Origin of the sequence: Streptomyces sp. NPDC092296 (genome assembly GCF_044755465.1) — a bacterium.
Lineage (GTDB): Bacteria > Actinomycetota > Actinomycetes > Streptomycetales > Streptomycetaceae > Peterkaempfera.
The window spans coordinates 57,672-115,342 of record NZ_JBIVRB010000010.1 but is presented as its reverse complement, the minus strand read 5'-3'; the positions used below and the strand labels follow the sequence as shown (position 1 = coordinate 115,342).

Below are 57,671 nucleotides of genomic sequence, written 5' to 3'. Positions count from 1 at the left end.
ACACGCTCTACCAGACCGCCACCGACTACTGCCCGCACGGCTTCTGGCAGTGCGACCGCAACCCGCGCTCCAGCGAGGTCTACCGGGAGCTGCTGTCCGGGTCGCCCGGCGCGCCGCTGCCCTGACGGCGGCGGCCGGGCTCCCGGTCAGCGGCCGGCCCGCAGCTCGCGCAGCCGGGTGCGGGCGGCGGTCAGCCAGGGCAGCCTGGTCCGGGCGGCCCGCACGGCGGCGGCGCGCAGCCGGGCCGCGCCGATGTGCAGGGCGGCGGCCGGGGCGAGCCGCCCGCCGCCGAGCACCAGCCGGTCGTTGCGGTCCTCCTCGGGCCGCCAGCGCTGCTTGTACGGCTCGGTGCCGCGCAGCAGGCTGAGCAGCGGCACCCCGGCGCGCAGTGCGCAGGCCAGCGACTCCCCGAACAGCAGTCCGGCGATGTCCAGCCGCTGCCGCAGGCCCGGGTGGGCGCCGTACATGTACAGCCCGGCCAGCCGGGGGGAGATCAGCAGGACGTTGACGGCCACCAGTTCGCCGTCCAGGTGGTACTGCTGCACCGACGCCCGGCCGGCCGCGACCATGCCCCGGGCGGCCTCCCGCAGATGCCGGGCGAACCGCTCGCCCAGGTGCTCGGGGGTGGCGCCCCGGCCCCGCCACTGGAGCGCGTGCAGCCGCAGCATGGCGTCCACGGCGTCGGGCACCCGCTCGGCCGGGGTCTCGCTGACCACCACCCCGGCTGCCGCGATCTTGCGCTGCTTGACCCGGTTGCGCTGGGCGGTGCGGCCGGGGAGCCGGCGCAGCAGCTCCTCCATGGGGAGGGCCGGCAGATGCTGGCAGACCGAGTCGGGCAGTCGGCGGCGGCGTCCGGTCCAGTGCGTCAGCAGCCGCTGGGCGGCGGCGTCCGGGCGGACTTCGCGCAGGTCGGTGACGATCCAGGGCCGGTGGGCCGGGAGGGCGGCGGCGAGGGCGGCGGCGGCCTGGTCGGGGCAGGTGTCGTCGAGCAGTACGTCGGCGTAGTCGCTGACCCCGCAGCCGACCGGCACCAGGACGGGGTAGGGACGGTGACGTACCGTCAGCGCGGCGGCGGCCATCAGCCGGCCGTCCCGGCGGACCAGCACCAGCCGCAGCCGGCCGGGGGTGCCGTAGGCGCGCCACCACGCCACCAGCCAGGCCGCCGACTGGAAGGAGGTGGCAGTGCGGCAGCGGGCGGCCAGGTCGTCCCACTCGGCGGCCAGCTCCGGCAGCGCGGCGTCGTCCTGGCGCACCTCGGCCGACCAGCACTCCCGTGCCCCGGCTGGCGGCACGGTCGCGGGCACCCGGGCGGCGGGCAATACGGTGCGCTCCTCGATCATGCCTGGCTCCGCCCACGTCCGGCCGCCCCGGCCCGAGCGGTGCGCGCGGCGGCCTCGGTCCGCACGGCGGTCCTGGCCCGCGCCCGCGCGGCGGCGGGCTCCTCGGGCTGGGCGGACTGCTCGGGCTTGGCCAGCTGGGCGGGCTGGGCGGACTGCTCGGCGGGGGCGACCTCGGACGGCGTGGCGGGGTCGGCGGCCGGCGCGGCGGAGTCGCCGTTGCGGGCCTTGGCCCTGGCCTTGGTGGCCGGGGCGGGTTCGGCGGCCGGTACGGCAGCGCGGCCGTTGCGGGCGGCCCTGGCTCCGAGGGACGGGGGCGGCACGGCCGGACCGCCGTTACGGGCCGCCTGGTCCACAGCGGGCCCGGCGGGAGCGGCGGCAGCCGGGCCCGCAGGCGCCTCGCCCCCGGCCGCCCCCGCTGCCGCCGCCGGGCGGGCGGTGCCCGGCCGGGCCGCCATCAGCAGGCCGCCGAGCAGCAGCCCGGCTGCGGCGCCGACGGCGAGGTCGAGCCCCGGGACCGGGGAGGCGGGTGCGGCGGGGTTGGCGGCGGCGGCGAGCGAGACCAGCTTGACCCGGGTGTCGGCGCTGCTCACATTGGCGAAGGAGATCAGCGAGCGGGCGACCGCGTTGGCCGCCCCGGCGGCGGCCTGCGGGGTGCCCGCCGTACCGGCGACCTCGATCACCGGGGCGTCCGGCGAGGTGGTCCCGCTGACCTGGCCGGCCAGCCGGGCGACGGTGGCGCGGAGCTGTCCGGCGGCGGTGGTCAGCACCTGCGGCTGCGTCACCAGCCGCCCGTACGCCTGGGCGAAGTTCGCCGCGACATTGCCGTCGGCCGTGCCCTGCGGTACCACCACCACATAGGCGCTGGTGGTGTACGCCGGGTCGGTGGCCAGCGCGTAGCCGCCACCGGCGGCGGCGCCCAGCGGCACGGCGAGCAGTACCGGCCACCAGCGGCGGCTCGGGCGGCTTGCGGTCGGTCGGGGATCGGTGGGCATGTCGGGTCCTCGATGTCCTGGGAGTGGCGGCCCGGGAGTCCGGCGGCCAGGGGTCGGATGGGGGCGGGGCGGGCGGTCAGCCGGCGGGCAGCCGCTCGCCGCAGGGGGCGGGCGCCGGGTCCGGACAGCGGCCGTGGCGGGCGCCGACTCGGTCGTACAGCGCGCCGAGTTCGGCGGCGACCCGCGCGATGTCGTAGTGGCGTACGGCGGGCGGCTGCGGCAGCGCGTCGGCGCCGCGCCCGCCGGGTACGGCCAGCTCCGCCGCGTACGAGGCCGCGTCCGGGGCCACCCGGCGGGCGCCGGGGGCCGCGTCGGCGGGCAGTCGGGCCAGCGCGGGGCAGCAGGTGTAGCGGACGGGCAGCCCGGCCGCCAGGCCCTCCAGCACGGCGAGGCCGAAGGTCTCCTCGGTGGAGGGCGCGGCCAGCACGTCCATCGCGGTGAGCAGGTCGGGGACGTCGTCGCGCTCGCCGGTGAAGACGGTGCGGTGGGCCACCCCCAGCCGCCGGGCCCGCCGCTCCAGGGCGGCCCGCTCGGGTCCGTCGCCGACCAGCAGCAGCCAGGGGTCGCGGCCCACCGCCGGGGCGGCGGCGAGCAGGCGCAGCGCGTCCACCAGCACGTCGAACCGCTTGTCGGGGACCAGCCGGCCGACCCCGCCGACCACCTGCGCCCGCTGCGGCAGGCCCAGCTCGGTGCGCACCGTCTGCCGCACGGCCGCCCGGGAGGCGGTCGGCCGGGCGTACCGGGCGGCGTCGATGCCGCCCGGCAGCAGCTCCACCCGGTCCGGCGGCACGCCCCAGCCGGTGAGCCGGGCCCGCACCTCGGGGGAGACCGCGACGGTGGTGCTGCCCAGCCGTTCGGCGGCCAGGTAGAGGGCCCGTACGGCGGGGGTGATCCGGCGGCCCTCGATGCGGTCGTCCAGCAGCGAGTGCTCGGTGGCCACCACCGCCCGCACCCCGGCCAGCCGGGCGGCGAGCCGGCCGTGGAGGCAGGCCCGGAAGAGGTGGGTGTGCACCAGGTCGTAGCCGCCCCGGCGGATCAGCGCGGTGAGGCGCGGCACGGCGGCCGGGTCGCGGTTGCCGCGCATGCGGACGTGGTGGACGGGGGTGCCGTCGGCCCGGATGCCCGCGGCGACCGCGCCGGGGCCGGTGAGCACGGCGACCTCGCAGCGGTGGCGGTCCGGGAGGTGGCGCAGCAGCAGCCGCAGTTGCTGCTCGGCGCCGCCGGCCGCCAGCCCGGTGATCACCTGGAGGACCTTCATCCCCGGCCGCCCCCCGCGCCGCGCGGCCGGACGGCGGCGCGCAGGCTCCGGGCCAGGTGCCGGGCCCGTTTGGCGTGCAGCCGCCAGCCGCCGTCGCGGTCCCCGACGTAGCAGCGGGGCAGCGCGTAGCGGCCGGTGAGCGGCGAGTGCCCGATGGCGCAGGCGTAGTCGTAGCCGGCGGCGCGCACCGCGTCGGCGACCCGCTGGTCGACGGTGCCGTACGGGTAGCAGAAGCCGGTGACCGGGCCGCCGACGACCTCTTCCAGCACCTCGCGGCTGCGGGCGGTCTCGGCGGTGAGCCGGTCGGCGGGCAGTTCGGTCAACGTGGTGTGCACCAGGCTGTGCGAGCCGATCTCCATCCCGGCGGCGGCGACCGCCCGGACCTGGTCCGCCGTCAGCAGCCGCTTGCGGGGGCCGCCCGGGTCCCAGGTGTTGTGGCGGCCGAGCCGGTCCGCGACGACGTACACGCTGGCGGTGAAGCCGTGGGCGCGCAGCACCGGCAGCGCCTGGGTCTCGAAGTCGGCGTAGCCGTCGTCGAAGGTGAGGCCGACCAGGTCGGCGGCGCGGCCCGCCGCGTGGGCGGCCAGCAGTTCCGCGATGCCGACGCCGCGCAGTCCTCGGCGGCGCAGCCAGCGCATCTGGCGGACGAACCGCTCGGGGGTGACGGTGAGCAGGTAGGGGTCTTCCTCGTAGTGGTCGACGGAGTGATACATCAGGGTCCAGGGCGCCCGGCGCGGGTCGGCCCCGGGCCGGTGCGGCGGGCGGTGCAGCTCGTCGGGCAGTGGTTCAGCGACCATGGCGGTCCCCCTCGGCGGTGGGTCGCCCGGCGCGGCCGAGCACGCGCAGCACGGTGCGCGGTTCGGGGGCGCCGAGCAGGGCGGCGGTGGCGGTGAAGACGGTGAGGACGGCGGTGCCGCCGAGCAGTACGGCGGCGACCGGCCGCGGCCCGGCGAGGGTCGCGGCGGCGGTGCCCGCGGCGGTCGCGGCGGTCGCGGCGGCGATCAGCCGGGCCTGGCCGCCGAGCACCTGGCGCAGCCGCAGCGTGATGCCGCGCAGCCGCAGGCCGTGCAGCAGCAGGCCGGCGGTGACGGTGATGCCGGCGGCGTTGGCGGCGGCGATGCCGAGCGCTCCGGTGCGGGGTGCGGCCCAGGCGCCGACGGCGAAGGTGACGACCAGGCCGAGCAGCATCGCGCCGACCGGGTACCAGTCGAGGCGGGGTCGGGCGGCGCCGGGCGGCTCGGGGGTGCCGGCGATCCGCACGGCGGGCCGGGTGGAGAAGAACGGCCTGATCAGTGCCCCGGTCATCGCCTGGGCGAGCAGGCCGACGCTGTAGACGCGCATCACGGCGGCGGTCGCCTCGGTGTCCTGCGGGCCGAACGCGCCGCGCTGGAAGAGCAGGTGGACGACGGGCGGCGCGCAGGCCAGCAGGAAGGCGGTGCCGCAGAGCACCACCGCGCCGACGTGGGCGAGGTCCTTCTCCACCCGGTCGCGGGCGGCCCGCAGGTCACCCTCCGCGACGGCCCGCGCGATCAGCGGGAAGGTGACGGTGCAGATCAGCAGGGAGGCGGTCATCGCCAGTTGGGCGACCTTGGCGGCGTAGTTGAGGTGCGAGATGGTGCCGGGCGGCAGTCCGGAGCCGAGGTAGCGCTCGATGAAGACCTGCGCCTGGCGGGCGAGCGAGAAGCCCACCACCGGCAGCAGCGCCAGCGGGCTGAACGCCAGCGCCGCTGCCGGTCCGCCGCCGGATCGGCGGGCGCGGCGGGGGCGGTGGGTACCGCGCAGCCTGCGGAGGAAGGACGGCAGCAGCAGTGCGGTCATCAGTACGCTGCCGAAGGTGACGCCGGTGGCGGCGGCGGTGACGCCGAACCGGTCGTGGCAGGCGACCAGGAACGCCAGGATGCCCGCGTTGTAGACGACGCAGACGCCCGCCGGAGCGGTGAAGCGGTGGTGGGCGCGCAGCGCGGCGCTGAGGTAGCCGGCGACGCCGAACGGCAGCACGGTGAGGGCGGTGATCCGGGTGCACCGTACGGCGAGTGCGGGGTCGGGCAGGCCGGGGGCGAGCACCGCCACCAGCTGCGGGGCGCCCAGCGCGGCGACGGCGGACACGGTGGCCAGGGCCAGGGCCAGCCGGGGCAGGGTGGCGGCGACCAGTGCGCGGACCGGGTCGGCGGGGGTGTCCGGGCCGGAGGTGTCCCGCTTGGGGCTGTTGGGCGCTGGGCTGTCCGGCGCTGGGGCGGTGCGGTCGTGGCGGGCGGCCAGGGCCAGGCTGAAGGCGGGCACCATCAGGAAGGCCATGGCGTCCTCGATCAGCAGCGGGGACGCGGTCTCCGGCACCGTCCAGGAGACCAGGAAGGCGTCGGTGCCCTCGTCCGCGCCGAAGTAGCGGGCGAGCAGCAGATCGCGCAGCAGCCCGAGCAGGGAACCGGCGGCGGTGAGCAGCGCGGTGACCCCGAACGCCCGCGCGATGAAGCCAGGCCCCCGGCCGGCCGGGGCCGGGGGGCCGGCCTGCCGGTCGGCCCGCTCGACGGCCGAGGGCATGGCCGGGCCCACCACGGCGACCGGGGCCGGGGGGCCGGGGGGCAGCTGGGGGGCGGTCACCGGGTGGCGGCCTCCTTCGGTTCGGCGGCGGGCGCGGCGGGCAGCGCCCAGCGGGCGGCCAGGCCGAGGACGACCGAGGTGAGGACGGTGGTGGTGCCTCCGATGTCGGAGTAGAGGAAGTCGATCAGCAGCCAGACCAGCAGCCCGGTCGCGGCCAGGCCCGCGCCGTCGCGTCCGCCGCGCCGCAGTCCGCGTACCAGCAGGACCAGCAGCAGCGCGCCGTGCGCCAGGATGCCGAGCAGTCCCTGCTCACTGAGAACCAGCAGGTACATGTTGTGCGGGGAGAGCAGCGGCTCGTGCCGGAAGCCGACCGTGCCGTCCTCCGCGTCGCTGGCGGAGGAGAGCCGCAGCGGCGCATGGCTGTCCCGCAGCCGTTGGAAGCCCTTGGGTCCGGCCCCGGTGAGCGGGTGGTCCCGCCAGATGCGCTCGGCGGTGGTCCACAGGTCGTACCGGTCGGTGACCGAGTGGTCGGGGCGGTCGGAGACGCCCGCGATGCTGCCCAGCCGCTCGGAGAGGCCGGTCGTACCCACGCCGACCCCGCCGACCAGCACCACGGCGACCGCCGCCGCGACGGCGGCGGTGCGCAGCGCGAGCCGGGCGTCGGCGCGCAGCAGGATGACGGCGGCGGCAGCGGCGCAGGCGATCCAGCTGCCCCGGCTGAAGGAGAAGGCGAGCGGCAGCACCAGCGCCACCGCCACCGCGTACAGCGCGCAGCGGTGCGGCCGGTGGGCGGCGGAGTCGCGCAGCCCGACGGCCAGCGCGAGGGCGGCCACCAGGCCGTAGCTGACCACGGCGGACATGGCCATGATGTCCAGCGCGCCGAAGGTGCCGACCGCGCGGATCGGCCGGCCGGTGAAGGAGGCGCCGGTGCCGGTCAGATACTGGTGGACGCCGACGGCGCCCTCGATCAGCGCGGCCGCCACCAGGGCGCCGAGCAGCAGCCGGATGTCGCGCCGGTCGCGCAGCGAGAGCAGTACGGCGACCGGGACCAGCACGAAGACCTGGACCAGCCGGACGAAGCCGGTGAGCGCCGCGATCGGGTCCACGGCGGTGGCGGTGGCGACCGCTGCGGCCACCGCGACCGCGCCGAACAGCAGGCAGGCGAGCGGGCTGAGCGCCGTCCGGAGCCGGCCGCGCAGCAGCGCCAGCGCGACGACCGCGACCAGCACCAGCGAGGCGACGTCGGCGGGGGTGATGTGGACGGCGGCGGTGACGTCCTGTTCGCCGCTGGGGACGCAGACCAGCAGCACCGTGGCGGCGGCGGCCAGGCTGGGCCTACGCAGCAGCTCGCGGGCCCGAGCAGCCGACACGGGAGCGGGTACCGGTGCGGGTGCGGTTTCGGCGGGTGCGGGGAGGGTGGTGGCCATGGCGGGGGTCAGCTCCCGTCCCGGCGGACCAGCGAGCCTGCCGTACGCAGCAGGATCTTGACGTCCTGCCAGAGGCTCCAGGTCTCGATGTAGTGGTTGTCGAAGCGGGTGCGGTCCTCGATGGAGGTGTCGCCGCGCAGCCCGTGGATCTGGGCGAGTCCGGTGATGCCGACCGGGACCCGGTGCCGGTCGGCGTACTCGGGGTTGGCCTGGGTGAACCGCAGCACGAAGTACGGCCGCTCGGGGCGCGGGCCGACCATGCTCATCTCGCCGCGCAGCACGTTCCACAGCTGCGGCAGCTCGTCCAGCGAGGTGCGGCGCAGGAAGCGGCCGACCCGGCCCACCCGTTGGTCCTGCGCGATGTTCCAGCGGGTGGCGGACTCGTGCTCGTCGGCCGGGCGCAGGGTGCGGAACTTCAGCAGGGTGAAGGCCCGGCCGTCCAGCCCGATCCGCTGCTGCCGGAAGAGCACACCCGGCCCGTCCTCCAGCCGTACGGCCAGTGCGCAGGCGGCGAGCAGCGGTGCGGCGAGCAGCAGCAGCACCCCGGCGGCCAGGACGTCCAGGGCGCGCTTGCCGGTCCAGCCGGCCCGCTGCCGGGCGGGGCGGCCCAGCCGCAGGAAGGGGAAGCCCCACAGGTGGTCGCCGTGGGCGGCGCGGCGGCCGTGCTCCAGGGTGGCGTACTCGCGCACGCCCGGCACCAGCCACAGGCGGCAGCCGAGCCGGGCGGCGTCGCGCATCGCGGCGGTGGCGACGGGGCCGCCCGCGGCGACCACCAGGTCGTACGCGCCGCGTCGGTCGATCTCCCGTTCCAGCACCTCGCGGCCGCCGAGCACCGGAATCGTCAGGTCGTCATGGAGCAGCACCGGGCCGGGGTCCAGATAGCCGACCGGGCGCATGCCGTACTCGGGCCGGGCCAGCATGGTCGCGGCGACCCGGCGGCCGAGGTGCCCGGCGCCGACCACCAGCACCGGCCTGGGGCTGCGGCGGCGGGCGCTGCGGACCGTCGCGTAGAGCGCGGCGCGGCCGGACACGGCAAGGGTCAGATAGCCGCCGAGCAGGTGCAGCAGCCCGGCGGCGGTGGCGGGTGCGAAGGCCGGCCAGCCGCCGTTCAGGCAGCCGCAGAGGGTCACCGCGCAGGCGGCGGCGACGGCGGCGCGGCCGGTGAGGGCGGGCAGTTCGTCGAGCACGGAGAGGGCGAGGCGGCTCCGGTACAGGCCGCCCGCGCCGTTGAGCAGCAGCAGCGCGGGCAGCAGGGCGGCGGTGCCGAACAGTACGTCGGCGGGGATGAGCGGGCGGCTGGGGGTGCCGAGCGCGGCGGCGGCCCCGGCGGCCAGGGCGTCCAGCGCGAGCAGTCCGGCGGGCAGGGCCGCCTCGGGCCGGGCGGTGTGCGGTCTGCGGCCGGGGACGGCGGGCGGGGCGGGTGACCTGAGCTGCGGTGGCCCGAGTTCGGCGGCGGCGACCCGGCCGGACGTGGCGACTCGTCCGGGGTGTGGCACGCTCTCGTTCTCAATGCTCATCCGCGCACGTACTCCCCTGCTGTGTGCCGTGGTCCGTGGCTCCGGCCCATCGGGGCGGTCCGGTCGGGACCTGCCGCCGCAGTCGGTACCCGCCCGCCGGGCTGCGGCCATGGGACTGATACCGGTAAAATCAGACAGTACCGACGAATCATACGTAAGCGGTCAGTTGACTGGCCCTTTCACACCGGCCGCCCATTTATCTGATTAACGGTTCGGCTTCCGTCGGCCACCGCCCCCGGCCGCCGAAATCCATCCGCCCGGCCCCACCGCAACACCCGTACGCGGCCGCTGCCGACGGCCGGTCAGCCCTGCCAGCCGGCGGCGACGGCCGTACGGGGCTCGGGCCGGTGGTCGGCCAGCAGCTCGCCGTACAGCTCGGAGATCCGCGTCACCACCCGGCGGACGTCGTGCCGGGCGGCCACATGCTCACGGGCCAGCGCCCCGCGCCGGGCGCAGCCCGCCCGGTCGGCCAGCGCCGCCGCGACGGCCACCGCCAGCGCGCGCGGGTCCTCCGGCGGCACCAGCGCGCCGCGCCGCGCGTCCGGCGGCAGGCACTCCGCCGCGCCGGGTACGTCGGCCAGCACCACCGGCCGCGCCGCCGCCATCGCCTCCAGCGGGACCAGCGCCATGCCCTCCCAGCGGGAGGGCAGCACCACCAGATCGGCGGCGGCACACCACGGGCGGGGGTCGGACACGTCCCCGGCCAGCCGCACCCCGGACCCGACCGGGAACCGCCCCACCGTCCGCTCCAGCGCCGCCCGGTCCGGCCCGGCACCGACCAGCGCCAGCCCGGCCCCCGGTACCCGGCGCAGCACCTCCGGCCAGGCCGCGAGCAGCACGTCCTGGCCCTTCTGCCGGCACAGCCGGCCGACGCAGACCGCCAGCGGGGCGGCCGGGTCCAGCCCCAGCGCCAGCCGGGCGCGGCGGCGGGCGGCCTCATCGGCGGCGGTGTGGCGGTCCAGGTCCACCCCGTTGGGGACCACCTCCCAGCGGCGGGGCCGGATGCCCGCGCCGACCCCGTCGCGGCGCTCCTGCTCGCTGACGCACAGCACCGCCTGCGCCCAGCGGGCGGCCAGCCGCTCCCAGCCCAGCGCGGCACCGGCCACCGGTCCCGCCACGGCGGCGAACGACCACGCGTGCGGCTGGAACAGGGTGGGCACCCGGCCCCGTACCGCCAACCGGCCGGCCAGGCCCGCCTTGGCACTGTGCAGATGTACCAGGTCGGGGCGGTGCTCGGCGGCGATCCGGCGTAGCCGCCACGCCTCGGCGGCGACCGTGGGGCCGGGTGAGCGCCGGGCCGGCCAGGGCAGCACCTCCGCCCCGGCGGCGGCGGCCCGGCCGGCGAGGCGGCCGCCCGGCGGGCAGGCGACCGCCACCCGGTGACCCTCGGCCACCTGACCCCGAACCAGGTCGGCCACCACCCGGGCGACTCCGCCGTCGACCGGCTGGGACACATGCAGAATCGTCACGCCCACGGCCGCCACCCTAGGGTCGGCCACCCCCGCCCGCCCCCCGCCTCACCCGTCCGCCGCGCCGCCTCACCCGCCCAGCAGCGGCGCCCTCCCGGGGGGCGGGGAACTGCACCTCGCCCAGCCCGGCAACCACCCGGGGGCGTGGGGAACTGCGCGCTCAGCGCCCTACGAAGGTGCAGGGTTCCTCGCGCAGTTCCCCGCGCCCCTCGAACAACCCGTCCCCGGCACACCGCCCAAAGGCACGGGCAGCGCCCCACGAAGGTGCAGGGTTCCCCGCGCAGTTCCCCGCGCCCCTCGAACGACCCGTCCCCGGCACGCCACCCAAAGGCACGGGCAGCGCCCTACCAAGGTGCAGGGTTCCCCGCGCTCCTCGAATCACCCATCCCCGGTGAACCAAGGCGGGCCCTCGAATGACCCGGGACGGGTGATCCGGTGGGCCGGTGGGTGGTTCAGTCCGGGCGGTGGGAGAGGTGGAGGTCGCGTTCGGTGTGGCCGTCTTCGAGGCGGAGGGCCGTGGCCACCGGCGGGTACCCGCTGGCGATCACCGTGTACTCGCCCGGCTCCAGGTCGCTGAAGCGGAACGCCCCGTCGGCCGACGTGGTCACCGCCGCCACCACCGTGCCGGCCGAGTCCAGCAGGGTGACCCGGGCGTCGGCCACCGGGTGGCCGCCGCTGGTGCGGACCGTGCCGCGCAGCGTCCCGCTGCCGGTGAGCGCGACGTCCTGCCTGGTCCCGCCGCTGGCGCCGATCGACACCGCGAGCGCGGCCGGGCGGTAGGCGCGGGCGCTGACGGCCATGGTGTAGTCGCCCGCCACCAGGTCGCGGAAGTCGTACGCACCGTCCGAGTCGGTGTGCCCGGAGGCGACCACCTCGCCCCGGCCGTCGGTGAGGACCACGGCGGCGTCGGCCACCGGGGCGCCCTCAGCGCTGCGGACCGCGCCGGTGAGGCGGCCGGTGCCGCCGAGGACCACGTCGAGGTCGACCGGCCGGGTGCCGACCGCGACGGTGACGGCCTGCGGCTGGTGGCCGCTCGCGGCGGCGATCAGCACATAGTGGCCGGACCGGGGTGCGGCGAGCGCCCATCCGCCGTCACCGCCGCTGCCGGCCCTGGCGACCTGGCGGCCGTCCATGTCGATCAGGGTGAGTACGGCGTTGCGCACCACGCCCCGGTCGGGCTCCCGTACGGTGCCGCGCAGCGGGATGCCGGGGGCGGCCCCGGCCGGGTTCGGTGTCGGGGACGCGAACACCGACACGGAGACAGGTGCGGAGAGCGGGGCTGACGCCGGTTCTGGCGCGGCCTGGGGCGGCAGTCGGAGGTCGGCGGGGGCCGCTGCGGGGCCGGAGGCTGCCGGATGCGTGGCCAAAGGTTTCTCCTTGAGCAGGAAGGCGAGGGCGAATCCCAGCGCCAGCACGGGCACCAGGTAGAGGAAGATCCGGGGCATGGCGTCCGCGTACGCGGTGATGTAGCCGGAGCGCAGCGGCCCCGGCAGGGCGCGTACCAGCTCCGGGGTGATGGAGTCGGTGTCCGGCAGCGCCGGACCGCCCGGCCGGGCGGCGGGCAGGGTGTGGGCGAGCCGGTCGGTGAGCCGGGCGTGGAAGAGGGCGCCGAAGACGGCCGCGCCGACCGAGCCGCCGATCTGCCGCAGGTAGTTGTTGGCGGAGGTGGCGGTGCCGATGTCGCGCGGGGAGACCGAGTTCTGCACCACCAGGACCAGCACCGGCAGCACCAGGCCGACCCCGAGGCCGAGCACCGCCATGGCCGCCGCCGAGACCGCGTACGGGGTGTCGGCGTGCAGCAGCAGGCCGAGCAGCGCCATGCCGACGGTGGACAGGGCGCCGCCGGTGATCGGGAAGACCTTGTACCGGCCGGTGCGGCTGATCAGCTGGCCGGACGCGATGGAGGCCAGCACGATGCCGCCCATCATGGGGAGCATCAGCAGCCCGGAGCCGGTGGCGCTGGCCCCGTTGACCATCTGGAGGAAGCTGGGCAGGTAGCTGGCGGCGCCGAACAGCGCCACGCCGACCACCACGCCGATGCCGCCGGAGACATTGAAGACGCCGTCGCGGAAGAGCCGCAGCGGGATCACCGGCTCGGCGGCGCGGCGCTCGGCCAGGACGAAGAGCAGCAGGCAGCCGAGGGTGGCGGCGCCCAGTTCCAGGATCACCGGGTCGGTCCAGCCGTACTCGGTGCCGCCCCAGCTGGTGGCGAGCACCAGGCAGGTACTGGCGACGGCGAGCAGCAGCGCGCCGGGGAGGTCGAGCCGGGGGCGGGCGGTCGGGCGGGGCAGCCGCAGTACGACCAGGGTGACCAGCAGCGCGACGGCGCCGATCGGGATGTTGACCCAGAAGCACCAGCGCCAGCCCGGCCCGTCGGTGAACCAGCCGCCGAGCAGCGGCCCGGCGACCGAGGAGACGCCGAAGACGGCGCCGATCAGGCCCATGTAGCGGCCCCGGTCCCGGGGCGGGACGATGTCCGCGATGATCGACTGGACGCCGATCATCAGCCCGCCGCCGCCGATGCCCTGCACCGCCCGGAAGAGGATCAGCTGGTCGATGGTGTGCGACCGGCCCGCCAGCGCGGAGCCGACGATGAAGACGGCGATGGCGACCCGGAAGACCCTGGCCCGGCCGAAGAGGTCACCGAGCTTGCCGTAGAGCGGCAGGACGACGGTGGAGGCCAGCAGATAGCCGGTCACCACCCAGGACATCCGGTCCAGACCGTGCAACTCGCCCACGATCCGGGGCAGTGCGGTGGCGACGATGGTCTGGTCGAGTGCGGCGAGGAAGAGCGCCAGCATCAGTCCGGCGAACACCAACCGGACCTGGCGTGGCGTCAACTGTGCTGAACCGGACGCCTCCTGGGGCTCCGAAGCCTTCTGGGACGCCGGTGCGGCCGGGGCGCGGCGGCCCCCCTCGATCACAGACATGCGGAGGATGATTACAGCCGCTGACAGTTCACTCGAACCGGTCTTTTTATCAGCAGGTACGCTGATATGTTGCCAATCGTCATATCGACGGGTCGACAGAACGCCGCCACCAGCGGGAACACGGCCCGCCACGGTTGCCGCAGCCGAATGCGGGCAGCGGCAGCGGATGCGGATTCACCCACACGGGGAAGCCTTCGGTCACCCGTTCCCCCACCCGTTCACCCGCCTGGACGACCGCACTCAGGGGTGCGCCCAGGGGTCAGCCGAGGGTGGTCCGCAGCTCCTCCATCGCCCCGGTCACGATCGCCCGCATCGCCCGCTCGGCCCGCTCCGGCTCCCCCGCGCACACCGCCTCGGCCACCTCACGGTGCCGGGCCAGCGCGTACGGCCGGGGGTGGTGCGGCATCAGCCGGTGCTCGGTACGGCCGGTGAGGACCGCCGCCACCACATCGCCCAGCTGCGCGAACATCTCGTTGCCGGAGGCTTCGAGCAGCACCCGGTGGAAGGCGATGTCCTGCCCGAGGAAGGCCGCCAGGTCGCCGGTCCGCGCGGTGACGGTGAGTTCCACGGCCAGTGCGCCGAGCGCCCGGCGCTGGTCGTCGGTGGCATGCCGGGCCGCCAGCGCGGCGGCAGCCGGCTCGACCGCCGCCCGCAGGTCACCGAGCGAGCGCAGCTGGGCCGCCCGGTCGGGCCCGGCCAGCCGCCAGCGGATGACCAGCGGGTCGAAGACGTCCCACCCGGCCCGGGGCTGGACGGTGATGCCGACCCGGCGGCGGGAGGCAACCATGCGCATCGCCTCCAGCACCCGGACGGCCTCCCGGACCACGGTGCGCGAGACGCCGTACCGGGCCTCCAGCTCCTCCATCCGCAGCACCGCGCCCACCGGGATCTCCCCGGAGGCGATGGCGGGCCCGAGGTCCGCGAGCAGTCGGCCGTGCAGGCCCTGGATGTCCATTCGGACAGCGTAGAGGGGGCCATTCCCAGTACTCATATGACATTTGTATATCGATGGCTTGAATAAGTCATACCTTTGGAGTCATAGTTTCCCCAGCCGGCTGCGGGGCCGTCGCTCCCCGCCAGGCGGTCCCGCACCGGTCGTACCACCGTCAGGAGTATCCAGATGGCTCTCAGTGCCGAGAACCAGCCGCCGCAGACCGCCGAGTCCGCCGCGCCGCCGTGCGTCGTGGTGATGGGGGTGTCCGGAGCCGGGAAGACCACGGTCGCGCGGCTGCTCGCCGAGCGGCTGGGCGTCCCCTTCGCGGAGGCGGACGACTTCCACCCGCCGGCCAACATCGCCAAGATGTCGGCCGGGGTCCCGCTCGACGACGCGGACCGGCAGCCCTGGCTGGAGGCCATCGGCCGCTGGCTGCGCCGGTGCGACGCGGCGGGCGGCGGCGGGGTGGTGACCTGCTCGGCGCTCAAGCGCCGCTACCGCGACACGCTGCGGGAAGCCTCGCCGGGCGTCTTCTTCCTGCATCTGACCGCCGACCGCGCCCTGATCGCGGACCGCCTCGGCCACCGCAGCGGCCACTTCATGCCGCCGTCGCTGCTGGATTCCCAGCTGGCGACGCTGGAACCCCTCGGCCCGGACGAGTACGGGGCCGAGCTGGACGCCGCCCCGAGCACCGAAGAACTCGTCGCGGCGGCGGTGCGGACGGTGCCCCGCGCCGGCACGGGAGACCCCGCGTGACCGCCGCCCTCACCGCCCCCGGAACGGCCGCGCTGCTGGCCGCCGCCCAGGACGCCCTGCCGCACAGCAGCAGCTCCGGCCGGCTGATCGCCGCGATGCTGATCGGTGTCGCGGTGATCGTGCTGCTGATCACCCGGCTGAAGCTGCACCCCTTCCTGGCCCTGGTGCTGGGGTCCGGGGTGCTGGCCGCCGTGGCCGGGGTGCCGTTCGACAAGCTGATGAACAGCTTCACCGCCGGGCTCGGCAGCACGGTGGCGAGCGTCGGCGTGCTGATCGGCCTCGGCGCCATGCTGGGCAGGCTGCTGGCGGACTCCGGCGGCGCCAACCGGATCGCGGACACCGTGCTGTCACGCTCCGGCCCGCGCTCGCTGCCCTGGACGATGGCGCTGGTCGCCGCAGTGCTCGGGCTGCCGCTCTTCTTCGAGATCGGCGTGGTGCTGCTGATCCCGATCGTGCTGCTGGTCGCCCGCCGGGGCAATCTGCCGCTGCTCCGGGTCGGCATCCCCGCCCTGGCCGGGCTGTCGGTGCTGCACGGCCTGGTGCCGCCGCACCCCGGCCCGCTGGTGGCCGTCGACGCGCTCCACGCCGACCTGGGGCCCACCCTGGCGCTCGGTCTGCTGGTCGCCGTACCGACCCTGGTGATCGCCGGGCCGCTGTTCGGCCGGGTCGCGGAGCGCTGGGTGGGGCCGCTGGAGCTCCCGGCGGCGACGGCCGCCGGCAGCGGGGCGGACGGGGCGCGAGGGCAGGACGAGGCGCGGGAGCAGGACGGGGAGCGCGAGCAGGACGGGATACGGGGTCAGGACGGGGTGCGGGCGCCGAGCTTCGGCGCGACGCTGGCGACCATCCTGCTGCCGGTGGTGCTGATGCTCGCCAAGGCGCTCTGCGACGTGGTGATCGACGACGACAAGGCGACGGCCCAGCGGATCTTCGACTTCATCGGCTCACCACTGATCGCGCTGCTGGCCGCAGTGCTGCTGGGCATGGTCACCCTCGGCCGGGCGGCCGGCTTCACCAGGGCGCGGATCTCCGGCACCATCGACCGGTCGCTGGCCCCGATCGCCGGGGTCATGTTCATCGTCGGCGCGGGCGGCGGCTTCAAGCAGACCCTGGTGGACGTCGGGGTCGGCACTGTGATCGCGGACTGGGCCAACGGCTGGCACATCTCCGCGCTGCTGCTGGGCTGGCTGGTCGCGGTCGGCATCCGGCTGGCCACCGGTTCGGCCACCGTCGCCACCGTCACGGCGGCCGGCATCGCCGCCCCGCTGGCCGCCGGTATGACCAGCACCCACACGGCGCTGCTGGTGCTGGCGGTGGGCGCCGGGTCGCTGTTCTTCTCGCATGTCAACGACGCCGGGTTCTGGCTGGTCAAGGAGTACTTCGGGATGAGCGTCGGCCAGACGTTCAAGTCCTGGTCCGCGATGGAGACGGTGATCTCGGTGGTGGCGATCGTCTTCATCCTGCTCCTGGGACTGGTGTTCTGACCCGGTCCGGCGGCATGCTCTGAGAAGCGGCGGTACCCCCGCCCCCGGCCGGAACCGGGGCGGGGGCGCCGCCGCGTCCATACCGGTCAGCCCACCTCGGCGGCCAGGCGCTCCAGCACCTGGCCGTGGATGCGGTTCAGCCCCTTGGGGGCGAAGGTGCGCTCGAAGAAGCCGCCGATCCCGCCGGCCCCCTGCCAGGTCGCCTCGACGACGACCTTGGCCTTGCCCTCCCCGGCCGGGGTGACCGTCCAGGTGGTCACCATGCTGGAGTTGGCGTCCGTCTCCACCAGCCGCCCCGGCGTGGGCTCGGAGACGGTGACCAGGCAGTCGCGCACCCGCTTCTCGGTGGCCTGGAGCTTCCAGTGCGCCTGCGTACCGGCGCCGACGCCGCCCAGCCGCACCTCGTACTCGCTGTACTGGTCGGGCAGCAGCCGGGGGCGGGTCTCCCGGTAGTCGGCAAGGGCCTCGTAGACCCGCTCCGGCGATGCCTCCAGCACCCGTTCCGTGGCGGCGTACACCTGCGACATGTCCTGCTCCTCACACATCCGCAACGCATCGCGGCGGCCGGCTCGGCCACCCCGGCACAGCCAACCATCGGCGTCCGACGGCTCCAAACCGGGTGCGACCCGAACGGCCGCACCCCGATCTTCGAATAAGTGTTCTAATCTGAAGCTCAAGCACCACCGCACCACCGGCAAGGAGGCCCCGCGATGCGCTGGGACAACCTGCAACTCGACACCACCACCGCCGACAGCACCGCCGGACCGGCAGCCCTCTTCGGCCCCGGCACCGTCAGCCGCCGCTTCGACACCCCCGAATTCCGGGGCATCACCTTCCATGAGGTCCACGCCCGGTCCATCGTCAACCGGGTGCCGGGCGCGTCCCGGATGCCGTTCGAGTGGACGGTCAACCCCTACCGGGGGTGCAGCCACGCCTGCGTCTACTGCTTCGCCCGGCGCACCCACGGCTACCTCGACCTGGACACCGGCCACGACTTCGACTCCCAGATCGTGGTCAAGGTCAACGCCCCCGAACTGCTCCGCCGCGAGCTGGGCTCCCGCCGCTGGCACGGCGAGCACATCGCCATGGGCACCAATGTCGACTGCTACCAGCGGGCCGAGGGCCGCTACCGGCTGATGCCCGGGATCATCGAGGCGCTGCGCGACTACGCCAACCCCTTCTCCATCCTCACCAAGGGCTCGCTGATCCTGCGCGACCTGGAACTGCTGCGGCAGGCCGCCGCCGTCACCGAGGTCGCCGTCAACGTCTCGGTCGGCTTCACCGACCGCGAGCTGTGGCGCACCGTCGAACCCGGCACCCCCTCCCCGCAGAAGCGGCTGGAGGTCTGCCGCACCCTCACCGACGCCGGCATCCCCTGCGGAGTGCTGATGGCCCCGGTGCTGCCGTACCTCAGCGACTCCCCGGAGCAGCTGCGGGAGACCGTACGGGCCATCGCGGAGGCCGGTGCCGTCTCGGTCACCCCGCTGGTGCTGCATCTGCGGCCGGGCGCCCGCGAGTGGTACACCGCCTGGCTGGAGCGCCACCACCCCGGGCTGCTCCCCCGCTACGCGGCCCTGTACGGGGACGCGGCGTACGCCCCGCGCTGGTACCAGCGGCGGATCACCCGCACCGTCCACGAACTCGCCGCCACCCACGGCTGCGGCCCCACCACCCCCGACCCCCCGCCCCCACCCACCCCACCGGCCCAGCTCACCCTCCTCTGACCCCGCCCCCCGAAGGCCCGGCTCCGCCGGCGACGCCGAGGCCGGAAGGCCGGCGCCGACATCTCCGGGCTTGCCCCCAGTATCCGTCGATTCCAGAGTTCCGACCCTCACGGGTCCAACGGGACGAGCACGACGTGCGGATTGCACCGGCCGACAGACCCCGAGCAACGCCGGACCCATTACCCCGACGCGATGTTCAAGTCGTCATGCGGCAACGAGCTGGGCATTCTGCCGCCATCCCCATCGCCTCCACACCCGCGAACGCCGGGAACCTCGCTCGACGCATCGACAGGCTGGCCGGCCGCTGCCCACTGCCCGTCGGCTCACCGCAGCGGAGCCTGACCGGCATGGAGCGCCACGAGCGATAGGTCAGCGCATGTCCGCTTTTGCGCGGTTCTTCTGTTGACGGATGACAACACCCCTGGGAGACTACAAACGTAGAAGAGGAGGGGCCTCATGGAATACGAGTTCACCTTCGTCATCACCGGTGCGACCGTGGACGACGAGGCCGCAGTCGACTCCCTGCGAGACGAACTGGACGCGCTCCTGGCCAGAGGCGCGGGCACCGACCTGGTGGTCGTCTCGTCCGAAGGCGACGGGGCGGTCAAGGCCGCCCTGCGCGCCGCTTCGGCCGTCAGGGCCGCTGTTCCCGGGCTTCGGGCGGTCCGTCTGGACCGGGATCTTGTCGGCGTTCCGGAGATCGCCGATCGGACCGGCCGCTCGCGGCAGAACGTCGCGCAATGGGTCACCGGCGGTCGCAAGGCGTCCGGAGCACCCTTTCCCACGCCGGAAGGCACAGCCGGCCGATCCCGGGTGTGGCTCTGGGCCGAGGTCAACGAGTGGCTGCGGCAGTACGGACTGGACGACGGGGCCAACTACCCCACACGGTCGGAAATGGTGGAGATCGATTTCGCGCTGGCGAACGGCGTCTCGCTGTCACTCAGGGAGGCATCACCCGATCCGGCTCATCGCGCCGGCCGACAGGCTGTCGTCGACGGACTCCAGGCCGACCACATTCCGAACTTCATGCACTTCCTGTCCCGTCTGGACGGGGTGACCGATGAGCATGGCGACCACATCGTCGTTGTCGCCTGCGCCGACGAGCCAGCACATGAAGTGATGGATTTCGTCGCCAGCTTCGACCATGACGTGGTCCTGGTGACCAAGGTCGATGACTTCCTGGCTTCCGTTCTCTCCACACGGGGGCCGAACGGTCCGGCCAATCTCGTCAATGTCCCGGCAGTCGCCACCGTTCGCGACTGGATGGACCTCGTGCGGAGGCAGCCACGCGCTGCTTTCACGACGGCTGAATGTGCTCCTGCGGATAGCTCTTCCACCGCTGCGCCCATCACGCGTCTTATGGCCATCGCTGCCTGAAACCGGGACTGGGGTCGGCGGGTGCGGTGCTCGGGGGTGACGTACCAGCTGTCAGAGCGCAGCTCCGGCGGGAACAGCCACCACACCACGTGCGGCGCCCCCGTCGGCTGGTGGAGCAGGCGGCCAGTGGTCGGGGACCAGCGGGCGGCAGCGTGGCCCGTCGGGCGGGTGAGCCGGTCGCCGGTCGGGGCGGCGGGCGGGCCGGGTATGGCCCGGGTCATGGCAGCCGGGGCCGGGGGTGGCGGGCGCGGTTACCCTTGCGGGGTGCTGAACGAGGTGACCGCTCTCCGCTATCTCACGCCGCTGCGCGCCGGGGGCTCCGTGCCCGGGGTGACCGAGACGGACGACCTGGGCACCTACGTGGTGAAGTACAGCGGCGCCGCGCAGGGCCGCAAGGCGCTGGTGGCCGAGGTGGTGGTCGGGGAGCTGGCGCGGCGGCTGGGGCTGCGGATGCCGGAGCTGGTGGGGGTGCGGTTCGACCCGGCGGTGGCGGCCCATGAGCCCGACCAGGAGGTGCAGGACATCCTGCGGGCCAGCGCCGGGCTCAACCTGGGCATGGACTACCTGCCCGGCGCCCGCGACTTCACCCCGGAGGCGCTGACGGTGGACCCGGGCGAGGCCGGGCGGATCGTCTGGCTGGACGCGCTGACGGCCAATGTGGACCGTACCTGGCGCAACCCCAACCTGATGGTCTGGCACGGCTCGCTGTGGCTGATCGACCACGGCGCCGCGCTGATCTTCCACCACCGCTGGTCGGACGCCGAGGCGGCGGTCACCCGCCGCTACGGCATGGGCGACCACGCGCTGGGCGTCTTCGGCCCCGATGTGGCGGCGGCCGACCGGGCGCTGGCGCCGCTGGTCACCGAGGCGCTGCTGACCGAGGTGGTCGACCTGGTGCCGGACGCGTGGCTGGTGGACGAGCCGGGCTTCGACTCCCCGGCCGCGCTGCGCGCCGCGTACGTCGCCCATCTCACCGCCCGCGCGGCCGCCTCCGAGCTATGGCTGCCGGACGGCTTCGCCACCCCCGAGCAGCTGCGCGCGGCCGAGACCGAGCGTACGGCGGCCACCCTGGCGGGCCGCCCGGCCTGGCTCCAGCACGTCCGTGGCTGACCGGCGCCGCCGGTCTGTCACCGGGTGACCGGCCGGACGGCGCCCCGCTGAGCCCTCCCCCGGACCGGGAAGTCCGGACCGGGAAGTCCGGGCCGGGAAGTGCCGCCCGTACCGGGATCAGGGGTGGCGGCCGGCGCGGCCGAGGCGAGGCAGCACGGCGTCGGGCGGGGTGGCGCCGAGCAGCGCGGCGGTGGCCGGGTCCAGCGGGTAGGGGCGCTCCGGCGGGAGCAGCCCGGCCGCCTGGGCGGGGTCCCCGGCCCGCAGCAGGGCGTGGATGCGGTGGGCGAGGGGGGTGACGTCCGCGACGGGCAACTGCCAGTCGAACCGTTTTCGGCGGCCGGGCCGGGCCGTCCGCCGGTTCCGGCGGCGCGCCCCCCTTTCTACCTACCGGTAACCGGCGCTATAGTCGCGCCAACACCTCCGCCGGGCCTCGGGAGCCGCACCGGCGGGGTCCCGTCCGCCGCGCCACCGCGCGGTTCCGGCCGGGACGGTGTGCCCGCTCCCGTCGCCGCCCCCGTGGGTCCGACCGGGAGGCGCACACCGCTGCACCGCCACCTCGGCGCCGGGCTCCGGCCGGAGCGGACCGGCCTTCCGGCGCCGTGGCGCAGCCGCCCTCCCCCCGCTGTCCCTCCCCCCGTGAGCGCGACCCTCCTCCCCCGCGACGCCGACGCCACCAGGCCGGCCGTCCCGGCGGGAGCGCGCGGCGCGGGGGCCGTCCCGAGGAGTCAGGACCATGGAGCGTCCCTTTCCCACCGTCGCCGTCGTCGGCCTGGGCACCATGGGTGCCGGGATCGCCGTCGCGGCCGCCCGCAGCGGCCGGCGGGTGATCGGCATCGAGCTGGACGACGCCGCCGCCGTGCGGGCCCGCACCCGGATCGAGGAGTCCACCGCCCGCGCGGTGGCCCGTGAGCGGATCACCGCGCGGGAGCGCGCCGCGCTGCTGGACCGGATCGGCTACGGCCACCGGCTGGCGGCGGCGGCCGCCGCCGACCTGGTGATCGAGGAGGTCCCGGAGCGGCTGGAGCTGAAGCGGGAGGTCTTCGCCGAGCTGGACCGGCTCTGCCCGCCGCAGACGGTGCTGGCCACCGGGACGACGGCGCTGTCGGTGACCGGGATCGCCTCGGCCACCGGGCGGCCGGAGCGGGTGCTCGGCCTGCACTTCTTCAATCCGGTGCACTCGATGGAACTGGTCGAGGTGGTGCGTACGGTGCTGACCGAACCGCAGGTCGCGGCGGACGCGGCGGCGTTCGCCAGGGCGCTGGGCAAGTCGCCGGTGGCGGCGGGCGACCGGCCCGGGTTCGTCGTGAGCGGCCTGCTGTTCGGGTACCTCAACCAGGCCGCGGCGATGTACGAGTCCACGTACGCCACCGGGGCGGACATCGACGCGGCGATGCGGCTGGGCTGCGGGCTGCCGATGGGGCCGCTGGCGCTGCTGGACCTGATCGGCGTCGACACCGCGCGGACGGTGCTGGAGGCGCTGTACGAGCGCTCCGGCGACCGGCTGCACGCACCCGCGCCGATCCTGGGCCGGCTGGTGGCGGCGGGGCTGCTGGGCCGCAAGACCGGGCGCGGCTTCCACCGCTACGCGGCGCCGGGCTCCTCGCAGCCGCTCGCCCCGGAGCCGGAGCGTACGGCGCCCGGTGGAGCGGGCCGGGCGGCGGGGCGGCCGGTGCGTACGGTCGGGGTGTGCGGCTCCGGGACGATGGCGACCGGCATCGCGGAGGTGTTCGCCAAGGCCGGGTACGCCGTCACGCTGGTCGCCCGTGAGCAGCAGAAGGCGGACCGGGCGAAGGCGGCGCTGGCCCGGTCGCTGGACCGGTCGGTGGCCAAGGGGCGCCTGACCGGCCCGGACCGCGATGCGGCGCTGGCCCGGGTCACTCCCGGCGGCCGGCTCGACGCCCTGGCCGGGGCGGACCTGGTGGTGGAGGCGGTCGCGGAGCGGCTGGCCGTCAAGCGGGAGCTGTTCGCCGCGCTGGACGGGGTCTGCCGGCCGGGCGCGGTGCTGGCGACCACCACCTCCAGCCTGCCGGTGATCGAGTGCGCCACGGCGACCACCCGGCCGGGCGATGTGGTGGGGATGCACTTCTTCAACCCGGCGCCGGCCATGCGGCTGGTGGAGGTGGTCTCCACGGTGCTCACCTCGGACGAGGCCCGCGCGACCGTGCTGGAGCTGTGCACCGCCGTGCGCAAGCACCCGGTGGAGTGCGGCGACCGGGCCGGCTTCATCGTGAACGCGCTGCTCTTCCCGTACCTGAACGACGCGGTCCGGACGGTGGCCGGGCACTACGCCACGGTGGAGGACGTCGACACCGCGATGCGGCTGGGCTGCGGCTATCCGATGGGACCGTTCGAGCTGCTGGACGTGGTGGGCCTGGATGTCTCGCTGACCATCGAGCAGGTGCTGCACCGGGAGTTCCGCGAGCCGGGGCTGGCGCCGGCGCCGCTGCTGGAGCACCTGGTGGCGGCGGGCTGCCTGGGCCGCAAGACCGGGCGCGGCTTCCGCGACCACGCCCGCCGGTGAGCCCGGCCGGGCGCGGCGGGCCGCCCCGGGGGCCGGGGGCGGTGGCGGCCCGGTGGCCGGGGCCGGACGTACCGGGTCCGGTCGCGGAGACCGGGCACGCCGGGGCGTGTAGCGTGCCACCCATGGATCGGGAGCGTGCCGCTGGGCAACACGAGGCGACCGGCGGGGCCGGCCAGGGCGGCCGCCGGGCGACGGCCCAGCGCCAGCAGATGCGGCAGGATCTGGCGGCCGCCGCCATGGAGCTGTTCGCCGGCCAGGGCTACGAGGAGACGACGGTCGACCAGATCGCCGCCGCCGCCGGGGTGGCCCGGCGGACCTTCTTCCGGTACTTCCGGTCCAAGGAGGAGGCGATCTTCCCGGACCACGACGACACCCTGGTCCGGGTGGCCGACCTGCTGGCCAGCGCCGACCCCGAGGAGCACCCGCTGGACGTGGTGTGCCGCGGCATCAAGGAGGTGCTGCGGATGTACGCCTCCACCCCGTCGGTGTCGGTGGCCCGCTACCGGCTGATCCGGCAGGTGCCGACGCTGCGCGAGCGGGAGATCGCGGTGGTGGCCCGCTACGAGCGGCTGTTCACCCGCTATCTGCTGGGCCGCTTCGACGCGGCGGTGGAACGTTCCCCCACCTGGCGGCGGGGCGGCGACGACGATCCGATGCTGGCCGAGGTGTCGGCGGCGGCGGTGGTCGCGGCCCACAACCATGTGCTGCGCCGCTGGCTGCGGGCGGGCGGCCGGGGCGATGTGGAGGCGCAGCTCGACCATGCCTTCGAGGTCATCCGGGGGACGTTCTGGGCGCAGGCGCCGACGGCGGGGCGGCGGCGTGGCACCGGTGTGGCACCCAGTGCCATGCGGGAGTCGCAGATGGCACTGGAACATGTGGTCGGCAGCGCGGTGAGCGCCACGCCGAGCGGTGAGGTGCTGATCACAGTGGCCCGTACCGATGCGCCGTTGGACCAGGTGCTCGACAGCATCCGGACGGCGCTCAGCGCGCCCGCCGACCGGGCCGGGCAGCGCCCGGCCGACTGAAACCGCCTGGTCAGCGCCTGATCCAAGGGCCCGTTCCGCGACTGCGGGGCGGGCCCTTCGCCATGCCCGGCCGGCGCTGCTGTTGCGGTGCGGCGGCGGGCGGGCGACGCTGGAGGAAACTGCTGGCACGCAGTGTCTTTACGACTGGCACAGAGTGCCAGTACGTTACTGCCACCGGTCGCGGCGCCGCGGCTCCCCACCTCGGCGCGCCGTGTCCCGCCCACCGCTCCCGCAACCCGGGACGGCCCCACACTCCCCCCTCACAGACCCTCAAGCCGGTGTCCGCTCCCGGCTCCCCCAGACGCCCTGCGCCCCCTCACGCAGGTACGCCTTCGGAGGCAGCCATGAAGGAAATCCTCGACGCGATCCTCAACCCCGGCAGCACCGCCGCCGACTTCGCCGCACTGCCGGTGCCGGAGTCCTACCGGGCGGTGACCCTGCACCGGGACGAGGAGCAGATGTTCGACGGCCTCGACAGCCGGGAGAAGGACCCGCGCCGCTCCCTGCACCTGGACGAGATCGCCGTCCCCGAGCTGGGCCCCGGCGAGGCCCTGGTCGCGGTGATGGCCAGCGCCGTCAACTACAACACCGTGTGGAGCTCGATCTTCGAACCGGTCTCCACCTTCGCCTTCCTGCGGCGCTACGGGAAGCTGTCCCCGCTCGCCGCCCGCCACGACCTGCCCTACCACGTGGTCGGCTCCGACCTGGCCGGGGTGGTGCTGCGCACCGGGCCCGGCGTCAACGCCTGGCAGCCGGGTGACGAGGTGGTCGCGCACTGCCTCTCGGTGGAGTTGGAGAGCGCCGACGGCCACAACGACACCATGCTCGACCCCGAGCAGCGGATCTGGGGCTTCGAGACCAACTTCGGCGGCCTGGCCGAACTGGCCCTGGTCAAGAGCAACCAGCTGATGCCCAAGCCGGGCCACCTCAGCTGGGAGGAGGCCGCCGCCCCCGGCCTGGTCAACTCCACCGCGTACCGGCAGTTGGTCTCGTCCAACGGCGCCAGGATGAAGCAGGGCGACAATGTGCTGATCTGGGGCGCCGGCGGCGGCCTGGGGTCGTACGCCACCCAGTACGCGCTGGCCGGCGGCGCCACCCCGGTCTGTGTGGTCTCGGGCGACCGCAAGGCCGAGATCTGCCGGGCGATGGGCGCCGAGGCGATCATCGACCGCAGCGCGGAGGACTACCGGTTCTGGCGCGACGAGCACACCCAGGACCCCGGGGAGTGGAAGCGGCTCGGCGCCCGCATCCGCGAGCTGACCGGCGGCGAGGACGTCGACATCGTCTTCGAGCACCCCGGCCGGGAGACCTTCGGCGCCTCCGTGTACGTCACCCGCAAGGGCGGCACCATCGTGACCTGCGCCTCCACCTCCGGGTACATGCACCAGTACGACAACCGCTACCTCTGGATGAGCCTCAAGCGGATCGTCGGCTCGCACTTCGCCAACTACCGGGAGGCATGGGAGGCCAACCGCCTGATCGCCAAGGGGAAGATCCACCCCACCCTGTCCAAGGTCTACCCGCTGGAGCAGACCGGACAGGCGGCACTGGACGTGCACCACAACCGCCACCAGGGCAAGGTCGGCGTGCTCTGCCTGGCGCCCCGCGAGGGCCTCGGCGTCCGCGACCCGGAGCTGCGCGCCAAGCACCTGCCGGCCATCGACCTGTTCCGCAGCGGAAGCCACTGACATGACCGACCCCCACGAGACCACCGGCCGGGACCCCCGGCAGCGCCCCACCCGGGACCGGCCGTGGCTGATGCGCACCTACGCCGGGCACTCCTCCGCCCGGGAGTCCAACGCGCTCTACCGCCGCAACCTCGCCAAGGGCCAGACCGGCCTGTCGGTGGCGTTCGACCTGCCCACCCAGACCGGCTACGACGCCGACCACATCCTGGCGCGCGGCGAGGTCGGCCGGGTCGGCGTCCCGGTGGGCCACCTGGGCGACCTGCGGGCCCTGTTCGACGGCATCCCGCTGGAGCGCACCAACACCTCCATGACGATCAACGCCACCGCGATGTGGCTGCTGGCGCTCTACCAGGTCGTCGCCGAGGAGCAGGGCGCCGACCTCGCCGCGCTCAGCGGCACCACCCAGAACGACATCGTCAAGGAGTACCTGTCCCGCGGCACGCACGTCTTCCCGCCCGGCCCCTCGGTGCGGCTCACCACCGACCTGATCGCCTACACGGTCGCGCACCTCCCCAGGTGGAACCCGATCAACATCTGCAGTTACCACCTCCAGGAGGCCGGCGCCACGCCGGTGCAGGAGCTGGCGTACGCGATGTGCACCGCGATCTCGGTGCTGGACGCGGTCCGCGACTCCGGCCAGCTGGCGCCGGAGCGGATGGGCGAGGTGGTCGCCCGGATCTCCTTCTTCGTCAACGCGGGCGTCCGCTTCGTCGAGGAGATGTGCAAGATGCGGGCCTTCGCCCGGCTCTGGGAGCGGGTGACCCGGGAGCGGTACGGCGTCACCGACGCCCGGCAGCGGCGGTTCCGCTACGGCGTGCAGGTCAACTCGCTGGGCCTGACCGAGGCCCAGCCGGAGAACAACGTCCAGCGGATCGTGCTGGAGATGCTGGCCGTCACCCTCTCCCGGGACGCCCGCGCCCGCGCCGTGCAGCTGCCCGCCTGGAACGAGGCGCTGGGCCTGCCCCGGCCCTGGGACCAGCAGTGGTCGCTGCGCATCCAGCAGGTGCTGGCGTACGAGTCGGACCTGCTGGAGTACGGCGACCTCTTCGACGGCTCCCGGGTGGTGGAGGCCAGGACCGAGGAGCTGCTGACCGGCGCCGAGGCCGAGATCGCCAAGGTGCTGGAGATGGGCGGGGTGATCCCGGCCGTGGAGTCCGGCTACCTCAAGGCGCAGCTGGTCGCCTCGCACGCCGAGCGGCGGGCCCGGATCGAGTCCGGCGAGGACCGGGTGGTCGGCGTCAACTGCTTCGAGAGCACCGAGCCCAATCCGCTCACCACCGACCTGGACGCGGCCGTCCAGCAGGTGGACCCGGCCGCCGAGCGGGCCGTGCTGGCCTCGCTGGCGGCCTGGCGCGCCGAGCGCGACGACGCCGCCGCGTCGGCCGCGCTGGACCGGCTGCGGGCCGACGCGCGGAGCGATGCCAATCTGATGGCCGCCACCCTGGCCTGCGCCCGGGTGGGCGTCACCACCGGCGAGTGGTCCTTCGCGCTGCGGGACGTCTTCGGCGAGTACCGCGCCCCCACCGGCGTCGGCGGCGCCCCGGTCGCGGTCGGCGCCGAGCCGGGCGGCGAGCTGGCCGCCGTACGGGAGGCCGTGGCGGCCACCGCCGCCGAGCTGGGCACCGGCAAGCTGCGGATGCTGGTCGGCAAGCCCGGCCTGGACGGGCACTCCAACGGCGCCGAGCAGATCGCCGTCCGGGCTCGCGACGCCGGCTTCGAAGTGGTCTACCAGGGCATCCGGCTGACACCCGAGCAGATCGTGGCCGCCGCGGTCGCCGAGGACGTGCACTGCGTGGGACTGTCGATCCTGTCCGGGGCGCACGCCGAACTCGTCCCGGACGTGCTGCGGCGGCTGCGCCGCGCCGGGGTGGCGGACGTCCCGGTGATCGCCGGTGGCATCATCCCCGCAGCGGACGGCGAGGCGCTGAAGGCCGCCGGGGTGGCAGCCGTCTTCACCCCGAAGGACTTCAGCATCACCACCATCATCGGCCGCATCGTGGACGAGATCCGCCTCGCCAACCGCCTCCAGCCCTGGCGCAGCCCGGCGGCCGGCCTCGCCCCACGCTGACCCTCACCCGTACCGGAAGGACGAACCCACCCCCATGACGCCCACCCCGCCCGCCGGCCCGGCCCCCTCGCCCGTGAACCGGCTGCGCCCCCGCCGCTCCTGCCTGGCCGTGCCCGGCAGCAACCCGCGCTTCCTGGAGAAGGCCCAGGGGCTGCCCGCCGACCAGGTCTTCCTGGACCTGGAGGACGCCTGCGCGCCGCTGGTCAAGGAGAGCGCCCGGCACCACATCGTGGACGCGCTCAACAACGGCGACTGGGGGGCCAAGACCCGCGTGGTGCGGGTCAACGACTGGACCACCCACTGGACGTACCGCGACGTGGTCACCGTCGTGGAGGGCGCCGGGCCCAACCTGGACTGCCTGATGCTGCCCAAGGTGCAGGACGCCACCCAGGTCAAGGCGCTGGACCTGCTGCTCACCCAGATCGAGAAGACCATGGGCTTCGAGGTCGGCCGGATCGGCATCGAGGCGCAGATCGAGAACGCCAGGGGCCTGGTGAACGTGGACGAGATCGCGGCGGCCTCGCCCCGGGTGGAGACCATCATCTTCGGCCCGGCCGACTTCATGGCCTCCGTCAACATGAAGTCGCTGGTGGTCGGGGAGCAGCCGCCCGGCTATCCGGCGGACGCCTACCACTACATCCTGATGCGGCTGCTGATGGCCGCCCGCAGCCATGACCTCCAGGCCATCGACGGCCCGTACCTCCAGATCCGCAACCAGGAGGGCTATCGGGAGGTCGCCCGGCGGTCCGCCGCGCTGGGCTTCGACGGCAAGTGGGTGCTGCACCCGGACCAGATCGCGGCGGCGAACGAGATCTACTCGCCGTCCCAGGACGACTACGACCACGCCGAACTGATCCTGGACGCCTATGAGTGGTGCACCTCGGAGGCCGGCGGCGCCAAGGGCTCCGCGATGCTGGGCGACGAGATGATCGACGAGGCGTCCCGCAAGATGGCGCTGGTGATCGCCGGCAAGGGCAGGGCCGCCGGGATGCGGCGCACCACCGAGTTCCAGCCCCCGCAGAGCTGAGGAGCGCGCTGAGATGCAGTTCGGACGGACCTTCGAGGAGTTCGAGGTCGGGGCGGTGTACAAGCACTGGCCGGGCAAGACGGTCACCGAGTACGACGACCACCTCTTCTGCCTGCTCACCATGAACCACCATCCGCTCCACCTGGACGCCCACTACGCGGAGCAGAGCACCGACTTCGGCCGGAACGTGGTGGTCGGCAACTACGTCTACTCGCTGCTGCTCGGCATGTCGGTGCCCGACGTCTCCGGCCAGGCCATCGCCAATCTGGAGGTGGAGTCGCTGCGGCATGTGGCGCCGACCTTCCACGGCGACACCGTCTACGGCGAGACCACGGTGCTGGAGAAGCGGCTGTCCCGCTCCAAGGACGACCGGGGCGTGGTGACCGTGGAGACCAGGGGCTACAAGCAGGACGGCACCCTGGTCTGCGTCTTCCGCCGCAAGGTGATGGTGCCGACCGGGACGCACGTCGCGGCGCGCGGCGGGGCCCAGGCCGGCCGCCCCGAGCCGCGCCCCTAGACCCCGGGCGGGCGGCCGCCGTCATCGGCCGCCCGTACCGGACCGCCGGGGGCTCCGCGGCCGCCACGCCCGCGGAGCCCCCCCCCCCCCCCCCCCCCCCCCCCCCCCCCCCCCCCCCCCCCGCCCCCCCCGCGGGCCCCCCCCCCCGCCGCCGGCCCCCCCCCCCCCGGGGGGGGCCCCCGGCCCCCCCCCCCCGGGCCCCCCCCGCCGCACCCCCCGCCCCCCACACCCTCGCCCCCTCGCCTTCCACGACAGGAGCCGCGCCATGGGACGCCTCGCGCAGACCGACGGCCTCACCGAGATCCAGCGGGACATCCTCGCCACCGTGCGGGACTTCGTCGACAAGGAGATCCTCCCGGTCGCCACCGAGCTGGAGCACCGCGACGAGTACCCGGCCGCGATCGTGGCGGGCATGAAGCAGCTGGGCCTCTTCGGCCTCACCATCCCCGAGGAGTACGGCGGCCTCGGGGAGTCGCTGCTCACCTACGCCCTGGTGGTGGAGGAGATCTCCCGTGGCTGGATGTCGGTGTCCGGCATCGTCAACACCCACTTCATCGTGGCCCACATGATCAACGCTCATGGCACCGAGGAGCAGAAGGAGCACTTCCTGCCCCGGATGGCGACCGGCGAGGTCCGGGGCGCCTTCTCCATGTCGGAGCCGGGGCTCGGCTCCGACGTCTCCGCGATCCGCACCCGGGCGGTGCCGGACGGCGGCGACTTCGTGATCAACGGCCAGAAGATGTGGCTGACCAACGGCGGCACCTCCACCCTGGTCGCGGTGCTCTGCCGCACCGAGGAGGGACACGACGCGCCGCACCGCAATATGACCACCTTTCTGATCGAGAAGGAGCCGGGCTTCGGCCCGAATCCGACCGTCCCCGGGCTCACCGTGCCCGGGAAGATCGACAAGATGGGTTACAAGGGCGTCGACACCACCGAGCTGGTGCTCCAGGACGTCCGGGTGCCCGCCGACCGGGTGCTCGGCGGCGCCACCGGCCGGGGCTTCTACCAGATGATGGACGGGGTCGAGGTCGGCCGGGTCAATGTCGCCGCCCGGGGCTGCGGCGTGGCCCGCCGCGCCTTCGAGCTGGGCATCCGGTACGCGCAGCAGCGGCACACCTTCGGCAAGCCGATCGCGCAGCACCAGGCGATCCAGTTCAAGCTGGCCGAGATGGCCACCAAGGTCGAGGCCGCCCACCAGATGATGGTGATGGCCGCCCGCAAGAAGGACTCGGGCGAGCGCAACGACCTGGAGGCCGGGATGGCCAAGTACCTGGCGTCGGAGTACTGCAAGGAGGTCGTGGAGGACGCGTTCCGCATCCACGGCGGCTACGGCTTCTCCAAGGAGTACGAGATCGAGCGGCTCTACCGGGAGGCCCCGATGCTGCTCATCGGTGAAGGTACTGCGGAGATCCAGAAGATGATCGTCGGCCGCCGGCTGCTGGAGGAGTACCGGATCGCCGACTGAACCGGCCGGAATCCGGGCAGTCGGCTGACCGCCGACCGGTCGAATTCCGGCCGTCCACAGCACGGGCGGGGGCGCGGACGGGGGCGTGCGGGCCCCCGTCGGCGCACGCCCCGCCGGGTCGCTGAGACGACTCTCACGGCCTTTCATCTCCCACTTGGGAACCGGACTGGCACCCGCTACGGTCGTAGACAGAGCAGGAGTGGGGCAGCGAGGTGCAAGTCGGCTCCCGATCCGGGCGCTTGCCCACCCACCGCCTGCTGCCGATAGCATCCACCGGGACAGCTGCCGTCCCCAGTACCACTCGATCCCCGCGGCGCCCCCCGCGACAAAGGTCTTCGATGCCCTACAGCCCGTCCCCACACTCCTCCGCTGCGGACCGCGATGCCCTCGCGTCCCCGGAGACCGGTCGACGCCCCCGTGTGACACTCGCACGCGGTGCCTCGCCCTGGCTCGTCCCCACCCTCGCCACCGCCGCCGCCTGTACCGCCCTCACCCGGCGCAGCGGCAAGTGGGCGCTGGCGGCGGTACCCGTGTCCGCGCTCGGCGCGGGCATGCTGTGGTTCTTCCGCGACCCCGAGCGCGAGATCGGTACCGGCCGCGTCATCTCGCCGGCCGACGGCGTGGTGCAGAGCATCGACGCCTGGCCGGACGGCCGTACCCGGGTCGCGATCTTCATGAGCCCGCTCAATGTGCATGTGAACCGTGCCCCGCTCCCCGGCACGGTCAGCTCCGTCGACCACATCCCCGGCGGTTACGTCCCGGCGTTCAACAAGGACAGCGACCGCAACGAGCGCGTGGTGTGGCATTTCGACACCGAGCTCGGCGACATCGAGATGGTGCAGATCGCGGGCGCCGTCGCCCGCCGCATCGTCCCGTACGTCAAGCCGGGCACCAAGGTCGAGCAGGGTGAGCGGGTCGGTCTGATCCGCTTCGGCTCCCGCGTCGACACCTACCTGCCGGCCGGCGTCGAGGTCGGCGTCGAGGTCGGCCAGAAGACGACTGCCGGGGTGACACGCCTTGACCGTGACTGATCCCGAGACACTGGGTCTCGCCGAGGACGAGGAGACGGCGATCCGCCGCCGCCGCTGGGCGCGCGACCGGGAGCTGCGCGCTCCGCGTTCGCCCCAGGCGCTCTCCACCGCGGACTTCCTCACCCTGGGGAACGCCGTCTGCGGCTTCCTGGCCATCTACTCGATGACCACCGGTGTGCTGATCCCGCACATCACCGGGGACGGCACGGCTCCCACCAACCGCAACAGCGCCGCGATGGCGGTCACGCTGCTGCTGCTCGGCTCGATGTGCGACCTCTTCGACGGGCTGGTCGCCCGCAAGCTGCGCAGCTCCGCGCTGGGTGCGGAGTTGGACAACCTGGCCGACCTGACCAGCTTCGGCATCGCGCCGGCCTACTTCGTCGCGGTCTGGGGCATGGTCTCGCCGGACGGCAACCAGCGGGTGTCGGCGTTCATCGCGCTGACGGTGCTGCTGGCGGTGGTGCTGCGGCTGGCCCGCTTCTCGACCGTGAAGATGCGGCCGGGGGTGTTCCAGGGCATGCCCTGCCCGATGGGCGCCATGACGGTGATCGCCATCGTGCTGCTGGACCCGCCGTTCATCCCGGCGATGATCGCCATCTTCGGGGTCGCCTACCTGATGGTGAGCCGGATCGAGTACCCCAAGCCGCAGGGCCTGCTGGCCACCGCGACGCTCTCCTGGATCGTGGTGAGCATCGGCTGCCTGGGTGCCTGGGCGGCCGGGGTGCCCGGCGGCGATGTGCTGCTGCGGGTCGGGGCCACCGCCCAGATCGCGCTGGCCGCGATGGCGCCGCTGCTGGTGATCCGCCGCAAGGTCAACCAGAAGGTCTGCGATGTGCGCGCCCGGCGCGCGGAGTCCCGGCTGGGCTGACCGCCCCGCCCGCACCACCCCGTACGAGGGGCCCGAGTCCGATCCGGACGCGGGCCCCTCGTCGTCGTACGGCGGTGCGACGTCAGTCCCGGGTCGCGGGCGCGGCCTCGCGGGGCGCGGCCTCGCCCCCGGTGGCGGCCGGGGCCGGTGCGGCGGGCCGGCGGCCGGGGACGAAGGCGGTCAGTGCCAGGGCCAGTACGCCACCGGCCGCCGCGAGCAGGAAGGACGTCCGGAAGCCGTCGAGCGACGGGACCTGGACCGGGCCGAGCGGCTGGGTCATCCGGGCCAGCACCACCCCCACCACGGCGCTGGAGGTCGAGGTGCCGATGGACCGCATCAGCGTGTTGAGGCCGTTGGCGGCGGCGGTCTCGGTGTGCGGCACGGCACCCATGATGAGTGCCGGGATGGCGGAGTACGCCAGCGCGATACCGGCGCCGATCACACAGGAGACCAGCAGGATCTGCCAGGCGGCGTGCAGCAGCCCCAGCCCGAGGAAGTAGCCGGCCGTGATCACCACGATGCCCAGCAGCAGCGACACCTTGGGCCCCCGGGCAGCGGATATCCGGGCGGAGAACGGCGAGATCAGCATCATCACCAGGCCGGACGGCGCCATCAGCAGACCGGCCGTCACCATCGACAGGCCGAGCCCGTAGCCGGTGGCCTTCGGCAGCTGGAGCAGCTGCGGCATGATCAGCGCCTGCGCGTACATCGCGAAGCCGACCAGCACCGAGGCCAGGTTGGTCAGCAGCACCTGGCGGCGGGCGGTGGTCCGCAGGTCGACCAGCGGCTGGGCGGTCCGCAGCTCCCAGCCGCCCCAGACCAGCAGCAGCACCACGGCGGCGGCCAGCAGGCCGAGGACGCTGCCGCTGCCCCAGCCCCAGTCGCCGCCCTTGGAGATCGCCAGCAGCAGGCAGACCAGCCCGACCGACAGCCCGACCGCGCCGACCAGGTCGAAGTGGCCACCGCTGCGGTCCGGGGACTCCGGCACCAGCCGCAGCACCAGCAGCGAGACCGCCAGGCCGAGCCCGGCGCAGACCCAGAACAGCACATGCCAGTCGGCGTGCTGCACGATGGTGGCGGCGGCCGGCAGGCCCAGCGCGCCGCCGACGCCCAGCGAGGAGCTCATCAGGGCCATCGCGGAGCCCAGCCGCTCGGCGGGCAGCTCATCGCGCATGATGCTGATGCCCAGCGGGATCACGCCCATGGCGCTGCCCTGGAGGGCGCGGCCGACCACCATCGGCAGCAGCCCGGAGCCCAGCGCGCAGAGCACCGAGCCCACCACCATCAGGCCCAGGCTGACCAGCAGCATCCGCCGCTTGCCGAACATGTCGCCCAGCCGCCCCATCACGGGGGTGGAGACCGCGCCGGCGAGCAGGGTGGCGGTGATCGCCCAGGAAGCGTCGGAGGCGGAGGAGTGCAGCAGCTGCGGCAGCTCCGGGATGATCGGCACGACCACGGTCTGCATGACCGAGACGACGATTCCGGCCGCCGCCAGGGCGGCGATCACGGCTCCGCTCCGGGGTGGCGCGGTTCGAGGGACGGCAGACGCGGTCAAGGGGTTCCTCCAGCGGAACGGCGGTCGGTCGGTACGGAGCTTGTGCATCGTACATTCAATGTGCAGGATGCACATCTCATCGACGGGCGGTAGCCTCGGAGCGGCAGGTCAACAGCGGAACGGGAGGCGGCGTGCCGGAGAACGTCGGTGCGGTCGAGCGCGAACTGATGCTGCTCGCCCGCCACCAGGTGCAGGGCGCCCGCCGCCTGGGCGAGCTGGACCACTCCGCCTATCTGCTGCTCAGCAGGCTGGAGGCGGAGGGCCCGATGTCGATCAACCAGCTCGCCGACGCCTTCCAGCTGGACGTCTCGACCGTCAACCGGCAGACGGCGGCGCTGCTCCGGGCCGACCTGGTACGGCGCATCCCCGACCCGGACGGCGGCCTGGCCCGCAAGTTCAGCATCAGCGGCGAGGGCAGTCGGCAGCTGGCCGCCGACCGGGCCGGCTTCCACGCCAGGCTGGCCGAGCTGCTGGCCGACTGGCCGCAGTCGGACGTCGACCGGCTGGTGGACGCCCTCACCCACTTCAACCGGAGCGTGGAGCGGGCCCAGGGCCGCCCCTGGCCGCGACCCGCGACCGCCGGCCGGCCCTGAGCGCCCCGAGAAGTCCTGAGCACCCCGAGAAACCCTGAGCGCCCTCAGAAGCCCTGAGCCCGGCGGCCGTCGGCACTTCCGGGCGTCGGGCTGCGGTCAGGCGCCGCCGTGGTGGACGCTGAAGGCCGACCGGCGCGCCGCGCGGGCGACCGCCGGGTCCGGGTGGGTGGAGGCGACGGCGGTCAGCACCGAGGCCGCCCGGGGGTGCCCGGACTGCCGCGCCCGGGTGAACAGCCGGTTGGGGTCGCCCACGGCGGCCGCCTCGACATGGCCCACCAGCAGCGCCGTGTCGCCGTGGTCCAGCACGGCGGCGCCGGTGTCCACCCAGAGCCAGGCGGCGTCCTCCCGGCTCAGCACATCCGCCGGGACCACGCCCTCGTCCGACTGCTCCGCCAGCCAGAGCAGCGCGTACGGGCGCAGCACCGGCTCCTCGGCGGCCGCCCGGACGGCCTGCTCGGCCGTGCCGCCGGCCACCCGCAGCGCCTCGAAGGCGAGGCCGCGCAGCAGGGCGTCCTCGCCCCGGGCGGCCTCCAGCAGCTCGGAGACGGCCCGGTCCACCGGCCGGGCCGCCACCCAGGCGCGGTACTCGGCGCGGGCCGGTCCCGGCGAGTAGCGGGCGCAGGCGGTGAGCAGTTCCAGGGCGCTCTGCTCGATGTGCCCGGCGGCGGTCTGCGCCACCGTGCAGATCTCCTCCAGCTTGGCCCGCACCGCCCAGTGGCCGAGCGGGGAGAGCCGCACCGAGGGCTCGCCGCCCGTGCCGTCCTCGGGCTCGCGGACCACCGCGCCGACCGCGATCAGGCCGTCCAGCATCCACTCCAGGACGGCGGCGACATCCGCCGGGGCGGGCGGGGCGCTGTCCTCCTCCTCGGCGTCGGCCGCCCGGTCGCTGCCCCGGATCGCGGAGACGGCGGAGGCGGCGTGCGGCACCGGGGAGAGCGCGGCCAGCCCGGTGCCCGCGCCGTGGCGGCGCTCGTCCAGGCCGCGGCGGAGCAGTTCCATCAGCTCGCCGTCCGGCACCGGGCCGTCCACCAGGTGCAGGAAGGAGAGCAGCTGCGGCGCCTGGTCCACGGCCTGCCCGGCGAGGACGGCGAAGACGCCGCGCAGCGCGGCGGGCGGCACCGGGGCGAGCAGCGTCCAGGCGTCGAAGAGCGCGGACCAGCCGCGCACCACGGCCTCGTCGTCGTGCTCCCAGGCGTGCAGCCGCCAGCCGGGGCCCGAGCCACCGTCGCGCAGCTCGACCAGGCCGGTCAGCAGGGCCTGCCCCCAGGCCTTGGCGGCGGCGCCGACGGTCATGGCCAGCGCGCGGCCGGCGGCGCGGGCGTCCTCGGGGAGCAGTTCGCCGCGCTTGTCGACCCGGTCCAGCTCGCCCGACCAGCGGGAGATGCGGACGGCGTCGGCGAGCATCCGGCGGGCGAGCGGGGCCAGCTCGGCGGGGACGGGGAAGCCCTCGGGCGCGGGGGGCCGGCCGCCGCGCCCGGGGTGGCGGCGCGGGGCGAGCTGGCGGCCCGGGGCGGGGGCGGTGGTCCTGGGCGGTCCGGCGGCTCCGGGGAGGCGGGTGACGGTGGCGCCGACGCGGCGGCCCGGGGCGGCGGCGCCGCTGCGGGGGCCGGCCGCCGGGGATGCGGTACCGGCCCGGCCGTGGGGTGCGGCGGGCGCGGGCCGACCGTCGTCGCCCGGCCCGGTACGGGCGGCGTTCCGGTCTCCGGCCCCGGGCCCTGCCTCCGGTTCTGCGGCGGGGCGATCGGGTCGGTGCGAGGAGGGGAGCGGGGCATCACGGTCGCGCGGGTTCCGAGACGTCACGCCGTGCAGTCTTCCCCGTGTACGGGCGTTCTGTCACATCGCCTGCCGTCCACCTTTCCCGGGACCGGCCGGAGGACGGGTCAAGGCGGCCGAAACCGGGCGCACCGACCGCCTTCGGCCGCAGGTCGCCGGGTCCGCAGGAGTCCGCCGGGAGGACTACGGGAGGAGCAGGGGAGGAGCAGGGGAGAACCGCAGGTGTCCGGCAGGGCGCGGCGCACCGGGTGCGTCACACCAGCGGGGTGAGGAAGCGGCGCAGGGCCTCCTCGTAGCCGTCCGGGTCGGCGTTCCACATGGCGGCGTGCTCGGCGCCCTGGACGGTGTGCAGGGTCACCAGGTCCTCGTACCGCTCGGCCAGCCGCTGCGAGGTCCGCCAGGGCGCCACGGTGTCGCCGGGGCCGTGCAGCAGCAGGGTGGGCACGTGCAGGCCGTCGCCCCTGGCCAGCCGGTCCAGGCTGTCCAGGTCGACCCCGGCCCGCCCCTCGGCGGCGCGGGCGCCCAGCTCGGCCAGCGCGGCGGGCACGCCCCGGCGGGTGGCCTGGCGGCGGACGGTGGTGTGCCAGTCGAGGATCGGGGAGTCCAGGACCAAGCCGCGTACGGCATCGCGCCAGGAGGAGCGGGCGGCCGCCTGGAGGGCCATGGTGGCGCCGAGCGACCAGCCGTACAGCACCAGGTGGCGGGCGCCGCTGTCCAGCGCCAGCCCGATGGCGGCCTCGACATCGCGCCACTCGGTCTGGCCGAAGTGGCCGATGCCGTCCGGGGAGGGCGGGGCGCCGTCGTCGTTGCGGTAGGAGACGGCGAGCACCGGCAGACTGAACCCGTGCAGCAGCGGCAGCAGCGGCAGCACCTGCTGCCGGTCGGCGCCCAGGCCGTGCACGGCGATCACCCAGAGGTCGCGCACTCCGGGGACGTACCAGGCGGGCATCGGGCCGAGTTCGCCGCGCACCCAGGTGTCGGCGTAGTCCAGGCCGAGCGCCGAGAGCGGGTCGCCGGTCAGCACCCGGGGGGTCAGCCGGACCTTGGTGCCGACGGCCGGCGGGACGCCGTCGACCCGGTCCAGTCGGCGGACGACGGTCTGCGAGGTGGTCTCCAGCACGTCACCGACCACCGCGTGCCCGTCGCCGTCCCACTCCAGGGCGTAGGTGCCGCGCCTGGCCGCCTGCGGCGTACGGGTGAGCGCCACCCGGCCGGCCGCGGTGGAGTGCACCCGCAGGCCGCCGACCGACGCCGGCCCCGGGCGGCGCGGCCGTACCGCTATCTCGGACACCGCGCGCCCGGCGAGCAGCGCGGCGGCGCCCGCTCCCACCGCTGAGGCGGCGGCGACGGCCGCCACGGTTCCCCATCGCATATCCGCTCCCCGCTCTCGCGTCCTCTGTCCAGTCCACTACCCGCCCGGGGCCCCGGCCATCGGTGCGCGGGCGGACGGGTGAGTCGGGCGGGTGAGTCGGGCGGGTGGGTCGGGCCGACGGGGTGTAGGGCGCGCCGTCGGCCGCCTTACAGGGTGTCCGTTGTCCGATCGGCGGCCCTGGCATAGCCTCCGGGCACGACCCCGACCCGTGACCGCAGCTCAAGGCAGGTTTCCCGTGACCCCCTCCGGCACCGCCCCGCTCCGCAACGGCGGGGTGTCCTTCTGGTACTCCTCGATCGGACTGCCGGAGCCCCGCCCGGCGCTGCCCGGCCCGGCCGAGGCGGACGTCTGCATCGTCGGCGGCGGCTTCACCGGGCTGTGGGCGGCGTACTACCTGAAGCAGGCCGACCCCGGGCTGCGGGTGGTGCTGCTGGAGCGCCGCTTCTGCGGCTACGGCGCGTCGGGGCGCAACGGCGGCTGGCTGTACAACGGCTTCGCCGGGCGCGGCGCGTTCGCCGCCCGGTACGGGCGGGAGCCGGCCCAGGCGATGCAGCGGGCGATGAACGGCGCGGTGCGGGAGGTGGTCCGGGTGGCCGCCGCCGAGGGCATCGACGCGGACGTGGCCGAGGGCGGCGTGCTGGAGGTGGCCCGGACCCCGGCGCAGCTGGCCCGGCTGGAGTCCTTCGTGGCCGAGGAGCACGCCTTCGGGGAGAGCGACCGGGAGCTGCTGTCGGCCGAGCAGGCGGCGGAGCGGGTCCGGGTGGCGGGGGCGCTGGGCGGCACCTGGACGCCGCACGGCGCCCGGGTCCAGCCCGCCAAGCTGGTCCGGGGGCTGGCCCGGGTGGTGGAGGCGATGGGGGTGCGCATCCATGAGTCGACGCCGGTGACGGAGATCCGGCCGGCCGGTGCGGGCGGCCCGGCGCGGGCGGTCACCCCATACGGGGAGGTGTCGGCCGAGTTCGTGCTGCGGGCCACCGAGGGGTTCACCGCGCAGTTGCGCGGCGAGAAGCGCACCTGGCTGCCGATGAACTCCGCCATGGTCGTCACCGAGCCGCTGCCCGCCGCGTTCTGGGCCGAGGTGGGCTGGGCGGGCCGGGAGACGCTGGGCGACTTCGCCCATGCGTACATGTACGCGCAGCGCACCGCCGACGACCGGATCGCGCTGGGCGGCCGGGGGGTGCCGTACCGGTTCGGCTCGGGGACCGACGCCGACGGCGGCACCCAGCAGCGGACGGTGCGGCAGCTGCGGGAGATCCTGGCCCGGTTCTTCCCGGCCGCCGCCGGGGCGCGGATCGAGCAGGCGTGGGCCGGGGTGCTGGGGGTGCCGCGCGACTGGTGCTCCACCGTGGAGCTGGACCGGGCCTCCGGCCTGGGCTGGGCCGGCGGCTATGTCGGCAGCGGGGTGACCACCACCAACCTGGCCGGGCGGACCCTGCGCGACCTGGTGCTCGGTGAGCGCACCGAGCTGACCGCGCTGCCGTGGGTCGGCCACACCGTGCGCCGCTGGGAGGTGGAGCCGCTGCGCTGGCTGGGCGTCCACGGCCTGTACGCGGCGTACCACGCGGCCGACCGCCAGGAGTCCCGGGGCCGCGCCACCACCTCGCCGCTGGCCCGGGTCGCCGACCTGATCTCCGGCCGCCACTGAGGGCCCGGGGCCCGGTGCTTCAGGGGGTCGGCGCTTCAGGGGCCCGGTGCCTCAGGGGGTCGGTGCTTCAGGGGGTCGGGGTGGGGCCGGTGAGCTTGACCCCGTCCAGGGTGGTGACGAAGTCGGCGCCGAAGGCGGTGGACGGGGTGTGGGTGCCCGGCGGGAGGTCGGCGGCCAGCAGCAGGGTGACGGCGCGCAGCACGCTGTCGGCCGTGAGGTCGTACGGGTCCGGGCAGCTCAGGGCGGCGGTGGCCGCCTCGCCGGAGGGGGCGGAGGCGCGGGCCCAGACCTCGGCGCGGGAGCGGGCCCGGTGGGCGCGGTCCGGGCCGGGCAGCAGCCGGTCCGCCAGCAGCCCGGCCGCGCGCCGCACGGCGGGGCGGCGCAGCAGCGGGGCGGCCAGGCTCTGGGCGCGGCGGGCGGCGGCGGGCAGCGCGGCGTAGGTGGTGGTGCCGGGGATGCCGGTGGAGTGGTGGGCGGTGGCGACATCGCCCCAGGGGATGGAGTGGACGGTACGCGGCCCGGAGGGGAAGTCCGCCCGTACGCTGCGCCAACCGGGCGGCACCGGGACGATCCGGCCGCCGACCCGGGCCCGGCCGCCGAGCGCCAGGCCCTCCAGCACGGTCCTGGCGGTGCCGGGGCTGAGGCCGCGGCCGGGCAGCACGGCCAGGTCGAGCCGGTCGGCGCCGGGGACCTCGGCGGCGACCATGGCGGCCAGGCAGTCGGTGGGCACCACGTCGAAGCCGGCCCCGGGCAGCAGCACCACCCCGGCCGCGCGGGCGTCGCCGTCCCGGGCGTGCAGTTGCTCGAAGACGTCGATCTCACCGGTGATGTCCAGGTAGTGGGTGCCGGTGGCCAGGCAGGCTTCGGCCAGCGGCACGGCGGTGGCGGAGAACGGCCCCGCGCAGTGCGCGACCGCGCCGACCCCGGCCAGCGCGGTGCGGACGGCGGCGGCGTCGGTGAGGTCGAAGACCCGGTGCTCCAGGCCCAGCTCTGCGGCGAGGGCGGCGACCGGGGCCGCCGACCGGCCGGCCAGCAGCGGGCGGTGGCCGCGTTCGACGGCGAGGTGTGCGATCAGCCGGCCGGTGTAGCCGTTGGCCCCGTACAGCATCCACGTCGTGTCCATGGCGCTCAGCATGCCGGGCCGCCCGCCACCGGGCCAGGGGAGCACTCCCGGCGCACGGCCGACCGGCGGGTGCGCGGGGCGGGGGCGTTCGCGGGGCCGGGGTCTTCGCGGGCCGGGGGCCTTGGCGGGCTGGGAGGCTTGGCGGGCCGGGGGGATTGGCGGGCTGCGGGGCTTGGCGGGCCGGGGGGGCTTGGCGGGCCGGGGGGGCTTGGCGGGCCGGGGGGGCTTGGCGGGCCGGGGGGGCTTGGCGGGCTGCGGGGCTTGGCAGGCCGGGGGGCGTTTGCGAGCGGCGAGGGCGGCAAGCCGCAGAGAAGGCCGCGGTGCGGGGTGAGGCTTCCCGGCGGCCGGCGTCCCGTGGCGGGGCAGCGCTGCTGCCGCCGCTTCCGTGCCCGAACCCAGGCGGTAGTCATGATCGTGCTTGTCGGCCTGCTGGTCCCCCCGCTGCTGCTCCTGCTACTGCTCGGGATGTCCTGGCTGGAGGACCGGGCGTTCGCGCCGCCTGCGGACGAGCTGCCGGGGGCCGCCGCGCAACCGCTCGGCAGAGCGGTGGGGCTGGTCCGCCTGGCCGCCGCCCCGGCCGAAGCAGCCCCGGGCACCACCGCCCTGCCCGCCCCCGCCCGGCCCGCCGCGCCCGCCGATCTGGCCGTACACCGCCTGTCCCGCGCCACCGCCGGGCGGCCCCGGCACCGCGCCGAGACGGCCGCCTGACTCCACGACCCACCCACCCGACCACCCCCGCCCGCCCGACCGCAGGCCCCCGCATCCGGCCGTACACCGCCTGCCCCACGCCACCGCCGGACGGCCCCCGCACCGCGCCGAGACAGCCGCCTGACCCCACGACCCACCCACCCGACCACCCCCGCCCACCCGACCGCAGACCGCCACATCCGGCAGAGCCGCAGGTCGCAGGGGTGGAGTGTGACCGAACCCTCCCCGCACCGTGTTGACGCTGCGACCGGGCGCGTGGTGGGATCTTCGGGCCAGTACGGAGGCATGGAGAGGAAGCCGGTGCGAATCCGGCGCGGTCCCGCCACTGTCACCGGGGAGCACCCTCGAACCATGGCCACGGCAGCCGCGAACCGGCCGCTGGAAGGCCCGGGGGTGTGCCGATCCGGAAGCCAGGAGACTCTCGCCGCCGGCTCGTCGATCCAGGGCGCGGACCCTGAGTGAGGACACGCGCGATGCAGGCTGCCCGGGTACCCGACCGACCCTCGGGGCCGTCCCGCCCCCACCCGTCCACCCGCCGCAGCGGCTGACCGGCGTGCGCACGCCGGTTGCGCGCGCCGTACCCGGGCCCACCGCCTTCGCCGTCGGTGCGGTCGCCGGGTACGCCGTCGACGCCCTGCTCGCCGACCCCCGGCGCGGCCACCCGGTGGCCGCCTTCGGCACCGCCGCCGCCGCGCTGGAGCGCCGCCTGTGGCGCGACCACCGGGCCGCCGGCGCCGTCCACACCGCCCTGTGCGTGGGCGCCGTCGCGGTCGGCGCGGTCGCCGCCGAACGGACGCTCGGCCACCGGGCCCCGGCGCGGGCGCTGCTGGCGGCGGGCGCCGTCTGGACGGTGCTCGGCGGCACCTCGCTGTCCCGCGAGGCACGCACCATCGCCGCCGCGCTGGAGACGGGCGACCTGGCCGCGGCCCGCGCCCGGCTGCCGCATCTGTGCGGGCGCGACCCGCAGCACCTGGACGGCCCGCAGCTGGCCCGCGCCGTGGTGGAGTCCGTCGCGGAGAACACCGCCGACGCGGTGGTCAACGCGCTGACCTGGGGCGCCCTGGCCGGTACCCCCGGGCTGCTGGCCTTCCGCGCGGTCAACACCCTGGACGCCATGGTCGGCCACCGCACCCCGCGCCACCGCCGCTTCGGCTGGGCCGCCGCCCGGCTGGACGACGTGGCGGGCTGGCCCGGCGCCCGGCTGACCGCGCTGCTGACCGTCGCCGCCGCGCCCGAGCCGGGCCGGGCCTGGCGGGTGTGGCGGCGGGACGGCTCGGCGCACCCCAGCCCCAACGCCGGGCAGGCCGAGTCGGCGTTCGCGGGGGCGCTGGGCGTGCGGCTGGGCGGGACACTGGCGTACGGCAGCCGGGTGGAGCACCGCCCGGTGCTGGGCGCGGAACTGCGGCCGGTCCAGGTCGCGGACATCGAGCGGGCGTGCCTGCTGTCCCGCCGGGTGGGGCTGCTGGCGCTGGGCGCCACCGTCACCGCGCGGTGGGCGGCCGGCCGGCTGCGCAGCCGGAGGGCGGGCCGATGAGCGGGGCGCTGCTGGTGGCGGGGACCACCTCGGACGCGGGCAAGAGCGTGGTCACCGCCGGGATCTGCCGCTGGCTGGCCCGGCAGGGCGTCAGGGTGGCGCCGTTCAAGGCGCAGAACATGTCGCTGAACTCGATGGTCACCGCCGACGGCGCCGAGATCGGCCGCGCCCAGGCGATGCAGGCGGCCGCCGCCCGGGTGGCGCCCGAGGCGGCGATGAACCCGGTGCTGCTCAAGCCGGGCGGCGACGGACGCAGCCAGGTGGTGCTGCTGGGCCGCCCGGTGGCCGAGGTCGGCGCGCTGGACTACCGGGAGCGCAAGCCGCTGCTGCTGGCGCGGGCCCTGGAGTGCCTGGCCGAGCTGCGGCACCGCTTCGACGTGGTGGTCTGCGAGGGCGCCGGCTCCCCCGCCGAGATCAACTTGCGCGACCGGGACATCGCCAACATGGGCCTGGCCACGGCCGCCGCACTGCCGGTGGTGGTGGTCGGGGACATCGACCGGGGCGGGGTCTTCGCCTCGATGTACGGGACGCTGGCGCTGCTGGACGCCGAGGACCAGCGGCATGTGGCGGGCTGGCTGGTCAACAAGTTCCGTGGCGACGTCCGGCTGCTGCAACCCGGGCTGGACATGCTGGAGAAGCTGACGTCCCGTCCGGTCATGGGGGTGCTGCCGATGCTCTCCGGGCTCTGGCTGGACGCGGAGGACTCCCTCGACCTGGCCACCGCCGTGGACCGGGGCGGCGAGGGGGTGGCCGCCCCGTACGGCGCCGAGGTGCTGCGGGTCGCGGTGGTGCGGCTGCCGAGGCTGTCCAACTTCACCGACCTGGACGCGCTGGCGCAGGAGCCGGGAGTGCTGGTCCGCTGGGCGTCGCGGCCGGAGGAGATCGCGGACGCCGACCTGGTGGTGCTGCCCGGCACCCGGGCCACCGTGGCCGACCTGGCCTGGCTGCGCGAACGCGGCCTGGCCGACGCGATCACCCGGCGGGCCGCCGACGGGCGGCCGGTGCTGGGGGTGTGCGGCGGCTTCCAGATGCTCTCCCGGCTGATCGTCGACCGGGTGGAGTCGCGGGCCGGTGAGGTGCCCGGCCTCGGGCTGCTGCCGGTCCGGGTGGAGTTCGCCCGGGAGAAGACCCTCGGCCGCCCGGTCGGCCAGGCGTACGGCGAGCGGGTGGAGGCGTACGAGATCCACCACGGCGTGGTCGCGGTGGAGGGCGGCGAACCGTTTCTGGACGGCTGCCGCAGCGGCGCCGTCTGGGGCACCACCTGGCACGGCGCGCTGGAGAACGACGGCTTCCGCCGCGCCTTCCTGACCGAGGTCGCCCGGCTCGCCGGACGCGACTTCACCGCCGCACCGGACAGCAGCTTCGCCGCCGCCCGCGAGCAGCGCCTCGACCGGCTGGGCGACCTGATCGAACAGCACGCCGACACCGCCGCGCTCTGGCGGCTGATCGAGGACGGCGTGCCCGCCCAGGGCCCGCCGTTCACGCCCCCGGGCGCACCGTGACCCGCCCCGACCGCCATCCCACGCCCGACCGCACCCCCCGTGAGCCGAGCCCCGGCCGACCGAATCCAGGAGAGACCCCCATGCCCGGCGCCACCCTGCCGACCGACCCCGCCGAGGCGGTGACCAGCCGGGCCACCGTGCTGCTGCTGTCCACCGCCGACACCGACCTGCTGGCGGCCCGCGCCTCCGGCGCCCCGTACCGGATCGGCAACCCCACCCGGGTCGACGCAGCCACCGAGCTGCCCGCGCTGCTGGACGGCGCCGACGTGGCCGTGGTGCGGCTGCTCGGCGGCCGCCGCGCCTGGGAGGACGGGCTGGCCGCCCTCGCCGCCTCGGGGGTGCCGACCGTGCTGCTGGGCGGCGAGTCGGTGCCCGACGCGGAGCTGATGGCCATGTCCTCGGTGCCGGCCGGTGTGGTCGCCGAGTCGCTGGCGTACCTGGTGGAGGGCGGGCCGGGCAACCTCGGGGAGCTGGCCCGGTTCCTCTCCGACACGGTGCTGCTGACCGGGGAGGGCTTCGCGCCGCCGCAGCCCATGGCGCAGTTCGGCGTGCACGGGGCGCGCGAGCGGCGGGAGGGGCGCCCGACGGTGGGTGTGCTCTTCTACCGGGCGCACGAGCTCTCCGGCAACACCGGCTTCGTGGATGTGCTCTGCGACGCGGTGGAGGCCAGGGGCGGCAATGCGCTGCCGGTCTTCTGCGGCTCGCTGCGCGGCGCCGACCCCGGGCTGTACGAGCTGCTGGGCGGCTGCGACGCGGTCGTGGCGACGGTGCTGGCGGCGGGCGGCACGGTGGCGGCCGAGGCGTCGGCGGGCGGCGAGGACGAGGCGTGGGACGTCGGCGCGCTGGCCGAGCTGGACGTACCGGTGATCCAGGGCCTCTGCCTGACCGGCAGCCGGGCCGCCTGGGCGGAGTCGGACGCGGCGCTCTCCCCGATGGACGCGGCGATGCAGGTGGCGATCCCGGAGTTCGACGGGCGGATCATCGGCGTGCCGTTCTCCTTCAAGGAGGCCGACGCCGACGGGGTGTTCTGCTATGTCGCGGACCCGGAGCGGGCCGCCCGGCTGGCCGGGATCGCGTACCGCTACGCCGCGCTGAAGCACAAGTCCCGCGCCGAGCAGCGGGTCTGCCTGATGTTCACCGCGTACCCGACCAAGCACTCCCGGGTCGGCAACGCGGTCGGCCTGGACACCCCCGCCTCCGCCGTCGCGCTGCTCCAGGCGCTGCGGGCGGCCGGCTACCGGACCGGTGACTTCCCCGAGGACGGCGACGAGCTGATCCACCGGCTGATCGCGGCCGGCGGCCACGATGTGGAGTGGCTGACCGAGGAGCAGTTGCGGGCCGCCCCGGCGCGGGTGCCGCTGGCCGACTACCGGCAGTGGTTCGAGGCGCTGGAGCCCGGCCTGCGGGAGTCCATCCGCGAGCACTGGGGGGAGCCGCCGGGCACCCTGTACGTGGACGGCGAGGAGATCGTGCTCGCCTCGCTGCGGTTCGGCAACGTGGTGGTGATGATCCAGCCGCCGCGCGGCTTCGGTGAGAACCCGATCGCCATCTACCACGACCCCGACCTGCCGCCCTCGCACCACTACCTGGCCGCCTACCGCTGGCTGGACCACTCCTTCGGCGCCGACGCCGTCGTCCACCTGGGCAAGCACGGCACCATGGAGTGGCTGCCCGGCAAGGGGCTGGGCCTGTCGGCCGGCTGCGCGCCGGACGCGGTGCTGGGCGAGCTGCCGCTGATCTACCCGTTCATCGTCAACGACCCCGGCGAGGGCACCCAGGCCAAGCGGCGCGGCCACGCCACCGTGGTCGACCACCTGGTGCCACCGATGGCCCGCGCCGACAGCTATGGCGACCTGGCCAAGCTGGAGCAGCTGCTCGATGAGTACGCGCTGATCAGCGATCTGGACCCGGCGAAGGCCCCGGCGGTGCGGGCGCAGATCTGGACGCTGGTCAAGGCCGCCGAACTGCACCACGACCTGCACGTGGACGAGCAGCCGGACGACGCCGCGTTCGACGAGTTCGTGATGCACATCGACGGCTACCTGTGCGAGATCAAGGACGTGCAGATCCGCGACGGACTGCACATCCTGGGCGGCGGCCCGGTCGGCGCGGCCCGGGTCAACCTGGTGCTGGCGGTGCTGCGCTCCGCCCAGGTGTGGGGCGGCAAGGCGGATGCGCTGCCGGGGCTGCGGGCGGCGCTGGCGGCGGAGTTCGGCCTGGTGGAGAAGGAGCTGCTGGCCGAACCCGGCGCGGCGGTGAAGGTCCCGGCCGAGCTGACGGCGCTGCTGGACGGCCCGGCGCGGACCGCCTCCGACGCGGTGGACCTGCTGGAGCTGCTCTGCCGGCGCCTCGCGGAGGGCATGGAGGAGCGCGGCTGGCCGGCCTCGGCGGCGGCCGGTCTGGTGGCCGGGGTGCTGGGCCGCGACGTACCGGACGCGGTGCGGGTGCTGGAGTTCGCCGCCGAGGAGGTGGTGCCCCGGCTGGAGCGGACCACCGACGAGATCGCGCACATCCTGCGGGCGCTGCGCGGCGGCTACGTCCCGGCCGGCCCCTCCGGCTCGCCCACCCGAGGGCTGGTCAATGTGCTGCCGACCGGCCGCAACTTCTACTCGGTGGACCCCAAGGCCATCCCGTCCCGGCTCTCCTGGGAGGTCGGCCAGGCGCTGGCCGACTCGCTGGTGGCCCGGTATGTGCAGGACACCGGCGACTACCCGAAGTCAGTCGGCCTGACGGTCTGGGGCACCTCCTGCATGCGCACCCAGGGCGACGACATCGCGGAGATCCTGGCGCTGCTCGGCTGCCGGCCGCTCTGGGACGACGCCTCCCGCCGGGTGACCGGCTTCGAGGTCGTCCCGCTCGCGGAGCTGGGCCGGCCGCGCGTCGACGTCACGGTGCGGATCTCCGGCTTCTTCCGGGACGCCTTCCCGCATGTGGTGGCGCTGGTGGACGACGCGGTACGGGCGGTGGCCGAGCTGGACGAGCCCGCCGACCGCAACTTCGTCCGCGCCCACGCCGACGAGGACACCGCCGAGCACGGCGACCGGCGCCGGGCCACCGCCCGGATCTTCGGCTCCAAGCCGGGCGCCTACGGCGCGGGCCTGCTGCCGCTGATCGACGCCCGCAACTGGCGCTCGGACGCCGACCTGGCCGAGGTGTACGCGGTCTGGGGCGGCTACGCCTACGGGCGCGGGCTGGACGGCCGGGCGGCGCGCGGCGACATGGAGCAGGCGTTCCGGCGGATCTCGGTGGCGGCGAAGAACGTCGACACCCGCGAACACGACCTGGTCGACGCCGACGACTACTTCCAGTACCACGGCGGCATGGTGGCCATGGTGCGGCATCTGACCGGCGCCTCCCCGGAGGCGTACGTCGGGGACAGCGCGCTGCCCGACCAGGTGAAGACCCGCACCCTGGGCGAGGAGACCCACCGGGTCTTCCGGGCCCGGGTGGTCAATCCGCGCTGGATGGCGGCGATGCGCCGGCACGGCTACAAGGGCGCCTTCGAGATGGCCGCCACGGTCGACTACCTGTTCGGCTATGACGCCACGGCGGGCGTGGTGGACGACTGGATGTACGAGAAGCTCGCCTCGGAGTACGTCTTCGACCCCACCAACCAGGAGTTCATGCGCAAGTCCAACCCGTGGGCGCTGCGCGGCATCACCGAACGCCTGCTGGAGGCCGCCGACCGGCAGCTGTGGGCCGAGCCGGACCAGGAGACCCTGGACCGGCTGCGCCGGACCTACCTCGAACTCGAAGGCGACCTGGAGGGTGAGGACCGATGAGCGACGCGAGGTATCCGTTCACCGCGATCGTCGGCATGGACGACCTGCGGCTGGCGCTGCTGCTCAACGCGGTGAGCCCGGCCGTGGGCGGGGTGCTGGTGCGCGGCGAGAAGGGCACCGCCAAGTCGACGGCGGTGCGGGCGCTGGCCTCGCTGCTGCCGTCGATCGACGTGGTGGCGGGCTGCCGGTTCGCCTGCGACCCGGCCGCGCCCGACCCGCACTGCCCGGACGGGCCGCACCGGACCGCCACCGCCGCCGAGGAGCGGCCGGCCAACCTGGTGGAGCTGCCGGTGGGCGTCTCCGAGGACCGCATCGTCGGGTCGCTGGACCTGGAGCGGGCGCTGTCCGAGGGCGTCAAGGCGTATGAGCCGGGCCTGCTGGCGCGGGCGCACCGGGGCGTGCTCTACATCGACGAGGTCAACCTGCTCCACGACCACCTGGTCGACCTGCTGCTGGACGCCGCCGCGATGGGCCGCTCGTACGTGGAGCGGGAGGGCGTCTCGGTACGGCACGCCGCCCGCTTCCTGCTGGTCGGCACCATGAACCCGGAAGAGGGCGAGCTGCGGCCGCAGCTGCTCGACCGGTTCGGGCTGACGGTGGAGATCGCCGCCACCCGGGAGCCGGAGCCCCGGGCCGAGGTGGTGCGGCGGCGGCTGGCGTACGACGCCGACCCGGCGGGCTTCGCCGCGCGCTGGGCCGACGACGAGCGGGCGCTCGCGGACCGGATCGCCGCCGCCCGAGCGCTGCTGCCGGAGGTGGTGCTCTCGGACGCGGCGCTGCGCCAGATCACCGCCGTCTGCGCGGCGTTCGAGGTGGACGGGCTGCGGGCCGACATCGTGATGGCCCGTACCGCCGTGGCGCTGGCCGCCTGGGCGGGCCGCACCCGGGTGATCGCGGAGGATGTCCGTACCGCGGCGCAGCTGGCGCTGCCGCACCGGCGGCGGCGCAACCCGTTCGACGCGCCCGGTCTGGACGACGAGAAGCTGGACGAGACGCTCCAGCAGTACGCCGGGCCGGACGACTCGGACGACCAGCCGGACCCCGACGGCCCGGACAACCCCGACGGCCCGGACGGGGGCCCTGACGGCGGCGGGGGTGGCGGCGGGGGTGGCGGCGGTCAGGACGGCGCACCGCAGGACGGCGGACCGGGCGACTCCGCCGACTCCCCCGCCGACGGCCCGGCCCAGGCCCCCGCTGCGGGCGGCGAGGGCACCGAGGGCGCCCAGGGCCCCGGCCGGGCGCCGCAGGAGGCGGCGCCGGTGGCCGCCGGGGAGCCGTACCGGACCCGGGTGCTGAAGGTGCCCGGCCTCGGCCGGGGCACCCAGGGCCGCCGCTCCCGCGCCGAGACCGACGGCGGGCACACCGTGCGGGCCCGGCGGCCCGCCGGGGCGCTGGGGCGGCTGCACCTGGCCGCCACCGTGCAGGCGGCGGCGCCCCACCAGCGGGACCGGGGCCGCAGCGGCCGGGCGCTGGTGCTGCGCCGGGACGACTTCCGGGAGAAGGTGCTGGAGGGGCATGAGTCCAACCTCGTGCTCTTCGTGGTGGACGCCTCCGGGTCGATGGCGGCCCGGCAGCGGATGACCGCCGTCAAGGGCGCGGTGCTGTCGCTGCTGATGGATGCCTACCAGCGCCGGGACAAGGTCGGCCTGGTCACCTTCCGGGGCTCCGGCGCCGAGCTGGCGCTGCCGCCGACGTCCTCGGTGGAGGTCGGCGCGGCCCGGCTGGAGCGGCTGCCCACCGGCGGCCGGACCCCGCTGGCCGCCGGGCTGCTGCGCGCCCATGAGGTGCTGCGGCTGGAGCGGCTGCGCGATCCGCACCGCCGGCCGCTGCTGGTGGTGGTGACCGACGGCCGGGCCACCGGCGGCAAGGACCCGCTGGGCGACGCCCGCCGGGCGGCCGGGCTGCTGGCCGCGCAGGGCATCGCCGCCGTGGTGCTGGACTGCGAGTCCGGCCCGGTGCGGCTCGGCCTGGCGGCCTCGCTCGCCGCCGACCTGGGCGGGCCCGCCGTCACGCTGGAGGAGCTGCGGGCCGAGGGCGTGGCCGCGCTGGTCCGCGACACCCGGGCCGGGCATCCGGCCGCTTCGAGCAGGAAGGCCGCGTAACGCCATGCCGCAGGGACAGCCGACCACCGTACCCGACGACGGCCTGACGACCCGTCAGCGCCGCAATCAGCCGGTGCTCGCCGTGCACACCGGCCCCGGCAAGGGCAAGTCCACCGCCGCGTTCGGCCTGGCGCTGCGCGGCTGGAACCAGGGCTGGCCGATCGGGGTGTTCCAGTTCGTCAAGTCCGCCAAGTGGAAGGTGGGCGAGGAGCGCGCCCTGCGCGTGCTCGGCGCCTCCGGCGAGGGCGGCCCGGTCAGCTGGCACAAGATGGGCGAGGGCTGGTCCTGGGTGCAGCGCGACCTGGAGACCAGCGAGGAGGCGGCCCGGGAGGGCTGGGAGCAGGTCAAGCGCGACCTGGCCGCCGAGACATACCGGCTGTACGTACTGGACGAGTTCACCTACCCGATGCACTGGGGCTGGGTGGACACCGACGAGGTCGTCTCGGTGCTGCGGGAGCGGCCCGGCGCGCAGCATGTGGTGATCACCGGCCGGTACGCCCCGCAGCCGCTGCTGAACGCCGCCGACCTGGTCACCGAGATGACCAAGGTCAAGCACCCGATGGACGAGGGCCGCAAGGGCCAGCGCGGCATCGAGTGGTGAGCCGGTGCTGACCGTCCCCCGGCTGGTCCTGGCGGCCCCCTCCTCCGGCTCCGGCAAGACCACCGTCGCCACCGGGCTGATGGCGGCGCTGGCCGCCCGGGGCCTGGCCGTCTCACCGCACAAGGTCGGCCCGGACTACATCGACCCGGGCTACCACGCCCTGGCCACCGGCCGCCCGGGGCGGAATCTGGACGCCTTCCTGTGCGGGCCCGAGCAGGTCGCGCCGCTGCTGCTGCACGGCGCGGCCGGGGCGGACGTGGCCGTGGTCGAGGGCGTGATGGGGCTGTTCGACGGCGCGGCGGGGCGCGGCGAGCTGGCCTCCACCGCGCAGGTCGCCAAGGTGCTGCGGGCACCGGTGGTGCTGGTGGTGGACGCCTCGGCGCAGAGCCGGTCGGTGGCCGCGCTGGTGCACGGCTTCGCCTCCTGGGACCCGCAGGTGCGGATCGGCGGGGTGATCCTCAACCGGGTCGCCTCCGACCGGCATGAGCAGCTGCTGCGCGAGGCGCTGGAGGAGGGCTCCGGCGTGCCGGTGCTGGGTGCGGTGCGGCGCAGCGACGCGGTGGCGACGCCGTCCCGGCACCTGGGCCTGGTCCCGGCGGTGGAGCGGGACGAGGCGGCGGTCCGGGCGGTACGGGACATGGGCGCGCTGGTCGGCGCCGGGGTGGACCTGGACGGGGTGCTGGCGCTGGCCCGCTCCGCTCCCCCGCTGCCGGACCGGCCGTGGGACCCGGCGGCCGAGATCGCGGCGCTGGGCGGGCCGGTGGCCGGGCGGCCCCGGATCGCGGTGGCGTCCGGCGCGGCGTTCTCCTTCTCGTACGCGGAGCACGCCGAGCTGCTGGCGGCGGCCGGGGCGGAGGTCGTCCCGTTCGACCCGCTGCGGGACGAGCGGCTGCCGGAGCGCACGGCGGGCCTGGTGGTCGGCGGCGGCTTCCCGGAGGTGTACGCGGGCGAGCTGTCCGCCAACGGCGCGCTGCGGGCGGCGGTCGCGGGCCTGGCCGGGTCGGGGGCGCCGGTCGCGGCGGAGTGCGCCGGGCTGCTGTATCTGCTGCGTACGCTGGACGGCCGCCCGATGTGCGGGGTGCTGGACGGCGACGCCCGGATGACCGAGCGGCTGACCCTGGGCTACCGGGAGGCGGTGGCGCTGCACGACAGCCCGCTGGCGGCGGCGGGGACCCGGGTGCGCGGCCATGAGTTCCACCGCACGGCCTGCGAACCGGGCGCGGGCGACCGGCCCGCCTGGGCCTGGCGCACCCCGGCCGGCCCCCGCACCGACGGCTTCACCCACGGCTCGGTGCACGCCTCCTACCTCCACCTGCACTGGGCGGGCGCCCCCACCCTGCCGCTGCGCCTGGCCCGCGCGGCGGCGGCCCGCCCCGGCCGCTAGCCGGGCGGTCAGCCCGCCGGGGCGGTGTCGGGGGTGTACGGCTCGTCGGGCTCGACCGGCGGCGCGGGCTGCGGGACGACGTCGCCGGGGCCCGGCCGCCACGGGGTCCACTCCGGCTTGGGGCTGGGCCGGGGCGGCGCGGGGACGGGATGCTTGCCGTTGTTGGGGTTCTGGTCGATGCCGGACGAGCCGGAGCTCTTGCTGCCGCCGCCGCTGCCGCTGCTCTTGGGCCGGGTGCCGGGGTCCGGCTTGTGCTGCGCCGGGGCGACCGGGGTGTGCTTCGGCTTCGCGGCGGCCGTACTGCGGGTCGGGCTCGGTGCGGCCGTGGCGAGGGCGGCCGTGCTGGGAGTGGCCGAGGCGGGGGCGGCTGCGGCTGAGGTGGGGGCGGTCGGGGACGGGGCGGCCGAGGTGGGGGCCAGGGCCGCCGGGGCGCAGGTCGGGCCGGCGGGGCTCGCAGCGCAGTCGGCCGGGCCCGCCGCCGGTCCCTGCGCGGCGAAGGAGCAGGCCGTGAGCGCGGCCAGCGCGGCGATGACCACGGCGGGCGCGGTCCACCGGGTGGCCCGGCGGCCAGGTGACGAGAGCACAGCTGTTCCTCTGGGTCGATACGGCGTCGATTGCGGGAACCCTAGCTCGACCCACTGACACTCCCGACGGCCGCACGGCCGGGCGGAGCTGACGGCCCGTTCCTGCCGCGTACGTCCGCCGTCCATCCGGTGTCAACGCGCCGACAAGTCCGGCATCGCCACCGCCGCCGACCGGCTGCGCGCGACCATCACGGCCCGGACCACCAGCCTGGCCGCCGACCAGCTCGTGCGGGGCACCTCCGGCGGTTGACCACCGGGTCCTAGCCCGTCGCCACCGCCCCCGCCGACGGCCGGGTGGTGACGGGCTAGGACCCGGGTGGCGTGGTCCGGCTGGGGAGGATGGCGGCGTGGATCTGCCGGCGGAGGACGTTCCCACCGGGGGTGGCGGTGTGTGAGGTGGTGGTGTGTGAGGTGGCGGTCGCGGGCCGTACGGCGACCGGGCCCCCGACGTTGGCGGTCAGCCACTGGAAGGCGGTGGGCAGCATGGCCTCCCACACCGCGAGGTTGTGGCCGCCACGGGCCACCGTCAGCGTGGTGCCGTGCGCCGGGCGGGCCAGCACGGCGAGCAGCGCGCGGCCGTCCGCGACCGTGTTGCCGTCCTGGAGGCTCCCGGCCATCAGCAGCGCGATGTCGGGTTGGACATTCATCTTGCGCAGCCGCTCCAGCGGGCTGTTGGCGGCGCGCAGCGCGGGATCGCGGACGACGAACGGCGACTCGGCGGCGTTGTAGCCGGAGAGGCTGACGGCGGCGTGGAAGACGGCGGGGTGCTTGACCGTCAGGTTGACCGCGCAGTAAGCACCGGCCGAGTAGCCCATCACCGCCCAGTGCCGTGCCCCGGGTGCGGCGCGCAGGCTGTGTTCGATCAGCCAGGGGACGTCGTCGGCCAGCCAGGTGTCCACCTTGGGGCCGTTCGGGATGTCGGCGCAGCCGGTGTCGGTGGTGCCGGTGTAGTTCATGGTCGCGGCCACCAGGATGAACGGGCGGACCCGCTGCTGGGCGATCAGACCGGCCAGCTTCTCGTCCGCGTCCATGGTGCCGAACCAGGTCCGGGGCGTGCCGGGCTGACCGGGCAGCAGCTCCACCACGGGGAACGCCTTGGCCCGGTAGGCGGGCTGGTTGTACTGCGGCGGCAGCCAGACGTACAGCTCGCCGCGCAGCCGGGACCGGGGGCCGACCGTCGTGGCGCTGAGCACGTCCCGCCGGTAGGTGGTGAAGGTGAGCGCCGGATGCCCGGCCGCGGACACCCCGGCGAGGGCCGCCGTGGCCCGGGGCCCGCTCGGGCCGCCGTCCTGGCCCAGGGCGACCTGTCCGCCGTTGTCGCCGAGCAGGTCGTCCCAGCTCTCGTAGAAGCTGTACGTGTTGTTGAGCCAGATCAGCGCCACCAGCACCGCCACGGCCTGGTTGAGCACCAGCAGCCCCACCCGGCCCCCGTAGCGGGCGGCACGCGGGCCGGGTATCCGATTCCACACCGCCATGACCAGCACGGTGAGCAGCACCAGTGTCGCGACGGTGAGCGCGAAGAACGCCCCGCTTGTCAGCTGCATCGCCTGAATGCCTCTCCGGCTGCGGCGGCCCCCGCGCGTCCGTCCGACGCAGCGGTTCGGCGCAGCACCCGAGAGATAATGACGTCACAGGGCCCATACAGGTTCCGACCGGGCCGAATCAGACACCCGTATGGGTGAACCCCCCACACATTCGGCCCCCTCCCGCACCGCCCGCCCCGGCCGCTCAGCCGGCCCAGCACATTCGAGGCGTACCGGACGGCGGGGCCCGCGAGCCGTGGGGATTTCGCGGACGCTCCGGTCCGGCGTGAATCCGCCGCTGCGCGCACCGTGCCCCCCGGTGGTGGACCGGGGGGCACGGCTGGGGAGGGTGGGGGTCAGGTGTCCTGGGGTGCCTGGGTGTCCTGGGAGTCCTGGGGTTGCTGGGGTTCCTGTTCGGCCGGCTTCTGGGTCTGCTGCTGGTAGGCCTGGCCCGAGCCGACGGCCGGGGTCTTCTTGAGGGCGTCGAGGATGGCCATCGCCTGCCCGACCAGGCCCGCCGCCACCTCGTTGACGCCGCTGGTGCCGTTGAGCACGGTCAGCGTGGAGCCGGAGATGCCCCGGGCGGCCGCGTCGGCGAGGGCGGGGAGGTTCTCCACGATGCGGTTGGCCGCGATGAGCTCCTGGTTGCCGTCCCGCAGCGAGGCGGCGCGGGCGTTGTTGGCGTCCGCCTCGGCCTGGGCGAGGGTCCGCTGGGCGTAGGCGTCACCGTCGGCCTCGAACTTGGCCCGGTCACGGGCGGCCTCGGCCAGGGTGCGCTGCCGGTACGCCTCGGCGTCGGCGGGGCGCCTGACCTCGGCCTCCAGCCGCTGGGCGGCCAGCGACGCCTGGCGCTCGGCGAGCGCGGTCTGCTCCTCGATGACCTCCTGGGAGGCCCTGGCCTGGGCCAGCGGGCCCGCCTGGGCGGCGTGGGCGTTGGACCGCTCGGTCTCGGCCAGGAAGCCGGCCCGCTTGATCGCCGTGTCCCGCTCGTACGCGGCCTTCAGCGCGGCGGCCTGCTGCTCGCGCTCGGTGGCCTCCTGGTCGGCCCTGGCCCGCGCGATCCGGGCCTGGCTGGCGACGGCGGCGGCGTGCGGGGCCGCCAGGTTCTCGATGTAGCCGGTGGCGTCCTCGATCTCCTGGATCTGGAGCGCGTCGACGACGATGCCCAGCTTCTCCATCTCGCTGTGGCTGCCCTCCTTGACCTCCTGGGCCACCCGGTCGCGTTCCCGGATGATCTGCTCGACGGTGAGTCCGCCGATGATGGAGCGGAGGTGGCCCGCGAAGATGCGGCCGACCAGTTCCTCCATCCGGCTCTGCTCCGACAGGAAGCGGCGGGCGGCGTTGGCGATGGACACCACGTCGTCGCCGACCTTGAACACCGTGACGGCGCGGACGTTGAGCAGGATGCCCTGCTGGGTGACGCAGTCCTCGGTGATCTCCGCCTCGCGCAGCGCCAGCGACAGCATGCGGGCCTTCTGCTTGATCGGCATGACGAAACTGCCGTGCCCGGTGACGATCCTGAACTGGGTGTCCTGGGCCTGCCGCTTGGAGCCGGAGATGAGCATCGCCTCATTGGGGGCGGGAACATGCCAGAACAACATAGGGGCTCCTTATCGCGAGATCAGGGAGCGGGGAAGGGCTGGACGACGACGGAGCGGGCCGAGGTGGAGTCCACCACGATGACCCGTACATGCTTGGCGATCGGCGTGTCGGACCAGGCGGCGTACGCCTCCGTCCCGCCGCGCACCGGCAGCAGCACCTCACCCGGGCCGTCCGCCGGGATCGGCACGGTCACCCGGCCGATGGCTCCGACCGGGCTCTGCTCTGCGTCGTCTGCATCGCCCATGGGGTCTTTCTGCCCCGTGAGGCGGTGCCGCAGCACTGCGGAGGGACCGCCGTGTCCCGGCGGAGCGGGGAGGAGGGGGAGGGAGAGAATCGGTCTGCGTGCGGGGATGCCGCCCACGGTCATGGTGCGAACCCGTTCCCGGGGCGTGTGCACCGCCCGGCGTGTCTGCGCGTCGGGGACGCCGCCGGCGGTGGGCCGGCGTGCGGGACGCCCTCACTGGTACACGCTACTCCCGGCGGCCCGAATTGGCGGCGGCGAATCCGCTCGTGATTGCGGGCGGCTCTGGGGTTCGAGCGCGCCGGGCGCCCCGATTTATGTACCTTTTATTCGGTTATCGCAGCCCGGACAGCCGGAATACCGGAGATCCTGCCTTTCCCTACGCTCCGGCCGCCCCCGCAGCGGGGCGGAGGCCGGGCCGGGGCGGGGGCGCGGCGGCATCGGTGCAGGTGCGGTGCGGTGTACGCCACAGGGGGGCTTGTTGACTGGGGGCCGGGGGCGTGATGGGATTTCCGGGCCATACACGGCGGCATTGACGAGGAAGTCCGGTGCGAATCCGGCGCGGTCCCGCCACTGTCACCGGGGAGCACCCCCGACTCCACCAGCCCCGCTGCGGGAGTCGGCCACGGCCGCGAACGTGCGGTTGGAAGGCCCGGGGGTGCGCTGATCCGGGAGCCAGGAGACTCTGGCCGCCGTCACGTCGACCGGGGCGAGGACCCCGAGTGAGGACTTCCGCCATGCGCTCTCCGCATGCCGCGCCGCCGCGGCCTGCCGTCACCGGCCGACCCGTCACCGGCCGACCCGTCGGCCGCCACCCCGGCCCGTCCGCGTGAGCCGCCGCCTGGTCGGCGTCGGCATGGGTCCCGGCGACCCGGAGCTGGTCACGGTGAAGGGCGTACGGGTGCTGCGCGAGGCGCGGTCCGTGGTCGTCCCGGTGATGGACAGCGGCGAGGTCGGCCGCGCCGAGGCCACCGTGCTGCA

The 57,671-nt window shown here is 75.2% G+C and carries 45 protein-coding genes and 2 riboswitches (2 of these 47 cut by a window edge); of the genes, 25 read left to right on the top strand and 20 right to left on the bottom strand.

Annotation, left to right across the window (positions count from 1 at the left end):
- A protein-coding gene (locus tag ACIQGZ_RS21200; protein ID WP_402603851.1) for a glycoside hydrolase family 26 protein crosses the window boundary here: on the top strand, positions 1–125 show its end. 928 nt of this gene lie to the left of the window's left edge; only the last 125 of its 1,053 coding nucleotides appear in the window; the start codon falls outside the window, past its left edge; the stop codon is at positions 123–125.
- Positions 126–146: 21 nt separating this feature from the next.
- On the opposite strand, the gene ACIQGZ_RS21195 is transcribed toward ACIQGZ_RS21200, so the two are convergent.
- From ACIQGZ_RS21195 to ACIQGZ_RS21150, 10 genes are all read right to left on the bottom strand, one after another.
- Entirely contained in the window at positions 147–1,340 is a 1,194-nt protein-coding gene (locus tag ACIQGZ_RS21195; RefSeq protein ID WP_402603848.1) for a GNAT family N-acetyltransferase, read from the bottom strand.
- Complete coding sequence (locus ACIQGZ_RS21190; RefSeq protein WP_402603845.1) at positions 1,337–2,332, bottom strand: hypothetical protein; 996 nt, start codon at positions 2,330–2,332, stop codon at positions 1,337–1,339. Before ACIQGZ_RS21190 ends, ACIQGZ_RS21195 begins: the two co-directional genes overlap by 4 nt.
- 76 nt (positions 2,333–2,408) lie before the next feature.
- Positions 2,409–3,590 carry a glycosyltransferase gene (locus ACIQGZ_RS21185; RefSeq protein ID WP_402603843.1) on the bottom strand — a complete coding sequence of 394 codons (1,182 nt, stop codon included), beginning with the start codon at positions 3,588–3,590 and terminating at the stop codon, positions 2,409–2,411.
- Positions 3,587–4,387, bottom strand: coding sequence for a polysaccharide deacetylase family protein (locus ACIQGZ_RS21180; protein WP_402603841.1), 801 nt, complete (start codon positions 4,385–4,387; stop codon positions 3,587–3,589). The genes ACIQGZ_RS21185 and ACIQGZ_RS21180 overlap by 4 nt, the downstream gene beginning before the upstream one ends.
- Positions 4,377–6,188 (bottom strand): lipid II flippase MurJ, encoded by a 1,812-nt coding sequence (locus ACIQGZ_RS21175; RefSeq protein WP_402603839.1) that lies wholly within the window; start codon positions 6,186–6,188, stop codon positions 4,377–4,379. Before ACIQGZ_RS21175 ends, ACIQGZ_RS21180 begins: the two co-directional genes overlap by 11 nt.
- Positions 6,185–7,555 carry an O-antigen ligase family protein gene (locus tag ACIQGZ_RS21170; RefSeq protein ID WP_402603837.1) on the bottom strand — a complete coding sequence of 457 codons (1,371 nt, stop codon included), beginning with the start codon at positions 7,553–7,555 and terminating at the stop codon, positions 6,185–6,187. Before ACIQGZ_RS21170 ends, ACIQGZ_RS21175 begins: the two co-directional genes overlap by 4 nt.
- An 8-nt stretch (positions 7,556–7,563) precedes the next feature.
- Complete coding sequence (locus tag ACIQGZ_RS21165; protein ID WP_402603835.1) at positions 7,564–9,072, bottom strand: exopolysaccharide biosynthesis polyprenyl glycosylphosphotransferase; 1,509 nt, start codon at positions 9,070–9,072, stop codon at positions 7,564–7,566.
- Positions 9,073–9,374: 302 nt separating this feature from the next.
- Positions 9,375–10,541, bottom strand: a complete 1,167-nt coding sequence (locus ACIQGZ_RS21160; protein ID WP_402604040.1) for a glycosyltransferase — start codon at positions 10,539–10,541, stop codon at positions 9,375–9,377.
- A 452-nt stretch (positions 10,542–10,993) separates the two neighbouring features.
- Positions 10,994–13,471, bottom strand: coding sequence for an MFS transporter (locus ACIQGZ_RS21155; protein ID WP_402603833.1), 2,478 nt, complete (start codon positions 13,469–13,471; stop codon positions 10,994–10,996).
- 259 nt (positions 13,472–13,730) lie between these two features.
- Entirely contained in the window at positions 13,731–14,426 is a 696-nt protein-coding gene (locus tag ACIQGZ_RS21150) for a FadR/GntR family transcriptional regulator (protein WP_402603830.1), read from the bottom strand.
- Between the two features lie 165 nt (positions 14,427–14,591).
- Here ACIQGZ_RS21150 and ACIQGZ_RS21145 point away from each other — a divergent pair, with 165 nt between their 5' ends.
- On the top strand, positions 14,592–15,161 hold the full coding sequence (locus tag ACIQGZ_RS21145) for a gluconokinase (protein ID WP_402603829.1): 570 nt from the start codon (positions 14,592–14,594) through the stop codon (positions 15,159–15,161).
- A 95-nt stretch (positions 15,162–15,256) separates the two neighbouring features.
- On the top strand, positions 15,257–16,642 hold the full coding sequence (locus ACIQGZ_RS21140) for a gluconate:H+ symporter (RefSeq protein ID WP_402604038.1): 1,386 nt from the start codon (positions 15,257–15,259) through the stop codon (positions 16,640–16,642).
- Between the two features lie 86 nt (positions 16,643–16,728).
- Here the strand turns inward: ACIQGZ_RS21140 and ACIQGZ_RS21135 are convergent, their stop codons facing one another.
- The gene (locus tag ACIQGZ_RS21135) at positions 16,729–17,169 is read right to left on the bottom strand and encodes an SRPBCC family protein (protein ID WP_402603827.1); all 441 of its coding nucleotides are present in this window, start codon (positions 17,167–17,169) and stop codon (positions 16,729–16,731) included.
- Positions 17,170–17,352: 183 nt separating this feature from the next.
- On the opposite strand from ACIQGZ_RS21135, the gene ACIQGZ_RS21130 reads away from it, so the two are divergent.
- The 3 genes from ACIQGZ_RS21130 (at position 17,353) to ACIQGZ_RS21120 (ending at position 20,853) form a co-directional block, all read left to right on the top strand.
- Entirely contained in the window at positions 17,353–18,366 is a 1,014-nt protein-coding gene (locus tag ACIQGZ_RS21130) for an Rv2578c family radical SAM protein (protein WP_402603824.1), read from the top strand.
- Positions 18,367–18,822: 456 nt separating this feature from the next.
- The gene (locus ACIQGZ_RS21125) at positions 18,823–19,743 is read left to right on the top strand and encodes a helix-turn-helix transcriptional regulator (protein ID WP_402603821.1); all 921 of its coding nucleotides are present in this window, start codon (positions 18,823–18,825) and stop codon (positions 19,741–19,743) included.
- 264 nt (positions 19,744–20,007) lie between these two features.
- Complete coding sequence (locus tag ACIQGZ_RS21120; RefSeq protein WP_402603819.1) at positions 20,008–20,853, top strand: HipA family kinase; 846 nt, start codon at positions 20,008–20,010, stop codon at positions 20,851–20,853.
- A gap of 117 nt (positions 20,854–20,970) precedes the next feature.
- On the opposite strand, the gene ACIQGZ_RS21115 is transcribed toward ACIQGZ_RS21120, so the two are convergent.
- Positions 20,971–21,165, bottom strand: coding sequence for a hypothetical protein (locus ACIQGZ_RS21115; RefSeq protein ID WP_402603818.1), 195 nt, complete (start codon positions 21,163–21,165; stop codon positions 20,971–20,973).
- Positions 21,166–21,586: 421 nt separating this feature from the next.
- Here ACIQGZ_RS21115 and ACIQGZ_RS21110 point away from each other — a divergent pair, with 421 nt between their 5' ends.
- From ACIQGZ_RS21110 to ACIQGZ_RS21070, 9 genes are all read left to right on the top strand, one after another.
- Positions 21,587–23,374, top strand: a complete 1,788-nt coding sequence (locus ACIQGZ_RS21110; protein ID WP_402603816.1) for a 3-hydroxyacyl-CoA dehydrogenase family protein — start codon at positions 21,587–21,589, stop codon at positions 23,372–23,374.
- A gap of 122 nt (positions 23,375–23,496) precedes the next feature.
- Positions 23,497–24,399 carry a TetR family transcriptional regulator gene (locus ACIQGZ_RS21105; RefSeq protein WP_402603814.1) on the top strand — a complete coding sequence of 301 codons (903 nt, stop codon included), beginning with the start codon at positions 23,497–23,499 and terminating at the stop codon, positions 24,397–24,399.
- A 344-nt stretch (positions 24,400–24,743) separates the two neighbouring features.
- Positions 24,744–26,087: a crotonyl-CoA carboxylase/reductase gene (ccrA, locus tag ACIQGZ_RS21100; RefSeq protein WP_402603810.1), complete on the top strand. Its 1,344-nt coding sequence runs from the start codon at positions 24,744–24,746 to the stop codon at positions 26,085–26,087.
- Position 26,088: 1 nt separating this feature from the next.
- On the top strand, positions 26,089–28,155 hold the full coding sequence (locus ACIQGZ_RS21095) for a protein meaA (protein WP_402603808.1): 2,067 nt from the start codon (positions 26,089–26,091) through the stop codon (positions 28,153–28,155).
- 34 nt (positions 28,156–28,189) lie between these two features.
- A complete protein-coding gene (locus ACIQGZ_RS21090) occupies positions 28,190–29,182 on the top strand; it encodes an HpcH/HpaI aldolase/citrate lyase family protein (RefSeq protein ID WP_402603806.1) in 993 nt (330 codons plus the stop codon).
- Positions 29,183–29,195: 13 nt separating this feature from the next.
- Positions 29,196–29,699, top strand: coding sequence for a MaoC family dehydratase (locus ACIQGZ_RS21085; protein ID WP_402603804.1), 504 nt, complete (start codon positions 29,196–29,198; stop codon positions 29,697–29,699).
- A 265-nt stretch (positions 29,700–29,964) separates the two neighbouring features.
- Complete coding sequence (locus tag ACIQGZ_RS21080) at positions 29,965–31,167, top strand: acyl-CoA dehydrogenase family protein (protein WP_402603801.1); 1,203 nt, start codon at positions 29,965–29,967, stop codon at positions 31,165–31,167.
- Between the two features lie 338 nt (positions 31,168–31,505).
- A complete protein-coding gene (locus ACIQGZ_RS21075; RefSeq protein WP_402603799.1) occupies positions 31,506–32,198 on the top strand; it encodes a phosphatidylserine decarboxylase in 693 nt (230 codons plus the stop codon).
- Positions 32,185–33,066, top strand: coding sequence for a CDP-alcohol phosphatidyltransferase family protein (locus ACIQGZ_RS21070; RefSeq protein WP_402603796.1), 882 nt, complete (start codon positions 32,185–32,187; stop codon positions 33,064–33,066). Before ACIQGZ_RS21075 ends, ACIQGZ_RS21070 begins: the two co-directional genes overlap by 14 nt.
- Before the next feature lie 82 nt (positions 33,067–33,148).
- Here the strand turns inward: ACIQGZ_RS21070 and ACIQGZ_RS21065 are convergent, their stop codons facing one another.
- Positions 33,149–34,573 (bottom strand): MFS transporter, encoded by a 1,425-nt coding sequence (locus ACIQGZ_RS21065; RefSeq protein ID WP_402603794.1) that lies wholly within the window; start codon positions 34,571–34,573, stop codon positions 33,149–33,151.
- Positions 34,574–34,788: 215 nt separating this feature from the next.
- Between ACIQGZ_RS21065 and ACIQGZ_RS21060 the strand changes: the two genes are divergently transcribed.
- Positions 34,789–35,214, top strand: a complete 426-nt coding sequence (locus ACIQGZ_RS21060; RefSeq protein ID WP_402604036.1) for a MarR family winged helix-turn-helix transcriptional regulator — start codon at positions 34,789–34,791, stop codon at positions 35,212–35,214.
- 96 nt (positions 35,215–35,310) lie between these two features.
- On the opposite strand, the gene ACIQGZ_RS21055 is transcribed toward ACIQGZ_RS21060, so the two are convergent.
- Positions 35,311–37,014 carry a hypothetical protein gene (locus ACIQGZ_RS21055; RefSeq protein ID WP_402603791.1) on the bottom strand — a complete coding sequence of 568 codons (1,704 nt, stop codon included), beginning with the start codon at positions 37,012–37,014 and terminating at the stop codon, positions 35,311–35,313.
- A 226-nt stretch (positions 37,015–37,240) separates the two neighbouring features.
- Complete coding sequence (locus tag ACIQGZ_RS21050) at positions 37,241–38,359, bottom strand: alpha/beta hydrolase family protein (RefSeq protein WP_402603789.1); 1,119 nt, start codon at positions 38,357–38,359, stop codon at positions 37,241–37,243.
- Between the two features lie 235 nt (positions 38,360–38,594).
- Here ACIQGZ_RS21050 and ACIQGZ_RS21045 point away from each other — a divergent pair, with 235 nt between their 5' ends.
- On the top strand, positions 38,595–40,004 hold the full coding sequence (locus ACIQGZ_RS21045; protein WP_402603786.1) for an NAD(P)/FAD-dependent oxidoreductase: 1,410 nt from the start codon (positions 38,595–38,597) through the stop codon (positions 40,002–40,004).
- Between the two features lie 67 nt (positions 40,005–40,071).
- Here the strand turns inward: ACIQGZ_RS21045 and ACIQGZ_RS21040 are convergent, their stop codons facing one another.
- A complete protein-coding gene (locus ACIQGZ_RS21040; RefSeq protein WP_402603783.1) occupies positions 40,072–41,127 on the bottom strand; it encodes a saccharopine dehydrogenase family protein in 1,056 nt (351 codons plus the stop codon).
- A 408-nt stretch (positions 41,128–41,535) separates the two neighbouring features.
- Between ACIQGZ_RS21040 and ACIQGZ_RS21035 the strand changes: the two genes are divergently transcribed.
- The 7 genes from ACIQGZ_RS21035 to ACIQGZ_RS21005 all read left to right on the top strand — a co-directional run bounded on the left by ACIQGZ_RS21035 (position 41,536) and on the right by ACIQGZ_RS21005 (position 52,740).
- Entirely contained in the window at positions 41,536–41,835 is a 300-nt protein-coding gene (locus ACIQGZ_RS21035) for a hypothetical protein (RefSeq protein ID WP_402603780.1), read from the top strand.
- Positions 41,836–42,085: 250 nt separating this feature from the next.
- Positions 42,086–42,277: riboswitch (cobalamin riboswitch) on the top strand.
- A 111-nt stretch (positions 42,278–42,388) separates the two neighbouring features.
- Positions 42,389–43,369, top strand: a complete 981-nt coding sequence (locus tag ACIQGZ_RS21030) for a cobalamin biosynthesis protein (protein ID WP_402603777.1) — start codon at positions 42,389–42,391, stop codon at positions 43,367–43,369.
- Complete coding sequence (locus ACIQGZ_RS21025; protein ID WP_402603774.1) at positions 43,366–44,871, top strand: cobyric acid synthase; 1,506 nt, start codon at positions 43,366–43,368, stop codon at positions 44,869–44,871. Before ACIQGZ_RS21030 ends, ACIQGZ_RS21025 begins: the two co-directional genes overlap by 4 nt.
- 80 nt (positions 44,872–44,951) lie before the next feature.
- Positions 44,952–48,653: a cobaltochelatase subunit CobN gene (gene cobN, locus ACIQGZ_RS21020; RefSeq protein ID WP_402603772.1), complete on the top strand. Its 3,702-nt coding sequence runs from the start codon at positions 44,952–44,954 to the stop codon at positions 48,651–48,653.
- Positions 48,650–50,755, top strand: coding sequence for a putative cobaltochelatase (locus ACIQGZ_RS21015; RefSeq protein ID WP_402603770.1), 2,106 nt, complete (start codon positions 48,650–48,652; stop codon positions 50,753–50,755). The genes cobN and ACIQGZ_RS21015 overlap by 4 nt, the downstream gene beginning before the upstream one ends.
- 4 nt (positions 50,756–50,759) lie before the next feature.
- Entirely contained in the window at positions 50,760–51,356 is a 597-nt protein-coding gene (gene cobO / locus ACIQGZ_RS21010; RefSeq protein WP_402603768.1) for a cob(I)yrinic acid a,c-diamide adenosyltransferase, read from the top strand.
- Positions 51,357–51,360: 4 nt separating this feature from the next.
- Positions 51,361–52,740 (top strand): cobyrinate a,c-diamide synthase, encoded by a 1,380-nt coding sequence (locus ACIQGZ_RS21005; protein WP_402603765.1) that lies wholly within the window; start codon positions 51,361–51,363, stop codon positions 52,738–52,740.
- An 8-nt stretch (positions 52,741–52,748) separates the two neighbouring features.
- On the opposite strand, the gene ACIQGZ_RS21000 is transcribed toward ACIQGZ_RS21005, so the two are convergent.
- From ACIQGZ_RS21000 to ACIQGZ_RS20985, 4 genes are all read right to left on the bottom strand, one after another.
- On the bottom strand, positions 52,749–53,324 hold the full coding sequence (locus ACIQGZ_RS21000) for a hypothetical protein (protein WP_402603762.1): 576 nt from the start codon (positions 53,322–53,324) through the stop codon (positions 52,749–52,751).
- A gap of 305 nt (positions 53,325–53,629) precedes the next feature.
- Entirely contained in the window at positions 53,630–54,868 is a 1,239-nt protein-coding gene (locus ACIQGZ_RS20995) for an alpha/beta hydrolase (protein WP_402603760.1), read from the bottom strand.
- 335 nt (positions 54,869–55,203) lie between these two features.
- Positions 55,204–56,448, bottom strand: coding sequence for an SPFH domain-containing protein (locus ACIQGZ_RS20990; RefSeq protein ID WP_402603758.1), 1,245 nt, complete (start codon positions 56,446–56,448; stop codon positions 55,204–55,206).
- A 20-nt stretch (positions 56,449–56,468) separates the two neighbouring features.
- Positions 56,469–56,693, bottom strand: coding sequence for a hypothetical protein (locus tag ACIQGZ_RS20985; RefSeq protein ID WP_402603756.1), 225 nt, complete (start codon positions 56,691–56,693; stop codon positions 56,469–56,471).
- Positions 56,694–57,222: 529 nt separating this feature from the next.
- Positions 57,223–57,376: riboswitch (cobalamin riboswitch) on the top strand.
- Positions 57,377–57,519: 143 nt separating this feature from the next.
- Here ACIQGZ_RS20985 and cobI point away from each other — a divergent pair.
- On the top strand, positions 57,520–57,671 hold the 5' end (the start) of the coding sequence (gene cobI, locus ACIQGZ_RS20980; RefSeq protein ID WP_402603754.1) for a precorrin-2 C(20)-methyltransferase. 586 nt of this gene lie beyond the right edge of the window; the window shows 152 of its 738 coding nt (coding positions 1–152); its start codon is at positions 57,520–57,522; its stop codon lies off the right edge, out of view.

Bases quoted from the DNA above. Each gene is read 5' to 3' on its own strand.
- ACIQGZ_RS21195 (WP_402603848.1), bottom strand. From the start codon at position 1,340: ATGATCGAGGAGCGCACCGTATTGCCCGCCGCCCGGGTGCCCGCGACC.
- ACIQGZ_RS21190 (WP_402603845.1), bottom strand. From the start codon at position 2,332: ATGCCCACCGATCCCCGACCGACCGCAAGCCGCCCGAGCCGCCGCTGG.
- ACIQGZ_RS21185 (WP_402603843.1), bottom strand. From the start codon at position 3,590: ATGAAGGTCCTCCAGGTGATCACCGGGCTGGCGGCCGGCGGCGCCGAG.
- ACIQGZ_RS21180 (WP_402603841.1), bottom strand. From the start codon at position 4,387: ATGGTCGCTGAACCACTGCCCGACGAGCTGCACCGCCCGCCGCACCGG.
- ACIQGZ_RS21170 (WP_402603837.1), bottom strand. From the start codon at position 7,555: ATGGCCACCACCCTCCCCGCACCCGCCGAAACCGCACCCGCACCGGTA.
- ACIQGZ_RS21165 (WP_402603835.1), bottom strand. From the start codon at position 9,072: ATGAGCATTGAGAACGAGAGCGTGCCACACCCCGGACGAGTCGCCACG.
- ACIQGZ_RS21155 (WP_402603833.1), bottom strand. From the start codon at position 13,471: ATGTCTGTGATCGAGGGGGGCCGCCGCGCCCCGGCCGCACCGGCGTCC.
- ACIQGZ_RS21150 (WP_402603830.1), bottom strand. From the start codon at position 14,426: ATGGACATCCAGGGCCTGCACGGCCGACTGCTCGCGGACCTCGGGCCC.
- ACIQGZ_RS21145 (WP_402603829.1), top strand. From the start codon at position 14,592: ATGGCTCTCAGTGCCGAGAACCAGCCGCCGCAGACCGCCGAGTCCGCC.
- ACIQGZ_RS21140 (WP_402604038.1), top strand. From the start codon at position 15,257: ATGCTGATCGGTGTCGCGGTGATCGTGCTGCTGATCACCCGGCTGAAG.
- ACIQGZ_RS21135 (WP_402603827.1), bottom strand. From the start codon at position 17,169: ATGTCGCAGGTGTACGCCGCCACGGAACGGGTGCTGGAGGCATCGCCG.
- ACIQGZ_RS21130 (WP_402603824.1), top strand. From the start codon at position 17,353: ATGCGCTGGGACAACCTGCAACTCGACACCACCACCGCCGACAGCACC.
- ACIQGZ_RS21125 (WP_402603821.1), top strand. From the start codon at position 18,823: ATGGAATACGAGTTCACCTTCGTCATCACCGGTGCGACCGTGGACGAC.
- ACIQGZ_RS21110 (WP_402603816.1), top strand. From the start codon at position 21,587: ATGGAGCGTCCCTTTCCCACCGTCGCCGTCGTCGGCCTGGGCACCATG.
- ACIQGZ_RS21105 (WP_402603814.1), top strand. From the start codon at position 23,497: ATGGATCGGGAGCGTGCCGCTGGGCAACACGAGGCGACCGGCGGGGCC.
- ccrA (WP_402603810.1), top strand. From the start codon at position 24,744: ATGAAGGAAATCCTCGACGCGATCCTCAACCCCGGCAGCACCGCCGCC.
- ACIQGZ_RS21095 (WP_402603808.1), top strand. From the start codon at position 26,089: ATGACCGACCCCCACGAGACCACCGGCCGGGACCCCCGGCAGCGCCCC.
- ACIQGZ_RS21090 (WP_402603806.1), top strand. From the start codon at position 28,190: ATGACGCCCACCCCGCCCGCCGGCCCGGCCCCCTCGCCCGTGAACCGG.
- ACIQGZ_RS21085 (WP_402603804.1), top strand. From the start codon at position 29,196: ATGCAGTTCGGACGGACCTTCGAGGAGTTCGAGGTCGGGGCGGTGTAC.
- ACIQGZ_RS21080 (WP_402603801.1), top strand. From the start codon at position 29,965: ATGGGACGCCTCGCGCAGACCGACGGCCTCACCGAGATCCAGCGGGAC.
- ACIQGZ_RS21075 (WP_402603799.1), top strand. From the start codon at position 31,506: ATGCCCTACAGCCCGTCCCCACACTCCTCCGCTGCGGACCGCGATGCC.
- ACIQGZ_RS21060 (WP_402604036.1), top strand. From the start codon at position 34,789: ATGCTGCTCGCCCGCCACCAGGTGCAGGGCGCCCGCCGCCTGGGCGAG.
- ACIQGZ_RS21050 (WP_402603789.1), bottom strand. From the start codon at position 38,359: ATGCGATGGGGAACCGTGGCGGCCGTCGCCGCCGCCTCAGCGGTGGGA.
- ACIQGZ_RS21040 (WP_402603783.1), bottom strand. From the start codon at position 41,127: ATGGACACGACGTGGATGCTGTACGGGGCCAACGGCTACACCGGCCGG.
- ACIQGZ_RS21035 (WP_402603780.1), top strand. From the start codon at position 41,536: ATGATCGTGCTTGTCGGCCTGCTGGTCCCCCCGCTGCTGCTCCTGCTA.
- ACIQGZ_RS21025 (WP_402603774.1), top strand. From the start codon at position 43,366: ATGAGCGGGGCGCTGCTGGTGGCGGGGACCACCTCGGACGCGGGCAAG.
- cobN (WP_402603772.1), top strand. From the start codon at position 44,952: ATGCCCGGCGCCACCCTGCCGACCGACCCCGCCGAGGCGGTGACCAGC.
- ACIQGZ_RS21015 (WP_402603770.1), top strand. From the start codon at position 48,650: ATGAGCGACGCGAGGTATCCGTTCACCGCGATCGTCGGCATGGACGAC.
- cobO (WP_402603768.1), top strand. From the start codon at position 50,760: ATGCCGCAGGGACAGCCGACCACCGTACCCGACGACGGCCTGACGACC.
- ACIQGZ_RS20995 (WP_402603760.1), bottom strand. From the start codon at position 54,868: ATGCAGCTGACAAGCGGGGCGTTCTTCGCGCTCACCGTCGCGACACTG.
- ACIQGZ_RS20990 (WP_402603758.1), bottom strand. From the start codon at position 56,448: ATGTTGTTCTGGCATGTTCCCGCCCCCAATGAGGCGATGCTCATCTCC.
- ACIQGZ_RS20985 (WP_402603756.1), bottom strand. From the start codon at position 56,693: ATGGGCGATGCAGACGACGCAGAGCAGAGCCCGGTCGGAGCCATCGGC.